The sequence below is a fragment of the Sphingomicrobium astaxanthinifaciens genome (assembly GCF_022865105.1).
GTDB classification, from domain to species: domain Bacteria; phylum Pseudomonadota; class Alphaproteobacteria; order Sphingomonadales; family Sphingomonadaceae; genus Sphingomicrobium; species Sphingomicrobium astaxanthinifaciens.
Window position 1 is genome coordinate 319,963 of sequence record NZ_JAKNYM010000002.1, and the last position, 55,411, is coordinate 375,373.

The 55,411-nt window shown below is 69.7% G+C and carries 54 protein-coding genes (2 of these 54 running past the window's edge); 27 read left to right on the top strand and 27 right to left on the bottom strand.

Annotation, left to right across the window (positions count from 1 at the left end):
- Together recQ and L8951_RS05400 are read right to left on the bottom strand one after the other, a co-directional pair.
- Window positions 1-1,651 carry the 5' portion of a DNA helicase RecQ gene (recQ, locus tag L8951_RS05395; RefSeq protein WP_244381984.1) on the bottom strand. 110 nt of this gene lie to the left of the window's left edge, so only the first 1,651 of its 1,761 coding nucleotides appear in the window; the start codon lies at window positions 1,649-1,651; its stop codon lies beyond the left edge, outside the window.
- 59 nt (window positions 1,652-1,710) lie between these two features.
- Window positions 1,711-2,127 carry a protein tyrosine phosphatase family protein gene (locus tag L8951_RS05400; RefSeq protein ID WP_244381985.1) on the bottom strand — a complete coding sequence of 139 codons (417 nt, stop codon included), beginning with the start codon at window positions 2,125-2,127 and terminating at the stop codon, window positions 1,711-1,713.
- 92 nt (window positions 2,128-2,219) lie between these two features.
- Between L8951_RS05400 and L8951_RS05405 the strand changes: the two genes are divergently transcribed.
- Together L8951_RS05405 and L8951_RS05410 are read left to right on the top strand one after the other, a co-directional pair.
- Window positions 2,220-3,680: a helicase HerA domain-containing protein gene (locus L8951_RS05405; RefSeq protein WP_244381986.1), complete on the top strand. Its 1,461-nt coding sequence runs from the start codon at window positions 2,220-2,222 to the stop codon at window positions 3,678-3,680.
- Entirely contained in the window at window positions 3,677-3,928 is a 252-nt protein-coding gene (locus L8951_RS05410; protein WP_244381987.1) for a hypothetical protein, read from the top strand. The genes L8951_RS05405 and L8951_RS05410 overlap by 4 nt, the downstream gene beginning before the upstream one ends.
- Here L8951_RS05410 and L8951_RS05415 read toward each other — a convergent pair whose 3' ends face one another.
- Window positions 3,929-5,749 (bottom strand): ABCB family ABC transporter ATP-binding protein/permease, encoded by a 1,821-nt coding sequence (locus tag L8951_RS05415; protein ID WP_244381988.1) that lies wholly within the window; start codon window positions 5,747-5,749, stop codon window positions 3,929-3,931.
- A 367-nt stretch (window positions 5,750-6,116) separates the two neighbouring features.
- Here L8951_RS05415 and L8951_RS05420 point away from each other — a divergent pair, with 367 nt between their 5' ends.
- Window positions 6,117-6,305 (top strand): PspC domain-containing protein, encoded by a 189-nt coding sequence (locus tag L8951_RS05420; protein ID WP_244381989.1) that lies wholly within the window; start codon window positions 6,117-6,119, stop codon window positions 6,303-6,305.
- 88 nt (window positions 6,306-6,393) lie between these two features.
- On the opposite strand, the gene L8951_RS05425 is transcribed toward L8951_RS05420, so the two are convergent.
- Window positions 6,394-8,178 (bottom strand): SLC13 family permease, encoded by a 1,785-nt coding sequence (locus tag L8951_RS05425; RefSeq protein ID WP_244381990.1) that lies wholly within the window; start codon window positions 8,176-8,178, stop codon window positions 6,394-6,396.
- Window positions 8,179-8,375: 197 nt separating this feature from the next.
- Here L8951_RS05425 and L8951_RS05430 point away from each other — a divergent pair, with 197 nt between their 5' ends.
- Both L8951_RS05430 and L8951_RS05435 read left to right on the top strand, forming a co-directional pair.
- On the top strand, window positions 8,376-8,522 hold the full coding sequence (locus L8951_RS05430) for a hypothetical protein (RefSeq protein WP_244381991.1): 147 nt from the start codon (window positions 8,376-8,378) through the stop codon (window positions 8,520-8,522).
- A gap of 90 nt (window positions 8,523-8,612) precedes the next feature.
- Window positions 8,613-9,296 (top strand): 5'-methylthioadenosine/S-adenosylhomocysteine nucleosidase family protein, encoded by a 684-nt coding sequence (locus L8951_RS05435; RefSeq protein WP_244381992.1) that lies wholly within the window; start codon window positions 8,613-8,615, stop codon window positions 9,294-9,296.
- A 126-nt stretch (window positions 9,297-9,422) separates the two neighbouring features.
- On the opposite strand, the gene L8951_RS05440 is transcribed toward L8951_RS05435, so the two are convergent.
- Both L8951_RS05440 and L8951_RS05445 read right to left on the bottom strand, forming a co-directional pair.
- A complete protein-coding gene (locus L8951_RS05440; RefSeq protein ID WP_244381993.1) occupies window positions 9,423-10,004 on the bottom strand; it encodes a fasciclin domain-containing protein in 582 nt (193 codons plus the stop codon).
- 86 nt (window positions 10,005-10,090) lie between these two features.
- A complete protein-coding gene (locus tag L8951_RS05445) occupies window positions 10,091-10,345 on the bottom strand; it encodes a hypothetical protein (RefSeq protein ID WP_244381994.1) in 255 nt (84 codons plus the stop codon).
- Window positions 10,346-10,423: 78 nt separating this feature from the next.
- On the opposite strand from L8951_RS05445, the gene L8951_RS05450 reads away from it, so the two are divergent.
- Entirely contained in the window at window positions 10,424-11,143 is a 720-nt protein-coding gene (locus tag L8951_RS05450) for a 1-acyl-sn-glycerol-3-phosphate acyltransferase (protein ID WP_244381995.1), read from the top strand.
- Here the strand turns inward: L8951_RS05450 and L8951_RS05455 are convergent.
- Window positions 11,065-11,619: a hypothetical protein gene (locus tag L8951_RS05455; RefSeq protein WP_244381996.1), complete on the bottom strand. Its 555-nt coding sequence runs from the start codon at window positions 11,617-11,619 to the stop codon at window positions 11,065-11,067. The genes L8951_RS05450 and L8951_RS05455 overlap by 79 nt on opposite strands.
- 79 nt (window positions 11,620-11,698) lie before the next feature.
- On the opposite strand from L8951_RS05455, the gene L8951_RS05460 reads away from it, so the two are divergent.
- Entirely contained in the window at window positions 11,699-12,247 is a 549-nt protein-coding gene (locus tag L8951_RS05460) for a peroxiredoxin (RefSeq protein WP_244381997.1), read from the top strand.
- 150 nt (window positions 12,248-12,397) lie between these two features.
- Entirely contained in the window at window positions 12,398-13,834 is a 1,437-nt protein-coding gene (locus tag L8951_RS05465; protein ID WP_244381998.1) for a S41 family peptidase, read from the top strand.
- A 59-nt stretch (window positions 13,835-13,893) separates the two neighbouring features.
- On the opposite strand, the gene L8951_RS05470 is transcribed toward L8951_RS05465, so the two are convergent.
- Window positions 13,894-15,249 (bottom strand): NAD-dependent succinate-semialdehyde dehydrogenase, encoded by a 1,356-nt coding sequence (locus L8951_RS05470; RefSeq protein ID WP_244381999.1) that lies wholly within the window; start codon window positions 15,247-15,249, stop codon window positions 13,894-13,896.
- Window positions 15,250-15,341: 92 nt separating this feature from the next.
- Between L8951_RS05470 and L8951_RS05475 the strand changes: the two genes are divergently transcribed.
- Entirely contained in the window at window positions 15,342-15,674 is a 333-nt protein-coding gene (locus tag L8951_RS05475) for an Mpo1-like protein (protein ID WP_244382000.1), read from the top strand.
- Window positions 15,671-16,099, top strand: a complete 429-nt coding sequence (locus tag L8951_RS05480; protein WP_244382001.1) for a GFA family protein — start codon at window positions 15,671-15,673, stop codon at window positions 16,097-16,099. Before L8951_RS05475 ends, L8951_RS05480 begins: the two co-directional genes overlap by 4 nt.
- On the opposite strand, the gene L8951_RS05485 is transcribed toward L8951_RS05480, so the two are convergent.
- The 3 genes from L8951_RS05485 to L8951_RS05495 form a co-directional block, all read right to left on the bottom strand.
- Entirely contained in the window at window positions 16,096-16,530 is a 435-nt protein-coding gene (locus L8951_RS05485; protein ID WP_244382002.1) for a Rid family hydrolase, read from the bottom strand. The two genes, L8951_RS05480 and L8951_RS05485, sit on opposite strands and share 4 nt — an antisense overlap.
- A gap of 72 nt (window positions 16,531-16,602) precedes the next feature.
- On the bottom strand, window positions 16,603-17,934 hold the full coding sequence (locus L8951_RS11515) for a hypothetical protein (RefSeq protein ID WP_265535783.1): 1,332 nt from the start codon (window positions 17,932-17,934) through the stop codon (window positions 16,603-16,605).
- A 144-nt stretch (window positions 17,935-18,078) separates the two neighbouring features.
- Window positions 18,079-20,652 (bottom strand): TonB-dependent receptor plug domain-containing protein, encoded by a 2,574-nt coding sequence (locus L8951_RS05495; protein WP_244382003.1) that lies wholly within the window; start codon window positions 20,650-20,652, stop codon window positions 18,079-18,081.
- 211 nt (window positions 20,653-20,863) lie between these two features.
- On the opposite strand from L8951_RS05495, the gene L8951_RS05500 reads away from it, so the two are divergent.
- The 3 genes from L8951_RS05500 (at window position 20,864) to L8951_RS05510 (ending at window position 23,614) form a co-directional block, all read left to right on the top strand.
- The gene (locus L8951_RS05500; RefSeq protein ID WP_244382004.1) at window positions 20,864-21,514 is read left to right on the top strand and encodes a hypothetical protein; all 651 of its coding nucleotides are present in this window, start codon (window positions 20,864-20,866) and stop codon (window positions 21,512-21,514) included.
- 73 nt (window positions 21,515-21,587) lie between these two features.
- Window positions 21,588-22,325, top strand: coding sequence for a SpoIIAA family protein (locus tag L8951_RS05505; RefSeq protein ID WP_244382005.1), 738 nt, complete (start codon window positions 21,588-21,590; stop codon window positions 22,323-22,325).
- Window positions 22,326-22,378: 53 nt separating this feature from the next.
- Window positions 22,379-23,614: a zinc metalloprotease gene (locus tag L8951_RS05510; RefSeq protein WP_244382006.1), complete on the top strand. Its 1,236-nt coding sequence runs from the start codon at window positions 22,379-22,381 to the stop codon at window positions 23,612-23,614.
- Between the two features lie 60 nt (window positions 23,615-23,674).
- On the opposite strand, the gene L8951_RS05515 is transcribed toward L8951_RS05510, so the two are convergent.
- The 6 genes from L8951_RS05515 to thiC all read right to left on the bottom strand — a co-directional run bounded on the left by L8951_RS05515 (window position 23,675) and on the right by thiC (window position 29,110).
- Window positions 23,675-24,070: a PRC-barrel domain-containing protein gene (locus L8951_RS05515; RefSeq protein ID WP_244382007.1), complete on the bottom strand. Its 396-nt coding sequence runs from the start codon at window positions 24,068-24,070 to the stop codon at window positions 23,675-23,677.
- 171 nt (window positions 24,071-24,241) lie between these two features.
- The gene (locus tag L8951_RS05520) at window positions 24,242-24,544 is read right to left on the bottom strand and encodes a hypothetical protein (protein ID WP_244382008.1); all 303 of its coding nucleotides are present in this window, start codon (window positions 24,542-24,544) and stop codon (window positions 24,242-24,244) included.
- Between the two features lie 361 nt (window positions 24,545-24,905).
- Window positions 24,906-25,229 carry a hypothetical protein gene (locus tag L8951_RS05525; protein ID WP_244382009.1) on the bottom strand — a complete coding sequence of 108 codons (324 nt, stop codon included), beginning with the start codon at window positions 25,227-25,229 and terminating at the stop codon, window positions 24,906-24,908.
- A gap of 136 nt (window positions 25,230-25,365) precedes the next feature.
- Complete coding sequence (locus L8951_RS05530; protein ID WP_244382010.1) at window positions 25,366-26,259, bottom strand: hypothetical protein; 894 nt, start codon at window positions 26,257-26,259, stop codon at window positions 25,366-25,368.
- An 82-nt stretch (window positions 26,260-26,341) separates the two neighbouring features.
- Window positions 26,342-27,016 carry a hypothetical protein gene (locus tag L8951_RS05535; protein WP_244382011.1) on the bottom strand — a complete coding sequence of 225 codons (675 nt, stop codon included), beginning with the start codon at window positions 27,014-27,016 and terminating at the stop codon, window positions 26,342-26,344.
- Window positions 27,017-27,214: 198 nt separating this feature from the next.
- Window positions 27,215-29,110, bottom strand: a complete 1,896-nt coding sequence (thiC, locus tag L8951_RS05540; RefSeq protein WP_244382012.1) for a phosphomethylpyrimidine synthase ThiC — start codon at window positions 29,108-29,110, stop codon at window positions 27,215-27,217.
- A gap of 310 nt (window positions 29,111-29,420) precedes the next feature.
- Here thiC and L8951_RS05545 point away from each other — a divergent pair, with 310 nt between their 5' ends.
- Window positions 29,421-31,457 carry an alpha/beta hydrolase family protein gene (locus tag L8951_RS05545; RefSeq protein ID WP_244382013.1) on the top strand — a complete coding sequence of 679 codons (2,037 nt, stop codon included), beginning with the start codon at window positions 29,421-29,423 and terminating at the stop codon, window positions 31,455-31,457.
- A 74-nt stretch (window positions 31,458-31,531) separates the two neighbouring features.
- On the opposite strand, the gene L8951_RS05550 is transcribed toward L8951_RS05545, so the two are convergent.
- The 4 genes from L8951_RS05550 to L8951_RS05565 form a co-directional block, all read right to left on the bottom strand.
- Window positions 31,532-32,371 (bottom strand): MipA/OmpV family protein, encoded by an 840-nt coding sequence (locus L8951_RS05550; protein ID WP_244382014.1) that lies wholly within the window; start codon window positions 32,369-32,371, stop codon window positions 31,532-31,534.
- Between the two features lie 232 nt (window positions 32,372-32,603).
- Window positions 32,604-32,942, bottom strand: coding sequence for a ferredoxin FdxA (fdxA, locus tag L8951_RS05555; RefSeq protein ID WP_244382015.1), 339 nt, complete (start codon window positions 32,940-32,942; stop codon window positions 32,604-32,606).
- 110 nt (window positions 32,943-33,052) lie between these two features.
- Window positions 33,053-33,304, bottom strand: a complete 252-nt coding sequence (locus L8951_RS05560) for a S4 domain-containing protein (protein ID WP_244382016.1) — start codon at window positions 33,302-33,304, stop codon at window positions 33,053-33,055.
- A gap of 8 nt (window positions 33,305-33,312) precedes the next feature.
- Window positions 33,313-35,865 (bottom strand): helicase-related protein, encoded by a 2,553-nt coding sequence (locus L8951_RS05565; RefSeq protein WP_244382017.1) that lies wholly within the window; start codon window positions 35,863-35,865, stop codon window positions 33,313-33,315.
- Window positions 35,866-36,038: 173 nt separating this feature from the next.
- On the opposite strand from L8951_RS05565, the gene L8951_RS11620 reads away from it, so the two are divergent.
- Complete coding sequence (locus L8951_RS11620) at window positions 36,039-37,379, top strand: M23 family metallopeptidase (protein ID WP_341848505.1); 1,341 nt, start codon at window positions 36,039-36,041, stop codon at window positions 37,377-37,379.
- Between the two features lie 93 nt (window positions 37,380-37,472).
- Here L8951_RS11620 and L8951_RS05575 read toward each other — a convergent pair whose 3' ends face one another.
- The 6 genes from L8951_RS05575 to L8951_RS05600 form a co-directional block, all read right to left on the bottom strand.
- Window positions 37,473-39,161 carry an ATP-binding protein gene (locus tag L8951_RS05575; RefSeq protein ID WP_244382018.1) on the bottom strand — a complete coding sequence of 563 codons (1,689 nt, stop codon included), beginning with the start codon at window positions 39,159-39,161 and terminating at the stop codon, window positions 37,473-37,475.
- 71 nt (window positions 39,162-39,232) lie between these two features.
- Window positions 39,233-40,000: a TIGR02186 family protein gene (locus tag L8951_RS05580; RefSeq protein ID WP_244382019.1), complete on the bottom strand. Its 768-nt coding sequence runs from the start codon at window positions 39,998-40,000 to the stop codon at window positions 39,233-39,235.
- Complete coding sequence (locus L8951_RS05585; RefSeq protein ID WP_244382020.1) at window positions 40,000-40,911, bottom strand: sulfite exporter TauE/SafE family protein; 912 nt, start codon at window positions 40,909-40,911, stop codon at window positions 40,000-40,002. Before L8951_RS05585 ends, L8951_RS05580 begins: the two co-directional genes overlap by 1 nt.
- 64 nt (window positions 40,912-40,975) lie before the next feature.
- Complete coding sequence (locus tag L8951_RS05590; RefSeq protein ID WP_244383248.1) at window positions 40,976-42,172, bottom strand: hypothetical protein; 1,197 nt, start codon at window positions 42,170-42,172, stop codon at window positions 40,976-40,978.
- Entirely contained in the window at window positions 42,169-43,302 is a 1,134-nt protein-coding gene (locus L8951_RS05595; protein ID WP_244382021.1) for a glycosyl transferase family protein, read from the bottom strand. Before L8951_RS05595 ends, L8951_RS05590 begins: the two co-directional genes overlap by 4 nt.
- Window positions 43,299-43,532, bottom strand: a complete 234-nt coding sequence (locus tag L8951_RS05600; protein WP_244382022.1) for a hypothetical protein — start codon at window positions 43,530-43,532, stop codon at window positions 43,299-43,301. Before L8951_RS05600 ends, L8951_RS05595 begins: the two co-directional genes overlap by 4 nt.
- 245 nt (window positions 43,533-43,777) lie before the next feature.
- Here L8951_RS05600 and L8951_RS05605 point away from each other — a divergent pair, with 245 nt between their 5' ends.
- The 12 genes from L8951_RS05605 to L8951_RS05660 all read left to right on the top strand — a co-directional run.
- Window positions 43,778-44,581, top strand: coding sequence for a DUF2569 domain-containing protein (locus tag L8951_RS05605; RefSeq protein ID WP_244382023.1), 804 nt, complete (start codon window positions 43,778-43,780; stop codon window positions 44,579-44,581).
- A 461-nt stretch (window positions 44,582-45,042) separates the two neighbouring features.
- Window positions 45,043-45,225 (top strand): Flp family type IVb pilin, encoded by a 183-nt coding sequence (locus L8951_RS05610; RefSeq protein ID WP_244382024.1) that lies wholly within the window; start codon window positions 45,043-45,045, stop codon window positions 45,223-45,225.
- Window positions 45,226-45,396: 171 nt separating this feature from the next.
- Window positions 45,397-46,299 (top strand): Flp pilus assembly protein CpaB, encoded by a 903-nt coding sequence (gene cpaB / locus L8951_RS05615; protein WP_244382025.1) that lies wholly within the window; start codon window positions 45,397-45,399, stop codon window positions 46,297-46,299.
- On the top strand, window positions 46,296-47,801 hold the full coding sequence (locus L8951_RS05620; RefSeq protein WP_244382026.1) for a type II and III secretion system protein family protein: 1,506 nt from the start codon (window positions 46,296-46,298) through the stop codon (window positions 47,799-47,801). The genes cpaB and L8951_RS05620 overlap by 4 nt, the downstream gene beginning before the upstream one ends.
- On the top strand, window positions 47,791-48,063 hold the full coding sequence (locus tag L8951_RS05625; protein WP_244382027.1) for a hypothetical protein: 273 nt from the start codon (window positions 47,791-47,793) through the stop codon (window positions 48,061-48,063). Before L8951_RS05620 ends, L8951_RS05625 begins: the two co-directional genes overlap by 11 nt.
- 17 nt (window positions 48,064-48,080) lie before the next feature.
- Entirely contained in the window at window positions 48,081-49,838 is a 1,758-nt protein-coding gene (locus L8951_RS05630) for a pilus assembly protein TadG-related protein (RefSeq protein WP_244382028.1), read from the top strand.
- Window positions 49,835-50,356 (top strand): TadE/TadG family type IV pilus assembly protein, encoded by a 522-nt coding sequence (locus L8951_RS05635; protein ID WP_244382029.1) that lies wholly within the window; start codon window positions 49,835-49,837, stop codon window positions 50,354-50,356. The genes L8951_RS05630 and L8951_RS05635 overlap by 4 nt, the downstream gene beginning before the upstream one ends.
- Complete coding sequence (locus L8951_RS05640) at window positions 50,353-50,973, top strand: TadE/TadG family type IV pilus assembly protein (protein WP_244382030.1); 621 nt, start codon at window positions 50,353-50,355, stop codon at window positions 50,971-50,973. The genes L8951_RS05635 and L8951_RS05640 overlap by 4 nt, the downstream gene beginning before the upstream one ends.
- 10 nt (window positions 50,974-50,983) lie before the next feature.
- Entirely contained in the window at window positions 50,984-52,189 is a 1,206-nt protein-coding gene (locus L8951_RS05645; protein ID WP_244382031.1) for a CpaE/TadZ family protein, read from the top strand.
- A 2-nt stretch (window positions 52,190-52,191) separates the two neighbouring features.
- Window positions 52,192-53,607, top strand: coding sequence for a TadA family conjugal transfer-associated ATPase (locus tag L8951_RS05650; protein WP_407696407.1), 1,416 nt, complete (start codon window positions 52,192-52,194; stop codon window positions 53,605-53,607).
- The gene (locus L8951_RS05655; protein ID WP_244382033.1) at window positions 53,607-54,605 is read left to right on the top strand and encodes a type II secretion system F family protein; all 999 of its coding nucleotides are present in this window, start codon (window positions 53,607-53,609) and stop codon (window positions 54,603-54,605) included. Before L8951_RS05650 ends, L8951_RS05655 begins: the two co-directional genes overlap by 1 nt.
- Before the next feature lie 4 nt (window positions 54,606-54,609).
- A protein-coding gene (locus L8951_RS05660; protein WP_244382034.1) for a type II secretion system F family protein crosses the window boundary here: on the top strand, window positions 54,610-55,411 show its 5' portion. The gene runs 173 nt beyond the window's last position; 802 of the gene's 975 nt are visible here — the first part of the coding sequence; its start codon is at window positions 54,610-54,612; the stop codon falls past the right edge of the window.

Here is a 55,411-nt window from a genome sequence, read left to right on the forward strand (position 1 = left end):
CCGCGACCTGCCGCAGCGTGGAATCGTGGAAGATGACATAGGGTGGTACCCCCTGTTCGCTGGCCTCCTCGCGGCGCCATGCGCGGAGCGCGTCGAACAGCGGGTCGGGCGGATGATCCTCGCGCGCGCGCCGCTTCGATCCCGACGATTGCTTGGGCGGAAGCGCGATCTCGACGCGTTGCTCGCCCTTGAGGATCGGCTTCGCGCCGGGGCCGAAGCTCAACCCCCCATAGGCATCGGCGCGCAGCGCGTCGCGCGCGATCAGCGCGCGCGCCACCGGCTGGACCAGCCGCAATTCGTCGGCCTCCATGATCCCGAACACCGACAGGCGGTGATGCCCGTTGGTGCGCACCTTCGCGTTGTCGTCGCCCGACAGTACCTGCTTGAGATATCCGACCCCGAAGCGCATCTCGGTGCGAAAGGCGGCCGACAGCAGCTTCTGCGCGACCACCGTGACATCAAGGGTCTTGGGGGGCGCGAGGCAATTGTCGCAATTGCCGCAGGTCTCGGGCGGGTCCTCGCCGAAATGCCGCAGCAGGATGGCGCGGCGACAGGTCGCGGCTTCGACGAAGGCGGCGAGCGCGTTCAACCGTTCGCGCTCGGCCTGCTGGCGGTGCGGTTCGACCTCGGTCTCGATGCGCTGGCGGGCGCGCGCGAAATCCTCCGCCCCCCAGAACAGCCACGCCTCGGCGGGCTCGCCGTCGCGCCCCGCGCGCCCGGTTTCCTGGTAATAGGCCTCGATCGACTTGGGGGTGGCCGCATGCGCGACGAAGCGCACGTCGGGCTTGTCGATCCCCATCCCGAAGGCGATCGTCGCCGCCATCACCATGTCCTCGGAGCGCACGAAGGCCTCCTGGTTGTTGGCGCGGATATGCGGGTCGAGCCCGGCGTGATAGGCGGCCGCCGGGCGCCCGGTCTCGCGCAGGTCGGCGGCGAGCGCCTCGGTCTTGGCGCGGCTTGGGCAATAGACGATCCCCGCCCCGTCATGCGCCTTGAGGAGCGCGCGCAGCTGCCCCGGCAGCCCCGAGCGCGGGACCACGTGATAGCGGATGTTGGGCCGGTCGAACCCCGAGACGACGAGCCCCTCGGGGGCGATGCCGAGCTGGTCGAGGATGTCGGCGCGGGTCCGGCGGTCGGCGGTGGCGGTGAGCGCGAGACGCGGCAAGCGCAGATGGTCGAGCAGCGGGCGCAGCAGCCGATAGTCGGGGCGGAAGTCATGCCCCCATTCGGACACGCAATGCGCCTCGTCGACCGCGACGAGGCTGATCCGCGCCGCCTCGAGCAGCCGCCCGAAGCGGTCGGTGGTGGCGCGTTCGGGGGCGACATAGAGGAGGTCGAGCTCGCCCTCGGCCAGCGCGCGCTCGGTACCGCCGGGATCGCGCGAGGCGCTGGTCAGCGCGGCGGCGCGAATGCCGTTGGCACTGGCCGAGCGGACCTGGTCCTCCATCAGGGCGATCAGCGGCGAGATGACGATCGCGGTGCCCTCGAGCGCCACCGCGGGGAGCTGGTAGCACAGCGACTTGCCCGCCCCCGTGGGCATCACCCCGAGCGCGTCTTGGCCCTCGAGGATGCGCGTGACCACCTGCTCCTGGACGCCGCGAAAGGCGGCGAAGCCGAAGGTCTCGCGGAGGATGTCGAGGGGATCGCGCACCGCCTCTCGCTAGCGCGCTCGACCGGTCGCGACAAGCCGCGATCGGGGGCGGCAAGCGGTTACAGCAGGTGGTTGATCGGGTCGAGGCTGTACCCCGCCTCGGCGGCGGTTTCGCGCAGGTCGGCGATCGGGCGCCCCCGCTCGTGGTGCGCGAGCGCCCACAGCAGCGTCGAGCGCGTGCCCGAGCGGCAGAAGGCGAAGGTCTTGGCGTCGCCGGCGGCATCGAGCGCCTCGCATTCGGCCGCCACGTCGGCGGGCGAGATGCCGCGCCCGATCGGCACATGGGCGAAGCGGATCCCCGCGTCCTTGCACGCCGCCTCGAGCGCGGCGGCGGTAGGCTGGTCCTCTTCCTCATGGTCGGGCCGGTTGCAGATGACCATCCCATAGCCTTCGGCCCGCAGCGTCTCGACATCGTCGAGCCCCATCTGGCTGCCGACATGGAAATCGCCGTCGAGCGGCACTTTCTTGAGGATCATCGACCACACTCCCTTTGCAAAAGCCCAATGCGCGAGCGTGCGTGCAGGTTTCGCGCTTGTCTCGCAAGCCCGCACGGCTAGGGTGGCGCGACATGCCTATCGCCGTCGACATGGGGGTCGACCCGCTCGGGAAGACCGTTCCCCTCAACCTCGAAGAACTGCTCGCCACCCGGCTGCTCGTCCAGGGCAATTCGGGCAGCGGCAAGTCGCACCTGCTGCGCCGCCTGCTCGAGAAATCGGCGGGGCAGGTGCAGCAGGTGATCGTCGACCCCGAGGGCGAATTCACCACGCTCAGCGATGCCTACGGGCATGTCGTGGTCGAGGGCGCGGCCCATAGCGAGACCGAGATCGGCAAGCTCGCCATGCGCATCCGCGAGCATCGGCTGAGCGTCGTGCTCAGCCTCGAGGGGCTCGAGGCCGACGGGCAGATGCGCTGCGCCGCGGGCTTTCTCAACACGCTGTTCGATGCCCCGCGCGAGCATTGGTACCCCGCGCTGGTGATCGTCGACGAGGCGCAGATGTTCGCGCCCACCGCGGGCGGCGAGGTGCCCGAGGACGTGCGCCGCGCCTCGCTCGGCGCGATGACCAACCTGATGTGCCGCGGGCGCAAGCGCGGGCTCGCGGGCATCATCGCCACCCAGCGGCTCGCCAAGCTGGCCAAGAATGTCGCCGCCGAAGCGTCCAACTTCCTCATGGGCCGTACCTTCCTCGACATCGACATGGCGCGCGCCGCCGACCTGCTCGGCATGGAACGGCGGCAGGCCGAGGCGATCCGCGACCTCGAGCGCGGGCAGTTCCTCGGGTTGGGCCCCGCGATTTCGCGGCGACCGATCAAGGTGAAGATCGGCAGCGTCGAGACCGGCCCCAAGGACGCCACCCCCGCGCTCACCCCGCTGCCGACCGCCACCGGCGAGGAGGCCGCCTCGCTATTGTTCGACGACCTCGCCGATGCGCCCGAGCCCCCCAAGCCCGAAAAGCCCGCGCCCAAGCCGCTGCCCTCGGAGACGATGATGGAGCAGCTCGCCGCCGCCGTGACCACCCGCCGCGCCGCCGACGAGCCCCCCGTCCCCGCCCCCGACGCCGAGGCGGTCGAGCCGATCGTCGCCGAGGCCTTGGCCGCAATGGTCGAGGAAGAGGACGGCAAACCACGCTCCACCGCCATCGCCTACCAGGATTTCTCGGTGCGCTGCCGGATGAAGGGGCTGCGCACCCCCCCGCTCGACCTGCCCGCCTTCGGGCGGCGTCTCGCGGCGGCGCGCGCGGGCATCCCCGAGGACCCGCAGCCCGACTGGGGCGAGGTGCTGGCGGCGGCGGAGGGCCTGCCCGACGACATGCTCGCGCCCTTCCTGCTGATCGCCAAGGCGGCGCGCGAGGGGGCGCCGAGCCCGAGCGAAGAGGCGATCGCCGCCATCTACGGCACCGCGAGCCTCAGCCGCGCCCGCCGCCTAATCGACTATATCGAGGAGCGCGAACTGATCGTGAAACGCACCGACATGGGCGGCAAGACGAGCATCACGCTACCGGCGCTCGGCTGGACGACGGCGGCGGCGTGACCGAGCTGCGCTATTGGACGGCGCTTACGTCATCGCTGATTTTCGCCCTGTTCGCTTTTGGTGGCTTTGGCATGGGTGGTCCCCGCGACGTCTTCGGGTGGGGCATCGTCATCGCGATCTTTGGAATGCCGATCCTTCTTTGGTGGACACGCATCTATCCCGTCGGCCGGATGATCCAATGGGCCTGGCTTGGGCTGGTCGGTATATTTCTGGCGTTGATGACCGTCGTCGCGGTCCCTTCGACCTGACTACTCCGCTGCTTTCTCCAGCGCCCGCTCCCTAGCCTGCCGCGCCCAAAGGTCGGCGTAGCGCCCGCCTAGCGCTAACAACTCCTCGTGCGTTCCGCGTTCGGCGACCTGCCCATCGTCCAGCACCACGATCTGGTCGGCGTGGACCACCGTCGAGAGCCGGTGCGCGATCATGATCGTCGTGCGCGCGCGCATGACATCCTCGAGCGTCGCCTGGATGTCCTGCTCGGTGGCGCTGTCGAGCGCGCTGGTCGCCTCGTCGAGGATCAGGATCGGCGGATCTTTCAAAAGCGTGCGGGCGATGGCGACGCGCTGCTTCTCGCCGCCCGACAGCTTCAACCCGCGTTCGCCGACCTTGGTGTCATAGCCCTCGGGCAGCGCGGCGATGAAGGCGTCGATCGCGGCGCCCTTGGCCGCGGCCTCGACCTCGGGCTGGGTCGCGTCCTCGCGGCCGTAGCCGATATTGTAGCCGATCGTGTCGTTGAACAGCACCGCGTCCTGCGGGACGATGCCGATCGCGGCGCGCAAGCTTGCCTGCGTCACCTCGGCGATATCGACGCCGTCGATTGTGATGCGCCCGCCCTGCGGCTCGTAGAAGCGGTAGAGCAGGCGCGCGAGCGTCGACTTGCCCGCCCCCGAGGGGCCGACCACCGCGAGGCTGGTGCCCGCGGGAATGTCGAGGTCGATGCCCTTCAGGATCTCGCGGTCGGGGCCGTAGCCGAAGCGCACCGCCTCGAAGCGCACATGCCCCGCGCCGACGTGGAGGTCGCGCGCCCCTGCCGCATCCTCGATCTCGACCGGCGTGTCGAGCAGCGCGAACATCTCCTCCATGTCGATCAGCCCCTGTTTGATCGAGCGATAGACCCAGCCGAGCATGTTCAAGGGACGGTAGAGCTGCATCAGCAGCGAATTGACCAGCACCACGTCGCCCGGGGTGAAGCGCCCCGCGCTCCAGCCCCAGACGGTATAGGCCATCGCCCCCGCCATCATGACATTGGTGATCACCGCCTGCCCCGCGTTGAGCCAGGCGAGGCTGGTCTCGTTCTTGACCGCCGCGTGGCTGTAGCGCTCGACCGCCGAGTCGTAGCGCGCGCTCTCGCGCTCCTCGGCGCCGAAATATTTTACCGTCTCGTAGTTGAGCAGGCTGTCGACCGCGCGCTGCGCGGCCTGCTGGTCGACCGCGTTCATGTCGCGGCGGATCGCGTTGCGCCAGTCGGTCACGACGCGGGTGAACCAGATATAGGCGACCACCATCGTCATCGTCGCGGCGGTCAGTCCCAGCCCGAACTGGAGCGTGAAGATGATCGCGATGCCGACCAGCTCGACCGCGGTCGGCGCGATGTTGAAGAGGATGAAATAGAGCATCGAATCGACGCTCTTGGTGCCCCGCTCCACGAGCCGGCCGAGGCTGCCCGTGCGGCGCTCGAGGTGGAAGCGCAGCGACAGGGCGTGGATGTGGCGGAACAGCCGACTCGCCAGCCGCCGCGCCGCTTCCTGCCCGACCCGCTCGAAGATGCCGTTGCGCACATTGTCGACCAGCGTGCCGAGCAGCCGCATCGTCGCATAGGCGGCGACCAGCCCGATGATGATGTCGACCCCCGCCGCCGCGCCGCCCTCGCCCGCGGCCATGCGGTCGACCACCTCCTTGTAGAAGAAGGGCACCGCGAGCACGATCGCCTTGCCGAGCAGCACCAGCAGGATCGACACCACGACGCGCGCCTTGAGGTCGGTGCGCCCCGCCGGCCAGAGCCAGGGCAGGAACCGCAGGAGGATGCGAAAATCGCCGCCCTCGGGGGCATGTCCTTTGCTCGGGCGCGCCATCCCGGCGAGGTAGGGGGCGCCGGGCGGGTTGGCAATGGCGGCCTAAAGCCGGGATCAGCCCGCGCGGCGCGCTCGTGGAAAATCCCAACAGTCGGGAAAGTGCACCGGATTTCTCGCCACGATGTCACGACGGGCATTGATTTTACTCGTTTTTCAAATTGGCACGCTCCCTGCATTGTATCTGGCGAGCCCAGCCACGGTGGCCGGGTTCGACCAAAAGGGAGAAAAACCATGAATGCCCAGTTTGTCGCCAAGGACATCCTCGTCTCGGTCGCCGCCTCGATCTTCGCCGCCAGCCTGCTGCTCGGCGCCGCGCTGTCGGGTGCCCCGATCGCCTGACCCTTTCACCAATCGGAGAATATTACCCATGGATCGCAAGTTTCTCGTCAAGCCCAGCGAAGGCAAGCTGATGGGCGTCTCGGCCGGCATCGCCGATTATTTCGGGCTCGATGTCACGCTCGTCCGTCTCGGCTGGGTCGTCGCCTTCTTCATCAGCGCCGGCACCGCCATCCTGTTCTACCTGATCACGGGCCTCGTCGCCGACAGCGCGCGGTGAGCGACCCGACCCGCCCCCCGGCCGATCCCGGCCGCGGCGACGCGACGAGGCTCGCCGGGTCCCCCCGGCGGGCCTTTTTTGTGGCGCGCTAGAGCCCGTAGGTGATCGACAGCACCACCGAGAGGCTGGCCACCATCAGCAGCACCAGCGGAATGCCGGTCTTGAGATAGTCGTTAAAGCGATAGTCGCCCTCGGCCATGATCAGCATGTTCGTCTGGTAGGCGATGGGGGTGGCGTAGCACAGGTTGCAGCCGAACAGCACCGCGAGCACCAGCGGTTCGACCTCGAGCCCCAGCTGGCCGGCGAGGCTGAAGGCGATCGGGGTGCCGACCGCCGCCGCGGTGGCGTTCGAGGCGAAGTTGGTCAGCAGCGTGACGAACAACATGATCAGCGCGAGCACGAAGGGCGGCGCCAGCCCGCTCATCCCGAAGGCGAGGATCTCGCCGAGCCATTGCGCCGCGCCGCTGTCGGCGATCAGCCGCCCGATCGCGATCGAGGCGGCAACGAGCACGATCACCTTGGCCGACAGCGCGCGCCCGACCTTGTCGAAATGCACGCAGCCGGTCACGAACATCGCCACCGCGCCGGCGAGCGCCGAGATCGCGATCGGCACGATGCCGAGCGAGGCGAGCAGCACCGCGGTGCCCATGATGAGAATCGCGGTCCACGCCTTGCGGCGACGCGGCAGCGGGCGCGCGCCGTCGAGCATCAGCAGCGCGTCGTTCTGGGCGAACTCCTGCAGCGCGCTCTCGCGCCCGAGGACGAGCAGGATGTCGCCCTCGGCGAGTCGCGCCTCGGCGCTCATCTCGCGCGGGGCGGCAAACCCCCGGCTCGGCGCCTGCGCGACCCCGAGCACCGCGACCCCGCGGATCCCCGCGGTCTGGAGCGTGCGGCCGACCAGCCGGCTGTCGCCGCTGATCGCCATCTCGGCCTCGACGAGGTCCTCGCCGGTCGCCGCGCTTTCCTTGCCGAGCCGTTCGATCAGCCAGCGCGGCGCGGCGGTCGCGCCGAGCTTGCGCGCCGCCTCGCGCAGCCCGTCGGCGGTGGCGACGGCGGCGAGCCGCTGCCCCGGCTGCAGCGTGCGCGGCTCGCGCAGGAAGGCGAAGGTCTCGGGCAGCTTGTCCTTGAAGTCGTCATAGGCGCGCTCGAGCCAGCTCGACCCGGTGCCCACCCGCAGCGTGGCGATGAACTTGCGCGGCTCGTGCCCCGCCTCGGGACTGTTGTCGGGGAGCAACCGCGGCATCACCAGCCAGATGTAGGGCAGGCACACCAGCGCGGCCGTCAGCACGATCGGGGTGAAGTGGAAGATCGGCAGTTCCTGCATGCCCAGGTCGGCGGCGATCGAGACCACGAGCAGGTTGGTCGAGGTACCGATCGTCGTCGCCATCCCGCCGATCAGGATCGCGGCATTGAGCGGGATGAGCGTCTTCGAGGCGGGCATCGCCCCGCCCGCGGCGAGCTGCACCATCACCGGGATCAGAAGGACCAGCACCGGCGTGTCGTTGACCACCATCGAGGCGAACATGGCCAGCACGAGGGTGACCAGCAGCCCGACGTGGGTGTTGACCCGGAACACCGACCCGAGCGCGCGCGCGGCGGGCTCGAGCGCGCCGGTCACGACCAGCCCGCGCCCCATCACCATCAGCGCGCAGATGGTCACCAGCGCGGTATGCCCGAAGCCCCCGAAGGCGAGCGCCAGCCCGTCCTTGGGATTGGTCTGGGGCAGCGGGATCAGGTAGAGCATCAGCGCGATCGCGCCGATCGTCATCAGGCTGATGATCTCGACCTTGAAGCGGTTCGAGGCGAACGCCGCGAACATCAGCGTGGCGACCATGATCGCGAGGGCGGCGTGGAGGGACGGCAGGCTCAGCACGAGCGGGGTACCTTCCAATCTGGGGCAATCTGGGACGGACGACACCGCCCGGTGGGCTCGATCCTAGCCCCCCGACCGCGAAAAGACAGGATTTTCGCACTTCACGGCGGTCATACCGCCCTAAAGCGGGGGGTGGAGATGTGCAACCAACAGGCGGGCTGGACGGTTTCACCTTCGAATAGCAGAGGAATTTGAGCATGTATCGCAAGGGCGACGAAGTCCATGTGTCGGAAGAAGAGGCGACCGGGGCGGTCAAGCCGCACATCACCCGCTGGGTGCTCGGCGTCTCGCTCTTCCTCATCGTGATCGCGATGTCGCTCGTGTGGATCATCCCCTCGCTCTAGCCGCCGACCGCTCCCCTTCCCGAATTCTCGCAGCCTCGCGTCGGCTAAATCGCTGGCGCCGTTCGCCGTTGCGCCCTATGGGCATGGCGGGTGAGCGGCGAAGGGAAGAGCGTGCGCATCGGGATCATCACCGGACTACTCGAGGAGGCCGACTGCTTTCGTCGCGGAATCGGCCGAACGCGTCGCGACATGCCCTTCTATTGCCGCGAGGGCGATGGCGAGGATTGGGTCCTCGCCTGTGCCGGGGTGGGCAAGGTCAACGCCGCGATGGCGGCCGCCACGCTGATCGGCGAGGGGGCGGACTGCCTGCTCAGCCTCGGGGTCGCCGGCGGCGTCGGGACCCGTTCCGAGGCGGTCTATTGGGTCGATCGCGCCTTCCAGCACGACTATGGCGCCTGGCGCGACAATCAATTTATCGCCTTTCGCGCCGGGACGATGCCGATCGGGACCTCGCGGCTCGAGCCCTTGTCGGCGATGCCCGACCCCGGGCTCGGACTGCCTGCCGCGACGATCCTCACCGGCGATTGTTTCATCGAGGACGAGCAGCGCGCCGCGCACCTCGTCGACCGGTTCGCCGCCGACCTGGTCGACATGGAGACCGGCGCGATCGCGCAGGTCGCCGAGCATCACGGGCTGCCGTGGGCCGGGATCCGCGCGGTCTCGGACGCGGCCGATGGGGCCGGCGCCGACGATTTCCACGCCAATCTCAACGCCGCCGCCGCGCGCGCCGCGGCGGCCGCCGACCGGCTGGTGACGATGCTCGCGCGCGGCTGAGCGCGCGCGCACGCTCACAATCGGACGCGGCGCGGACGCGAAAGCGCCGCCGACCCCGAGGGATCGGCGGCGCCCAACATGCCTGGCGCGCGGTTAGAGCGGGAGCGCGCCCGGCATGCAATCGCCCTAGCCGGCGGGCATCAGCACGGTATCGATCACGTGGATCGTGCCGTTCGAGGCGTCGAGATCGGTCTGCGTGACCGTCGCGGTGCCGCCCGTGGCGTCGGTCAGCACGACATTGCCGTCAACGATGCTCGCGGTCAGCGTGCCGCCGCCCACGGTGGTCAGCTCGAGCGACCCGCCGGCATCCTCGATCTGCTGGACGAGCCCGCTCGCCATCAGGTCGCCCTCGACGACATGGTAGGTGAGGATGTTGGTCAGCTGCTCGCGCTGTTCTTCGGTCATCAGGCCCTCGAGCGTGGCCTGGTCGATCTTCTCGAACGCGGCATTGTCGGGGGCGAAGACGGTATAGGGCCCGTCACCCGACAGCGTCTCGCCGAGCTCGGCGGTGGTGATCGCGCTCACCAGCGTCGAGAATTGGGGATTGTCCTGCGCGAGGACGACGATCGTCTGCCCCTCGTCGTCCATCGTCATGTCGTCGGCGGTCATCGCCGTGTCGGCATCGGGCTCGACCGTGGTGTCGGTATCGCCGCAGGCGCTGAGCCCGAGCGCGGCCGTCGTCAGGAGGGCAAGGGTAAGGCGTTGCATGGTCTGATCTCCGTTCCAGTGAAAGGTTCGGGGCATCAACGGAGCGCGCCCGGCGGCGTTCCGGCGCTAGTCCAAATCCCGTAGGGTCAATCCACCGCCGCGGGGTCGGGTTCGGTCTCGGACATGTCGGGATCCTCGGCCGGGACGGTAGTCATCGCCTCCTCCTCGTTGACCACGCGCGGCTCATAATCGTCGGGCACGTCGCGCAGCTCCTCGACATCGGGGGTGGGGTCGAGCGCGACATCGGTGTCGGTCTCGGTGTTGCCGCACGCGGCGGTCGCGGCCAGCAGCAGGGCGGGGAGGATCAGGCGGTGCATCGGGGGTTCCTCGTAATTGTTCATCGGGTCCGGCTAGCCAACCCGGCGCGCGCCCCCGCGGTTCCGGCTTGCATCTCGCCGCGCCAGCGCCGACAGGAAGATATGACCAGCGTCCCGACCGAGCCCGCCCCGTCGTCCGCCGCGAGCCCGCCCGCCGCCCCGATGTCGCGGCTGGCCCGGCTGCTCAAATGGGCCTCGCTGCGCTGGTTCCGCACGCAGGGCTGGCGCGTGGTCGGCACGCTGCCCGAGACCGACAAGTTCATCATCGCGGGCGCGCCGCACAGTTCGAACTACGATTTCCTCGTCTTCGTCGGGGTGGTCGAGCATTTCGGCATCACCCCCCGCTTCCTTGGCAAGCACACGCTGTTCCGCTGGCCGATCGGCGGCTTCATGCGGGCGATGGGCGGGGTCTCGGTCGATCGGCGCAAGCGCGCCAACATGGTCCAGCAGGTGGTCGAGAAGATCGCCGCGGCCGATGACTTCGCGCTGGTGATCGCGATCGAGGGCACGCGCTCGGCGACCACCGAGTGGCGCAGCGGCTATTACCGGATCGCGCAGGAAGCGGGCATCCCGATCGTCTGTGCCGGCCCCGACTATGCCAACAAGCTCGGCCTGCTGGGACCGATCATCCACCCCACCGGCGACATGGAAGCCGACATGGAGCCCGCCATGCGCTTCTTCAAAAGCCTGTGCCCGCGCCACCCCGAAAAGGTCCGCTTCCCCGACGGCAGCGGCCCCGACCCTCAATTGCAGGCGGAGCGGATCGCGGCGATGGCGGCGTCGGGCGCGGGGGGCAGCACCCCGGTCGAGGCGGCGCCGTAAGAGGCGGTCAGGCCCTGCGCGAGCATCGCCGCGAGCGTGCTCGGCGCCGGCCCGCGCCCGGCGATGCCCCCGGTCTCGCGCGTCGGATCGGCATCGAGCTCCGCGACCGCCTCGCCCGCCCCGATGCGCAGCCGGTCCTCCTCGCCGAGCGGGGCGATCCGGGGCAGCCGCACGATGAGCCCGCCGCCGACGAGGCAGGTCAGCACCGCAACCGGGTCCTCGGCCGCCTCGCCCTCGGGGCGATAGACCAGCCGCAGCCCCGCCTCGGAGCGCTCGACGCTCCAGCCGTCGGCGGTGGCGACCGGCGAGACGGGCGCCACCAGCGTTTCGGGACCGCGGACCGCCGCCTCGTCCGGCAACGCGGCCGGCTCGCCGGGCGGGGCGGCGGGCGGGTCGCGCTCGCACCCGCCCGCGGCGAGCCCCGCGAGCCCCGCGGCTACCGCCCAAATACGCGCTTTGCGGCGCGGCGCATTCATGACACTCTCCCTGGCCTGTTCATCCCCTGAACGTCCGACTCCGGCCAAGGAGCCGGCGGACGCGAGAAAGGACTGGTCGATGCTGCGAACGATGCTGGGAACGTTGCTGGGGCTCCTCCTGCTCCTCGGACCGACTGCCCCCGCGCAGGCGCAACTGGCGAGCGGCACCCGCGCGCCCGATTTCAAGACGATGGGGATGCTCGGCGACCAGCGCTTCCGCGTCCACCTCGCCGAACAGCTGCGGCACGGCCCCGTGGTCCTCTATTTCTTCCCCAAGGCCTTCACCAAGGGCTGCACCCTCGAGAGCAAGGCGTTCGCCGACGCGATGCCCCGCTTCAAGGCGGCGGGGGCGCAGGTGATCGGGCTGTCGACCGACAACCTCGACACGCTGGCGCGCTTCTCGACCGAGGTGTGCCGCTCGAAGGTCCCGATGGCGCATGCTTCGCCGGCGCTGCTGGCCGCCTATGATGTCGAGCTCGCGGGTATCGGCGCGGTGGTCCCGGTGGCCGACCGCACCTCCTACGTCATCGCCCCCGACGGCACCGTGGCGATGGTGCATTCGGAGATGGACTATGCCGACCATGTTGCAAAAACGCTGCAGGCCGTGGAAGATTTATCACGCCGCTAGACAGCGCGCGCGGACACGGTAGGTTCATGTCGCCTGCACCAGCAGTGTTTTTGCAATGATTTTCGATGTTTGATCGGGGCCCCGGCGGGGCGCCGGGCGGGCGTCCCTACGGAGAGTTACATGCGAGCGGACAAGTTTGTGGGAATCCTCGTGGCGACCACGATGCTGGCCAGTTGCGGCGGCGGCGGCAGCGGCGGCAGCAGCGGCGGCGGCTCGCCGCTTCCCCCGCCCACCGGCGGCGGCGGCGGGGGCGACAGCTGTTCGCTCGATGCGCGCAAGGACTGGGTGCTCGAGACGCTGCAGGAATATTACCTCTATCCCGACCAGATCGCGACCAACGTCAACCCCGACGACTATTCGACGCTCTCCGACTATATCGAGGCGCTGCTCGCGCCGGCCTATGCCGCCAAGCTCGACAAGCCGGGCTTCACCTACGTCACCTCGATCGAAGAGGAAAACGCGCAGATCGCCAACGCCACCTTCGAGGATTATGGCTGGCGCCCCACCTTCGCGGCGGGCAACGCGCTGGTGCTGCTCGAGACCTTCGAGAGCGGTCCCGCCTACGGGCAGGCGGGGATCGACCGCGGGGCCGAGATTCTGCGCATCGGCCGCAGCGAGGCGACCCTGACCGACCCGGTCACCGCCTATAACAACGGCACGTTGATCGACCTCCTGTTCCCGTCGAACGACGGCGAACAGGTCGTGGTCGAATTCGCCAATCCCGACTATGCCAACCCGGGCACCTACCAGGCGGCACAGATCGTCACGCTGACCGCGAGCGAATATAGCCTCGATCCGATCTCCACCCGCTACGGCGTCGAGGTGTTCGGCGATGTCGGCTATGTCAACCTGCGGACCTTCGCGACCGAGAAGGCGCGCACGCAGCTCGGCGAGGCCTTCGCCACGCTGACCAACGCCGGCGTCGACAAGATCGTCGTCGACGTGCGCTACAACGGCGGCGGGCTCGTCAGCGTGGCCAACTATTTCGGCGACCTCCTGAGCGAGGGGATCGACGGCGAGATCTTCAGCGAGACGATCTATTCGGAAGGCGTCGAGCGCAACTATGCGATCACCGACGATGACCGCATCGAGCGCTTCGAGGCCGCCGCCAACCAGATCGAGCCGGTTCGGATCGCCTTCGTCACCACCGGGCGCAGCGCCTCGGCGAGCGAATTGCTCGCCAACGCCTTCCCGCCCTATTACGGCAGCGATACCGCGCTGGTCGGTTCGGACACTTTCGGCAAGCCGGTGGGGCAGATCGCGATCGATCGCGAGGCCTGCGACGACCGTTTCCGCGTGATCGCCTTCAAGACCGTCAACGCCGACGGGGTGGGCGACTATATCGACGGGCTCGCCGACGTCTATCCGGTCACCTGCCGCGCCAGCGACGACTATATGCGCCCGCTCGGCAATCTCGACGAGGCCTCGACCAGCCGCGCGGTGGCGTTCGTCAACGGCACCGCCAGCTGCGACCCGATCGCCTCGGCGAGCAGCGGCATCGGCACCCGCGCGGTGCGCGAGGACATCGTCTTGGCACCGCGCAACGCGACGCTCGCCGAACAGTCGCTCTACGGCCAGCCGCGCTAGCGCCGCGACGCCCCGGGCACGTCACGAGGGCCGCCCGCTCCCACCGGAGCGGGCGGCCCTCACGCGTTGCGCAACACGCTCTTCAGGTTCATGAACTCGTGCAGCCCGAAGCGCGCGAGTTCGCGCCCGTGGCCCGAATTCTTGACCCCGCCGAAGGGCGCCTCGGGGGTCGAGGCGCACAGCTGGTTGATCGCGGTCATCCCGCAATCGAGCCCGGTGACGAAGCGCTCGGCCTCGGCCGGCTCCCGGGTGAAGACCGCCGAGCCCAGCCCGTAGGGGGTGATGTTGGCGATGCGGATCGCGTCATCGACATCGGCGGCTTCGAACAGCATCGCGATCGGCCCGAACAGTTCCTCCTCGCGCATCGCCCCGTCGGGTTCGAGCCCGGTCAGCACGCCGGCGCCCAGATACGCGCCGGGGCCCTCGCCCGGCGCGCCGCCGGCCAGCCGCGCCCCCGCCGCCTGCGCCTTGGCGAGCTGGTCGAGGACGGTCTGCCGCTGGTCGGCGCTCGACATCGGCCCCATGTCGCTGGCCTCGTCGAAGGGATCGCCCGCGACGACCGCGAGCATGGCGTCGGTGAAGCGCTCGGCGAACGCGGCATGGATGTCGCGGTGGACGATCATCCGCTTGCCGCAGATGCAGCTCTGCCCGGCATTCTGGATTCGCGCCCTCACCGCGGTCTCGACTGCCTTGTCGAGATCGGCCGAGGGCATCACGATGAAGGGATCCGACCCGCCCAGTTCGAGGACCACCTTCTTGAGGCAGCGCCCCGCGGTCGCGGCGACCGCGCGCCCCGCCGGTTCGCTCCCGGTCAGCGTGGCGGCGCGCACGCGCGGGTCCTCGATGATGCCCGCCACCGGGTCCGAGCCGATGACGAGGTTCTGGAACAAGCCCTCGGGCGCGCCCGCCTCGGCGACTACCCGTTCGATCGCCTTGCCGACCCCCTGCACGTTGCTGGCGTGCTTGAGCAGCCCGGCATTGCCCGCCATCACCATCGGCGTGAGGAAGCGGACGACCTGCCAGAAGGGGAAATTCCACGGCATCACCGCGAGCACCGGGCCGAGCGGGAGCCAGCGCATCTCGCCCTTGCCCCCGGGGATCGGTTCGGGCGCGATCATGCCCGGCCCCGCTTGCGCGAAATAGCGCAGCGCGGTCACGCACTTGTCCACCTCGCCGCGGCTTTCGCGCAGCGTCTTGCCCATCTCGCGCGTGGCGATCTCGGCCAGCGCGTCGCGCTCGGCCTCGAACCGGTCGGCGATCGCGTCGAGCAGCTGCGCGCGCTCGTCGGGCGAGGATCGCCGCCAGTCGGCGAACGCCGTCTCGGCGCGATCGAGCGCGGCCTCGATCCCCGCCTCGTCGAGCGGCGCGTGGGTGGCGATCGTCTCCCCGGTCGCGGGATTGACGCTCTTGAGCATGGTGCGGGTCTCCTCTTGCGAGGCGAACGAGAGGGAGCGGCGCGCCGTTCCGCGCGATGGACAGCGCCGCGACCCGCTGTCAGGATGGCAGCATGGCCAAGACCCTCACCACCTTTCGCGCCTTCTGGCCCTATTACCTGCGCCGGCACGCGCGCCCGCAGACCCGCGCGCTCCATTATCTCGGCACCAGCCTGGTCGTGCTGGTCGCGCTGTTCGCGCTGTGGAGCGGGCGCTGGCTGTTGCTCCTCGCGCTCCCGGTGGCGGGCTATTTCTTCGCCTGGCTTGGGCATTTCGCGATCGAGCGGAACCGCCCCGCCACCTTCACCTATCCGCTGTGGTCGCTGCGCGCCGACTTTCGCATGTGGTGGCTGTGGCTGACCCGGCGGCTCGGCCCCGAACTCGACGCGGCCGGCGTGCCGCGATGAGCCTCGATGTCGAGGGCGCCTGCCTGTGCGGCGCGGTGCGCGTCAGCGCGCGGCTGCCCGACGCGTCGGTGGAGGCCTGCCACTGCACGCGGTGCCGGCGCTGGGTCGGCGGCCCCTACCTCGCCACCCGCGGGGTCGAACGCTTCGCGATCGAGGGGGAGGCGGCGGTGCGGACCTATCGCAGTTCGGACTGGGCCGAGCGCGGCTTTTGCGGCGGCTGCGGCAGCGCGCTCTTCTTCCACTTCCTGCCCTCGGGCGGGCGCAGCTTCATGGCCGGGCTGTTCCCCGCGCTCGATACGGCGGGCGCGCTGCGCGAGGAGATCTTCATCGACGAGCGCCACGGATATTACGCCCTCGGCGGCGAGCGTCCGCGCCGGACCGCGGCCGAGTGTCTTGCCGAACTGCGCCGCGCGCTCGGCGACTAGTCCTTCACCGCGGTGATCTTGATCTCCACGATCGCATTGTCGGGATAGAGCCGGTCGACGTCGATCGCGGTCCACGCATGGCCGCCGTCGGGGATATAGCGGAATTTGACCGCCGAGACGCTGTCGATCGAGGCGGGCAGGTCGACATGATAGGTGGTGATGTCGACGACATCGCCCCAGCCGAAACCCGCGCGCTCGAGCACCGTGCCCGCATAGTCGAAGGTCGCCACGATCGACTGTTCCATCGTCACCCCCTCGCGTTCGCCGGCCACGACGCCCGACAGCCAGACCGTGTCGCCGCGCACCACCGCCTCGACGAAGCCGTAGTTCTCGAAGAAGGCCCGCGCCTGCGAGTCGTCGGGCAGGATCAGCGTCTTGGGGGCCGCGTCGGCCGGATGCGCGAGCGCCAGCGCAAGGAGGGTGGTGAGCATGATGATCGTCCCCTGGTCGGTGTCCGAGCGGGCCAGTCTAGCGCGCGCGCCGCGGGGCGAACAGGGGGCGCCTCAGCGCTCGCGGCGCGCGAACAGCCGCCGCAGGAACCCGCCGCGCGGCCGCGCGGGCGTCGTCGCGGGCGCGGGCGCGGGCGCGGGGGGATCGAACAGGCTGGGCGCTGGCGGCGGCGCGGGCGGCGCGAGGGGCGCCGAGGACAGCATCTCCTCGCGCGCCGGGGTCGGCGCCGGGGGCGGGGGCGGCGTGGCGGGCGCGGACGGGCGCGCCGCGACGGGCGCGGCGGGGCGTCTCGGTGTCGCCATGGGGGCCGCGGGGGTGGCGGCGGCGACCGGCGCGGAGGGCGCGGCCGGGGGCACGGGCGCCACAGGCGCGGCGTCGTCGCCCGACGCCAGCCGCTGGCGCAGGCTCGCCCCGCTCTCCATGTCGGCGAGCGGGTCGTGCTTGGGCACCCATTTCTTCATCGTCAGCGGGGCGAAGTCCTCGCCGCCGGGGGCCGCCGCGCCGCTCCCCCGCGCGCCGCCCTTGGCCGCGAGCATCGCCGCGGCGGGGGCGCGCCGCGCGCCGAGCAGCGTGGCGAGGTCGGCGTTCATCCCGATCAGTCCGGTGATCAGCCGGACCCCGTCGGGCAGCCCGTGGGTCGTCACGGTCCGCTCGATCGCCTGCAGGAAGCGCGTCGCGCGCAGCCAGCAGCCGAGCTGATATTCGACATAGCCCCCCGGCGCGCGCCCCTCGACCCCGTCGCGCCCGTCGCGCAGGAAATGGATGTGCTTGCACTGGATCAGCGCGGTGTTGAGCGGGGCCAGCCCCTCGATCGTGACGTAGAATTCGACGTCTTCCTCGTGCCCGATCCAGCCCGGGCACTCGCTCATGCACTGGTCGAGCAGCGCCGCGTCCGACAGCGCGGAAAAGTCGAACACGTCGTCCGAATAGAGCGCGAAAATGAGGGTCGGCTCATGCTCGTTGGCATGATCGAAGACGAGGTCGGGCTCGTTGCCCAGCCCGGCGGTGATGGCGGTGATCGGCGGGCCCTGGAACTCGGCGATGATCTCGGCCAGGTCCTCCCAGCCGGCGATCACGATATCCTCGACGCGCGTCGCCTTGGCGAGCCGCGCGATGCGCCCCTCGAACGGGGCGAGGTCGTGCTCGAGCCGGCGCGCGGCCTCGTCGAAGCGCCCCTCGATGAGCAGCCCGCGCAGGCCCTCGATATAGTCCTGCTCGCCCTCGGGGGTGAGCAGCGCGAGCTGGGCGGGGTGCGGCTGCGCGGGTTCGCGATAGGAGCGCACGCCCTCGGTCCGGGCCGAGGGAATATGCACATAGCCGGGGTGATTGGCGGCGTCGGCCACCTCCCTGCCGGCCACCTCGAGCCGCTCTTCTCGCCCCATCATCCCACCCGGTCGCAGTTAGACTTGTCCCCGGGGTAAACGCCCAGGGTTAAGAAATCGTACCGGCGTCCGGGCCGGGCGGCGGCGCAAACACGAAGCGGGGCGGGAGTGGCTCGCTCCCGCCCCGCTCCATGCTGTCGCCCGGCGCTAGAAGTCGACGTTGAGGCGCGCGTACCACTGCCCCCCGTTGAATCCGAAGGGCGAGGAGATCGGCCGCGTCGCCCCGAGGAAGCGCAGCACCGAATTCTGTTCGTCGTCGGGATAGGTGTCGAACAGGTTCTGCGCCCCCACCGCGACGTCGATCATGTCGTTGACCTCATATTGCAATTCGAGGTCGACGAGGAGCTCGGCGCCGAACTCGGTCGTCTCGCCGAAGGTGAGATCCTTCCAGCCGTCATAATATTTGACCCGGCCGAGCACCCCGAACCGGTCGAGATCATAATCGGCGGTGAGCACCGCGCGGTGGCTCGGCAGCTGGTTTTCGAAATCGAACAGCAGCTCGGGGTTCACCGTGGCGAATTTCACCTCGCGGATTTCCTGGTCGTTCCAGCTATAGGCAAGGTCGAGGAACAGCAGCCCGTTTCCGAGCGTGAAGGCATCGTTGATCCCGACCTCGATGCCGCGCACGCGGCTGTCGAACGCGTTGGCAAAGAAGGACGCGCTGCCCAGGCCGGGGAAGCCCGCCGCCGCCAGCGCGATGTCCTCGGGCGATCCCGGGGTCACCGTCTGCGAGATGAGCGCGATGCGATCGTCGACGTCGATCTGGTAGAAATCGAGCGTGATCTCGAGGTCGCCCGGCGCATCGTACACCAGCCCCGCGGTGAAGTTGAGCGAGGTCTCGGGGTCGAGCAGTTCGGCGCCCAGCGTCTGGGCCACCACCCCGTTGGTGGGGAAGGTGCCAAGAGGGACGAGGTTGCCGCTGCTGTCCGACGTGGTGGTCACGTCGAGCGTGTTGATCTGCCCTGGGGTGGGAGCACGAAAGCCCGTGCTGACCGTCGCGCGCGCGGCGAACTGGTCGTTAAACTCGTAGCGACCCGACAGCTTCCAGTCGAACGTCGTGCCGAAGTCGTCATAGTCCTCGATCCGCGCCGCCGCGCCCAGGTTGAACGCCTCGGACAGCGCGATTTCGGTATCGACATAGGCCGCGATGCTGTCGCGACCGAAGCTCCCCGCGGCATCGGGGCTGTCGCCCTGGAAACCGTCCGAACCGACCCCGAAGATCGTGAAGGTCGGGCCGAAGGTATAGGAGGCCGGGTCACCCGCGAAGATCTCGTAGGTCTCGTTGCGCCACTCGGCCCCGAAGGCAAGGTTGATCGGTTCGACCAGTCCGGCCTCGATCGGCAGCGTGAAGTCGAGGTTGACCCCGGTCTCGCGCTGCTCGAGATCGCCCGGGCGGAAGCTCGTCGGCGACAGCCGGCCGAGGCTCGGGTTGATCGAATTCTCGAGGAAGTAGCTGATCCGGTTCTGGCCGTAGCGCGCGCTGAGATCCCAGTTCAGCGAGGCGCCGATGACGCCGCGCGCGCCGCCCGCGACTTCCCAGTCCTCGATATCGGCACCGAAGGTCGGATTGTAGCCGCCGGGGAACTGGGTCCAGATCGGGTTGAGGTTGACGTAACCGCTCGGGCTCGAGGCGTCGGCGGTCAGATAGTCGTCGGGATTGAGCCCGTCGGCGAGGATCGCGGCGACGACGCTTGCCGGGGTGTCGTTGGGGTCGCCGTTGGCATCGCAGTCGCACAGCGTGCCGCGCGGGCCGACCCCCGCCACACCGAACGGCGTGCGGTAGAAGAACCCCGAGAAGCTAGTCGTGTCGGCATAGCTCGCATGCGCGTAGAGCTCGCTGTTCTCGCCGATCTCGTACCCGGTGTTGAGGAAGGCGCGGAAGCTCTCGATATCGGGGTCGCCCCAACGTTGCCCGAGCCCGTCGAAGGGCACGAGGTCGGCGCCGACCGCGGCCGCCACCGCGGCGGCATCGGGGCGCGCGGAACCGCGCGAGGTGATGTTCGATTCGACATATTCGAGGCTGAGGTTGGCAAAGCCCGCGTCGCCGATTCCGGTGCCGAAATTGCCGGCGATCTGCCAGTTCTCGCCGTCACCCTCGTAATATTCACCATATTGGCCGGTGAGCTGCACCCCGCTGTCCTCGCGCAGGATGAGGTTGATCACCCCGGCGATGGCGTCCGAGCCATATTGCGCCGAGGCACCGTCGCGCAGCACCTCGAGCCGGTCGATGGCGATCGACGGGATGAGCGAGAAATCGACGGCCTGCGCGCCCTGGTTGACGGTGCCGAAGGGCTCGGTCTGGAGGTTGACGAGCGCCGAGCGGTGGCGGCGGATCGAGTTGACCAGCACCAGCGTCTGGTCGGGCGCGAGGTTGCGCAAGCTGACCGGGCGCACGAAGGCGGTGCCGTCGGCGATCGGGAAGCGCTGGGTGTTGATCGAGGGGGCGATGTTGGTGAGCGTGTCGGTGATGCTCGCGCTCGCCTGTTCGACGAGGTCCGACCCGCCGACCACGGTGACGGGCGAAAGCGACTCGGTGGGCGAGACGCCCTCGACGCGGGTGCCGGTAACGATGATCGGGTCGCCCGAGCGCGCTTGCTCGCGCTCCTGCGTCGGCTCGTCCATGTCCTGCGCCAGCGCGGGTGCGGCAAGGCCGATCGCGGCGCTGCTGCACAGAAGGCCCAGCGCGGCGCGCGTCCAGGAAGGTGCGGTCTTCATGGTCATTCTCCCCTGTTGGTGGCGCGACGATGCGCCTCCACCCCCGCCCATGGCAACGAAAAGGGGAGTTTCGCGCGGCAAATTTCCGGCCAGCGTTGCTATTAGGCAACATAGGTCAACACCGCGCGATAGCCCTGCGCCCGCGCTCCGGGGCATGGCCGCGGCGGGCTCGATCGGCTAGCCTCGCTTGGACTGTAGGTAGCGAAGGACGAAGCGAATGCACGGACCGACGATGATCGCGCTGGGCGCGGCGCTGCTGGCCGGCTGCGCCCCCGCCGGGGCCCCCGAGCCCCCCGCGCCCGCCGCGCCCGCCTCCGCCCCACAGGCGATGACGCCGGTCGCCGCCTCGCCCGCGGCGCGCTTCTTCGCCGCGCTCGAGCCGCATTGCGGCAAGGCTTACGCGGGGCGGGTGGTCAGCAGCGACCCCGCCGATGCCGATTTCGCCGCCGCGCCGCTCGTCATGCATGTCGCCGCCTGTTCGTCAGCGGTGATCCACATCCCCTTCCACGTCGGCGACGACCGGTCGCGCACCTGGGTGCTTCGCCGGGTCGGCGACGACCGGCTGCAGCTCAAGCACGACCATCGCCATGAAGACGGCAGCCCCGACGCGGTGACGATGTATGGCGGCATCAGCACCGCGCCGGGCACCCCCGGCCGGCAGGAGTTTCCCGTCGACGGCGAGTCGGTCGCGCTGTTCCAGCGCGAGGGGCTCGACGCCTCGGTCACCAATGTCTGGGCGCTCGAGCTGGGGCCGAGGCGCTTCGCCTATGAACTGCGCCGTCCCTCGGGGCGCTTCTTCCGCGCCGAATTCGACCTGACGCGCCCGCTCGCTCCCCCGCCCCCGCCGTGGGGGTGGGAGGCCGACTGACCCGCCGCGTTTGACCGCGCGCAAGGCGGGCGCGGCCGCGCATGCTAAACTCCTCCAGGCAAAGGAGGATGTCATGCTGAACATCGACATTGACGACCCCCGGGTCGCGATCCTGCGACCCGACGGCGCGCTCACCGCGCGCGACTTCGACGCGCTCGAACAGGCGATCGACGGGAGCATCAACGCGCATGACGTGGTGCCCAGCCTCGTCATCCTGCTCGACCGGTTGCCGCACTGGGAAAGCCTCGCCGCGATCGGGCGGCACGTCCATTTCATCGAGGTGCACGGGCGCGTCGTGCCGAAGGTCGCGGTGGTCGGCGACAGCCCGCTGCTCGCGCTGCTGCCCGCGCTCGCCGACCGGCTCGTCGCGACCAGGCTGCGGCGCTTTCCCGCCGACCAGCGCGCGGCGGCGATCGCCTGGGCCCGCGCCGAGGGCGACGACCCGGGCCGGATCGAGGTCATCGAGGGGCTGCCGCGCGACGTCGTCGCGGTCCGTCTCGTCGGGCTCATCACGGCGGAGGATTATCGCGACGGCCTCGAGCCGCTGATCGAGGCCGCGCTGGCGGATCGCGAGCGGGTCAAGCTGCTTGTCGAGATCGGCGACGACTTCGCCGGCTTCTCGCCGGGCGCCGCCGTCGAGGACCTGCGCTTCGGGCTGCGCCACGCGCGGCATGTCGCGCGGCTCGCGCTGGTCACCGACAGCGGCTGGATCCGCGCCGCGGCGCGGCTCTTCGTCCCGATGTGGGATATCGACTCGCGGCTGTTCGGCCTCGCCGAGCGCGAGGCCGCCATGGCGTGGGTGCGGCGCTAGGCCCCCCAGCCGAACCCGGGGAACGGCGGCGCCGGACCGCGCATTGACCCGCCATGCCCGCCCCCGACACCCCGCCGTCGCCCTCGGCCTCATCGCTCTCGTCGCCCCCGCCGGCCTCCGCCCACGGCGACGACTTTCGCGTCGGGGTGATGATGATGGATGTCGAGGGCAAGGATTCGCCGGGCTTTCGCGCGCTCGTCGAGCGCGCCACCGCGCGGCTGGCGCGGCTGCTCGAGCGCGAGCACCGGCTGGCGGTCGAGGTGATGGCCTTCGCGGGGCCCCACCTGACCCCCGATGCGGGCGGCTACGCCCCGCTCGACTTCTTCGAGATCGGGTTCGCCGAGAAGACCGAGCGCCACATTCCCTTCCTCCTCATCGTCACCGAGGTCGACCTCGCCGCCTCGAGCCTGTCCTACACGCTGGCGATGACCAGCCGGCTGACCAATATCGCGCTCGTCTCGGCCAAGCGGCTCGACCCCGAATTCTGGGGCGGCGCGCAGGACGAGGAGCGCGCGGTGCAGCGGCTCACCCGGCTGCTCGCGCACGCCTTCGGCCATCTCGTCAACCTCGCCCCCACGCGCGAGCGATCGAACCTGATGTACGAGGTCGAGACGGTCGAAGACCTCGATGCCATGACCGGGCTCGACGAGGCGCAATGGGCGGCGATCGCGGCGGCGCTCCCGCGCGAGGCGCACGAGCGGCGCACGCGAACGGGGCGCGGCCGCTTCGTCCTCGCGACGCTGCTGCGCGATGCGCCCGAGATCGCGCGCGGCATCTGGCAGGCCAACCCGCTGCGGCTGCTGGCGCGGTTGCCGACCATGATCGCGGCGGCGCTGTCGGTGATCATCGTCCTCCTGTTCAGCGCTGAGACGTGGGACGTCGCCAAGGCAGTCAGCCTCGGGCAGGTCGCGCTCTTCTCGGGCATCAGCCTGGCCGCCGCGCTCTACCTGCTCTACCGCGCCTTCGCGCTCGACGCGGTGATGACCCGCGAGCGCGCGCTGACCGAAACCACGGTGGTGACCGTCGCGGTCACCGCGCTCAGCCTCGGGTTGACGCTGCTGCTGCTCTACGCGGCGTTCGGGCTACTGATGTATCTCGCCATCGTCACCGTCTTCCCCGCGCCGCTGATGGAAAGCTGGCCCACGGTGGGGGCGGCGACCGAAGCGATCGACCATCTCAAGCTCTCGGCCTTCCTCGCCGCGATGGGGGTGCTGGCGGGCTCGCTCGGCGGGCGCAGCGACAGCCGCAAGCTCGTGCGCAGCGTGCTCTTCACCGACGGCGAGCGCTGAGGCGCGACAACGAAAAGGGGCGGCCGCAGCCACCCCTTCGTCACGTCGAATGTTTCGCGATCAGATCGTCGGGAAATAGTAGACCCGGACCGAGCGTTCGTAATCGCGGGTCCATTCGTTGTCGTCCCGCGACGAGAAACGCGGCGGACTGTTCTTCTCGAGATCGTCCTTGGACAGCGTCTTGAGGCGATAGCCGCCGATGTTGGTGTCATAGTCGAGCGCGTCCCACGGCAGCGGGGTATAGTCCTCGCCCAGCCCGAACAGGCCGCCCGATCCCATCACGACATAGCGCACCTGGCCATCGTGCTTGGTCAGCATGACCTTCTTCACGGTGCCGAGGCGTTCGCCGTTGCGGTCGAAGACGATGGTGCCCTCGACCTTGTCGGAGGAAATGAGGCTCGCGGTTTCGTCCTTCGTGAGAAGGTCGTCGCGTTCGCGTTCCATGGTGGTCGTCATGATTTACTCCCTTTTTCTACCCGTCCCGCCCTCAGTGGCAGGACAGGAGAAAAACGAGCGGCGCGGGGGGCGCGATGCCCGGTTCGGGGCGGATGATGCACGGCTTGGCGACGAGCGGGAAAATCCCGCCCGGCCAAGGGCTTGACCGGGGTGGGCGGGGCACTGCCAGGCCTAGCGCGGGGTCATGGGCAGCCCCGCGGCGCGGCCGCAGCGGCGCACGATCGCCTGCCCGCGCTCGGACCGCGCGGCGGCGAGGATCGACAGCCCTTCGGCTTCGAGCCCGTCGACGATGCAGGTGCAGGCCTGCCGCGCCACCGCCGGGCTGGGCGCGTTCTGCGCCAGCGTGCGCTCGCAGCGCATCAGCGAGCGATCGCGGTCATCGCCGAGGCTGCACCCGGCGAGCAGCAGCCCGAGCCCGATCCCCGCCGCGGGGACCATGCCAAGGCGCCATCGCCGTGCAGGTGCGATCATCATCGGTCCCTCCTCGTCGCGCCGGGCGCGGGAGCGGGCCCGGCGCGCGGCCTTATGCCACGAAACCGCCCCCGGCGCGACGCCCGGTCCGGGCCGGGGTGCGGGAGGGGGGGTATTGTCCACTTTGTCCACTTGGGGAACTTTTTGCGGCCAAGCCGCTGGAATCGCGAGAATGTAGGATTGCCGCCCGGGGCGCGTGTGGCGGCGGTTGGCGGGTAGTGCGGAGAAAGAGCCTCGCGGGTGCCCTCGGGGGTGCCGCGCCGACGGTCATACCATGGGCGGGCGGGCGTAGGACAGCGCGGCGGCGACGCCCCGCGGACGCCGCCTTCTGTCTCGAATGATCGAAGCGATCGGCCGCTGAGCCCTAGCCGATGCTGTCGGGTTCGGGGCGGCGGCTATCGAGTTTGCCGAAATGGCTACGCAAGAGCCGCTCCATCTTCTCGCCCGCTTCCATGGCGACGCCGTCGACGCTGCCGCCGTCGGCGGTGACCGCCTGCGGCTGCTGGCCCTCGATGCGGGCTTCCAATGAGGCGGTATAATGCTCGTCGGTTTCCTGGTTCACGTGGAGGACGAGGCGGGTGAGCTGTTCCTCGAAGCGCGAGAGCGTGCCGCGAATGCCGGTCTCGATGCGCTCGGCGGTGCCCTGGGTAGCCTCGATATTATTGTCGGTGTTGAACATGAACTGCATGGGTGGGGCTTTCTACGCTGTCGCCGCATGCCAAGGACGGCGCGGCGGGTATGTGGACAAGAAAACCCCAGCCCGGCAGAAGTTTCGTGGTGTGGACGACGCGGGCGATCAGCGGGACCGCCCGCGCCTTTCCAGGTCAGAGTTCCCAGACGATCCCGCCGCTGACGCGGTGCTCGAGATAGTCGGCGCTCGGCAGGTTCGAGTTGCGGTCGGTGATGCGATAGCCGGTCTCGACACGCAGCCCCTTGCCAAGGGGCACGATCAGCTCGGCCTGCCCGCGCAGGCGGTCTTCTTCGCGTATCGCGCCGATCGAGGGCGTGATCGCCTCGTAGCTGCGATCGCGATACTGGGCGCCCAGTTCGAGGCGAAGCCCGCCACGCTTGCCGTCGAGCGGCAGCCGTGCGCGGGTGCCCACGACGAAGCCGTCGAACGAGAAGGCCGGATCGGCGGCGTCTTCATTCTCGATGCGCGCATTGAGCGCGAAATAGCCGGCATTGTCGCTGAAGAAGCGGAAGATCGAGCCGCCGAACTGGTTGCCGGTGGAATCGCGCTCGTCGCGCAAGTCATAGTCCTTGTCGGCATAGGTGTAGAAGGCGCGGCCGTAGAAACCGTCGGCAATGAAGCCCGACACGCTCGGGGTCAGGCTGAACTGGTCGAACAGGCCCTCGCCATCGAGGCGATAATGGCCATAGGCGCCGCGCAGCCCGAGCTTGGCGCCGCCAAGGGTGGTGGCAAGGCTGACGTCGCCGACATGCGACTGGAGATCGAACTGATCGGCGTCGAGATAGGCGGTCTGGCCGAAGTCGTAGCCGAATTCGAGTTCGAGCGCGTCACTGTCGACGGCGGTCACTTCGGCATCGGCACCGATACGGAAGCCGACACTCCCGTCGGCGTTGGTGAGATCGACATCCTCGACCACCAGTTCGCTGTCGTAGAAGCCCTTGGCTTCGACTTCGAGCGAGAAGGGGTCGGCCTGGGCGGCGGCAGGCAAGAGGAAAGCAGCGCACAGCGCGCCGGCAAACTTGTTCATGGCGGGGTCTTTCAAAACCAGGCGCGCCCCTCGGCTGGGAAGGGCGCGCCTCATAGTCGTTCAATATGACGTCCAGAGGGACTTAGTCGTCCAAATCCTCGGCATCGTCCTCGGCGTCCTCTTCGGCGGCCTCTTCAGCGGCTTCCTCGGCAGCCTCTTCAGCTTCTTCGGCGGCTTCCTCGGCGGCTTCTTCAGCTTCTTCGGCGGCTTCCTCGGCGGCTTCCTCAGCTTCTTCGGCGGCTTCCTCGGCGGCTTCTTCAGCTTCTTCGGCGGCTTCCTCGGCAGCCTCTTCGGCTTCTTCGGCGGCTTCCTCGGCGGCCTCTTCGGCTTCTTCAGCGGCTTCCTCGGCGGCCTCTTCAGCCTCTTCGGCCTCGTCTTCGAGTTCGTCCTCATAATCCTCGGCCTCATCGTCGAGATCCTCGGCGAGATCCTCCTCGATGTCGGCGAGTTCTTCCTCGAGTTCGGCCTGCGCCTCGGCAAGCTCTTCCTCATATTCGGCGAGCGCCTCGGCATAGTCTTCCTCGGCCTCGGCCACATCCTCGGCACTGGCGGTCGCGTCGGCGAGCACGGCGTCGAGTTCGGCCCGCGCCTCGGAAAGGTCTTCCTCGATCTCGGCGACTTCCTCGTCATAATCGGCCTGCGCGTCGGCGGCATCGGCCTCATAGTCGGTGACGATGTCGTCATCGTCGAGGGTGAACGCCGACGCACCGGTGGCGGCGGCGAAGGTCAGGGCACTGGCGGCCGCAAGCAAACGCATTTTCATCATCATTCTCCCCAAGAGCCGTTCGCGTGGCGCATCGAATCGCGGACGAACGGCTGTCCCGAATTTGCCGGGACAATCAGTAGCTTGAACAGCGACCCGACAAAGAGCCGGGTAAAGACTTAACGATGAAGCGAGCCTTATTGGGGGCGAGCCGTTGACGGCATGTCCCGTTAACGGACCGCCCCCGAGGCGTTAATCGCGATCGACGTAGAGGGCGTTCCCGCCCTCGCGGTATTTCTCGCTCATTTCCTGCATGCCCCTTTCGGCTTCCTCGCCATCGAGGAGCTGTTCGCCGAGCTCGCTATTCTGCTTCGCCGCGAACTCCCGCACTTCCTGGCTGATCTTCATCGAGCAGAACTTCGGCCCGCACATGGAGCAGAAGTGGGCGGTCTTGGCGCCTTCTGCGGGGAGCGTCTGATCGTGATATTGCTCGGCCGTGTCGGGGTCGAGCGAGAGGTTGAACTGGTCGCGCCAGCGGAATTCGAAGCGGGCTTTCGAGAGCGCGTCGTCGCGGACCTGCGCGGCGGGGTGACCCTTGGCGAGGTCGGCGGCGTGGGCGGCCAGCTTGTAGGTGACGACGCCGACTTTCACGTCGTCGCGGTCGGGGAGGCCGAGGTGCTCCTTGGGGGTGACGTAGCAGAGCATCGCGGTGCCGTACCAGCCGATCTGGGCGGCGCCGATGGCGCTGGTGATATGATCATAGCCCGGCGCGATGTCGGTGGTGAGCGGCCCCAGCGTGTAGAAGGGGGCTTCGTCGCAGGCCTCGAGCTGCTTGGTCATATTCTCGCGGATCTTGTGCATCGGCACGTGGCCGGGGCCTTCGATCATGACCTGGACGTCCTGTTCCCACGCCTTCTTGGTGAGCTCTCCGAGGGTGTAGAGTTCGGCAAACTGGGCTTCGTCATTGGCGTCGGCGATCGAGCCGGGGCGCAGGCCATCGCCGAGGCTGAAGGCGATGTCGTAGGCCTTCATGATCTCGCAGATCTCGTCGAACTTCTCGTAGAGGAAGCTCTCGCGGTGATGGGCGAGGCACCATTTGGCCATGATCGAGCCGCCGCGGCTGACGATGCCGGTGACGCGATTTGCGGCCATCGGGACGTAGGGCAGCCGCACGCCGGCGTGGATGGTGAAATAGTCGACGCCTTGTTCGGCCTGTTCGATCAGCGTGTCGGCGAAGATGTCCCAGTTGAGGTCCTCGGCGATGCCGCCGACCTTCTCCAGCGCCTGGTAGATGGGGACGGTGCCGATGGGGACGGGCGAGTTGCGGATGATCCATTCGCGCGTGTCGTGGATGTTGCGCCCGGTGGAGAGGTCCATGACCGTGTCGGCGCCCCAGCGGATCGCCCAGACCATCTTATCGACTTCGCTAGCGACGTCGCTGGCGACCGCGCTGTTGCCGATGTTGGCGTTGATCTTGACGAGGAAGTTGCGGCCGATCGCCATCGGCTCGCTCTCGGGGTGGTTGATGTTGTTGGGGATGATGGCGTGGCCGCGCGCCACTTCGTCGCGGACGAATTCGGGGGTGATGAAGTCGGGGATGGCGGCGCCGAAGCTCTCGCCGTCGCGGGGGCGGTTCAGGGCTTCCTGGCGGCCGAGGTTCTCGCGGATCGCGACATATTCCATCTCGGGGGTGATGATGCCCTTGCGGGCGTAGTGCATCTGGGTGACGTTGTGGCTGGGCTTGGCGCGGAGCACCTGGCGGCGCACGTTGGGGAAGGGGTCGACGCCGCCCGAGCGGTCGGGGCCGAGCTGGCCGTTGTCCTCGGGCTTGACGGTGCGCTGGGGCTTTTCCTCGACGTCACCTCGTGACCGGATCCAGTCGCGGCGCAGTTCGGGGAGGCCGCTGGTGATGTCGATGGTGGCCTCGGCGTCGGTGTAGGGACCGCTGGGGTCGTAGACGGGGACGGGGGGTTCGCCCGAGGACGGTTCGAGGTGGACCTCGCGCATGGCGACGCGGATGCCGCCCGGTCCTTCGACGTGGATCTTCTTCGAGCCGCGGATGGGGCCGGTGGTGACGGCGAGCGCGCCGCCGCGCTGGTCGCCATATTCGCCGGGAGCGGGGGGCAGATTGGGGTCGCGGTCGGCCATGTCTTCTTCTCCATTGGCATGGAGTGGACACGGCTTGCCCCGCGCTCCACTCCCTACGGCTCTCATGAGCATCAGGTTCGACGGGTCGGTGGACTTGAACCACCCTCTCAGACATCGTTCGACCGCCGTGGGAAAACTCGGCGGGGAAATGCCTCCCCGGGGATTGCTCCGCCCTACGCCAAGCCGCGCGGCTTGGCAATTCGTCGGCGGCGGCGCGGCCTGGCGCGGGGCCACGGGCGGCAATTGCCTTTGCCCCGCGTATCGCTAGGGTGACGCCCGAGAGAATGAGAACCGGTCGCAGGAGAGAAGCTTGACCAAGATCCGTCTTACCGCCGCTGCCGCGCTTGGCGCGGTGATCGTCGCCACCCCGGCGCTCGCCCGTCCGATGACGCCCGAGGACGTCGCCCGCCTCCAGTCAGTCGGCGCGATCGCCGTGTCGCCCGACGGCGAGGTCGCCTACAATGTCGGCGGGGCGCCCGATATCCTCGCGGGCGAGGACAATGGCGCCTATGACGGCACGCTGATGGTGGCGACCGCGCCGGGCGAGGCGAAGGCCTACCTGCCCGCCGGGATGAGTGCGGGCAATCTCGCTTTCTCCCCCGACGGCGATTGGCTCGCCTTCACCCACAAGGCCGAGGCCGACGAGGAGACGGCTGTCTGGGCAGTGCCGCTCGACGGCGGTGCCTATCGCAAGATCGCCGCGGTCGAGGGCACCAGCGTGCGCAGCTACGCCTTCGGCCCCGATGGCAGCACGATCTACATGCTCGTGGGGCCGGGCGAGGACAGCCAGCGCGAGAAGGAATCGAAGGCGGGCTTCAACGCCATCGTCTATGAAGAGGAAAATCGCGCCGCGCGGCTGTTCCGCGCCAAGCTGATGGACGACGGGATCGACGAGGAACCGGTCGCGATCGCGATCCCCGGCTTCGTCAACAATTTCGACATCGCCGACAACGGCCGCTTCGCGATCGTCGGCACCCAGCCGACCCCGCAGGTCGACGACACCTATGTCAGCCAGCGGATCAACATCATCGACCTGGCGAGCGGCGATCTCACCGTGGTCGCCACCCCGGGCAAGATCGGCGATGTCGAGATCGCCCCCGACGGGCGGACGCTGAGCCTCATCGCCGGGGTCGACATGAACGACCCGGCGGCCACGACGCTGCACCTCGTCGACGTCGCCACCGGCGACTATCGCGCGCTCAACGCGGGCGCGCCCGAGGCCGCGGTCGATGCCGAATATCTCGCCAATGGCGACCTTGCCGCGGTCATCCACCAGGGGGTCGACAGCCTGCTGCGCATCTATGGCCCCAATGGCGCGGTCAAGCGCGAGGTGGCGGCCGACGGGCTGGCATTGTCGGGGGTCGAGGCCGAGGGCTCGACCATCGTGGTGCGTGCCTCGGCGCCGACCCACCCGAGCGAGCTGTTCAGCCTGTCGCGCAACAGCTTCACCCGCTGGACCAGCTCGAACGACTGGCTCGGCGAGATCGATTTCGGCGCGCAGCGCGCCTACACCTATACCGCGCGCGACGGGCAGCAGATCGAAGGCGTGCTGGTCGAGCCGGTCGGCGGCGCACCCGCGGGCGGCGCCCCGCTGATCCTCGATGTCCACGGCGGCCCCGAGGCGCATGAATCGAACGGCTGGGTGACCAATTACGGGGGGCCGGGGCAGGTTGCCGCGGGGCAGGGCTATGCCGTGTTCCTGCCCAACTATCGCGGCTCGACCGGCTACGGCACGGCCTTTTCGAAGCAGCACCAGGGCAATTATACCGACCCCGAGTTCACCGACCTCGTCGATGCCAAGCGCGCGCTCGTCGCCGACGGCATCGCCGACCCCGAGCGCACCGGTATCACCGGGGGCAGCTACGGCGGCTATGCCAGCGCCTGGGGCGCGACCGCCCTGTCGGACGAGTTCGCCGCGGCGGTGATGTTCGTGGGCATCTCGAACCAGATCTCCAAGTTCGGGACCACCGACATCCCCTACGAGATGTACAACGTCCACTCGCGCGCCTGGCCGTGGGACGATTGGCAGAAGATGCTCGAGGTCTCGCCGATCTACCATGTCGACAAGGCCGAGACGCCGATCCTGATCATGCACGGCGAGGAGGACACGCGCGTGTCGCCCTCGCAGAGCTACGAGCTCTATCGCTCGATCAAGGTGCGCAAGCCCGACACCCCGGTGCGGCTCGTCCTCTACCCGGGCGAGGGGCATGGCAACCGGCTGGCGGCGGCCAAGTACGACTACAACCTGCGCATGATGCGCTGGTTCGACACCTATCTGAAGACGGGTGATCGCGACGCGCCGCTTCCCGGTCCGCGGGTCGAGCTGCCCGAGAGCATGTTCGAATAGGACCGGTTCCGACATGAGAAAAGGGCGTTTTCCCTAGCGGGAAAGCGCCCTTTTTGCTGTCGGCCGCGCGGGGCCTAGAAGGTGTAGCCGATCCCGCCGCCGCCGAACCACTGGCTCGCCGACCCGCGGTCGGCAACCAGCGGGCTGTCGGCGGCATCGCCGAGCAGGCGGGTGAAGCTGACCAGCCCGAACAGCGCCCAGCCTTTCCGCAGGTCGCCCTCGAGGCTGTAGCCGGTGACGAGCGTGGCGGTGGCGGATTTGAGCCCGCCTTCGGGGTCATAGGCGGGCAGGAGAACCGGATCGGGGCTCGGCGCGGGGACGCCGAAATAGGTGTCCATATAATCGCCCGCGACCAGATCCATGCTGGCCCCGAGGCTGGCGAAGGCGCGGCGCGACAAGGGCGTCGAGAAATCGACCGCGGGGGTGATGATGGTGCTGCCATGCGCGCCGTTGACGTCGTGGAGGACGTCGATCCGCGCGGTGAGCGTGTCATAGGGGTTGGTGAGCTGCTTGAGCTGGACGCCGACGAAGCCCCCCAGCTCGATCGCGGTGCCGGTCTCGGGCAGCAGCGCGACGACCTCGTCCTCGACGCCGCTGCCGCGCCCGAACCGCAGCCCGGCGATCGGGCCGGCGGTCAGCGAGACCTTCGCCTCGCTGTCGGGGATGACGTCGACATAGAGCTTGAGCCCGCGGGTGAGCAGCTCGACATCGCCGAGATCGGCGCGAAAGGCGGCGCCGGGGATCAGGCGATAATCGTCCGACCCCTCGTAATCGGGGCCGGTGAGCAGCCCGACGCCGACGGTGATCGAGCGGTCGGGCACGTCGATCTCGGGGATGCTCGCCGGGGCCTCGGCGACCTGCGCGGCAGCGGGCGCGGCGAGGAGGGCGAGCGGCAGGAAGGCGAGAGTGCGCATGAGGTCCCCTGAAGATGGTTGCAGGGGGTCAAGCGGTCGGGGCTCGTTCCGGTTCCGAAAAAGCGCCGGCGACTAGAGGCCCTTGCTTCTTGGGGCGCGAGAAGAGGATCGTGATCATGACCCCCGCGCGAGAGCGGGGGCGTCACGGCGCGGTTAACGGGGGTTCTCGGGCATGAAAAAGGCGGCCACGGGGGGCCGCCTTCCAGCACGCTGCCAAGGGCGCGGGCCGGGCTCAGTCGCCTTCGCCGGGCTCGGGCGAGAAATATTTCTCGAACTTGCCTTCCTCGCCCTTGTGCTTGTCGGCGTCGGGCAGCTCGTCCTTCTTGGTGGTGAGGTTGGGCCATTCGGCGCTGAACTTGCTGTTCACCTCGAGCCACTGCTCGGTGTCGGGCTCGGTATCGGGGAGGATCGCCTCGGCCGGGCACTCGGGTTCGCACACGCCGCAGTCGATGCATTCGTTGGGATTGATGACGAGCATGTTCTCGCCCTCGTAGAAGCAGTCGACCGGACAGACCTCGACGCAGTCGGTATATTTGCATTTGATGCAGGCGTCGGTGACGAGATAGGTCATGGGGCTCTTCCCTGAAAATGCAGTGGCTGGCCTGTCGGTAGGCAAGCCGGGGGCGGGGCGTCAACGGTCGAGCGCTTGATGCGAGTCGTTATCAGCTTGCGCAGGCGCCTTCAGCCGTCGAGCCGGCGGTAGCAGGCCTCCGCCTCCGAGGGGGGGCCGCGCCGCACCGGCAGGTCGAGGATCTCGATGACGCGCACGTCGCCGTGGATCGGCACCGTGAGCACCTGTCCCGGGGCGACCGGGCAGGCCACCTTGTCGACCCGCCGGCGATCGAGCCGGACATGCCCCTCGCCGATCAGTTTCTGCGCCCGCCCCCGGGTCCGCACCAGCCGCAGCCGGGTGAGCAACGTATCGAGGCGCAAGGTGGGGTTCAGCGCTTCAATCCCCGCAGCGCATCGGCGAAGGCGTTGCCCGGGCGCGGCCCCTTGGCCCGGCGCCGCTTGGCGTGGGGGTGCGGCTTCTTGGCGCGGCGCCCCTTATATTCGTAACCGCCCTTGCCGGGCTGGAAGCCGAGCTCGGCCATCAGCAGCCGCACCGCCTTGTCGTGCAAGCCCACCGAGGTGGCGAGCGCGACATCGAGCGGGTCGGCGCTCGACCCCTTGGCCTTCATCGCATGCGCCGCGAGCCGGTCGACGAGGTCGATCCGCAGCCACTGCGGGCCGAGCTTGCGATAGGCCAGCCGGGTGCCCTCGGGGTCGATGCCGGGGCCGTCCTCGAGCACCGAGGCACCGGGGGCGGGCAGCCGCGGCATGGCGCGCCCGTCGCGGACCGCGGCGAGCATCGCGCGCATCTCCTGCGCCTTGGGCTTGATCAGCGTGGCGATGAAGACATCGAGCGGGCCGAGGCGCACGCGCAGCTGGTGGAGCCGCGAGCGCGCGGGCTTGTCGAGCGCCGCGATCGCACTCGCCAGTGCCTTGCGCGGCAGGTGCCCGCCGGCGTCGGCCAGCATCGCGGCGATCGCGCGCACGCTGCCGGGGGTGGCGGGGTCGGCGGCGGCGTCGGCGAGCCGGCGCAGCGGCCCGAGCTGGGCCTCGACCTGCCGGTCGACCCATTGTTCGAGCCGCGCGCGCAGCGCGCTGCGCTGCGGTGCCGACAGCCGGTCGAGCGCGCGCACCGTGCGCAGCGCCGGCTCGGTCAGCGAGCGCCCGGGAGCGAGCCGCGCGAGCAGCTGGCCGTCCCAGCCGACCCCGAGCCGGTCGCCGTCCTCGATCAGCCGGAACTGGCTGTCGGGGCCGTCGATCAGCGCCTGCGCGCGGCGCGACAATTCCTCCCCCAGCCGGCGCTCGGCGGCGGCGAGCAGCAGCCGCTTGTCGTGCACCCGCGCGGTGGGGTCGACGGTGAATTCGAACCCCGCGAGATGGCCGATCGGCTCGGGCCCGACCGACACCTCGCCGTCGGCGGCGACGGTGACGGGCAGCGCATCGGCCCCGCTGGCGCCGATGTCGCGCACCAGCATCGCGGTGCGCCGATCGACGAACCGCTGGGTCAGCGCGGCGTGGAGCGCGTCGGACAGGCGCGCCTCGACCGCCTGCGTCCGCGCGGCCCAGCGCGGCGGGTCCTTGAGCCAGTCCTTGCGCTGCGCGATATAGGCCCAGCTGCGGATCCCGGCGAGCCGGTCGGCGAGCGTCTCGATATCGCCCATCACCTGGTCGAGCCGGGTGACCTCGGCGTTGAACCAGTCCTGGCTGATGTGCCCGCCATCGGAGATGTAGCTGTAGATGCGCCGCACCATCCGCGCATGGTGGGTGGCGCCCACCTTCCGGAAATCGGGCAGCCCGCAGCAGGCCCACAGCCGCCGCGCCTGCCCGCCCTTGAGGTGCGCGATCGCCGGATCCTCGGCGAGATGCTTGAGCACCGCGAGGTCGATCGCCAGCGGGGCGGCGCGCAGCATCGGGTCGTCGGGGCGCGCATCGAGGCTGGCGATCAGCGCGCTCACGTCGGTGAAGTCGAGCGCGGCATTGCGCCAGTAGACTTGGTCGAGCGGGCGGAAATGGTGCCCCTCGATGGCGTGGATCTCCTCGTCGCTGAAGCTGGTCGCCTCGTCCTCGCCGACGCCGAGGCTGCCGAAGCTGCCGTCGGTCTGGTGGCGCCCCGCGCGCCCCGCGATCTGCGCCATCTCGTGAATGTGCAGCCGCCGCCGCCGCGCCCCGTCGAACTTGGCCAGCCCGGCGAAGGCGACGTGGCGCACGTCCATGTTGAGCCCCATGCCGATCGCGTCGGTGGCGACGAGATAGTCGACCTCGCCGCGCTGGAACAGCTCGACCTGCGCGTTGCGGGTGGCGGGCGAGAGCGCCCCCATCACCACCGCCGCGCCGCCCTTGAAGCGGCGCAGCATCTCGGCCAGCGCGTAGACCTGTTCGGCCGAAAAGGCGACGATCGCGCTGCGCGGGGGCAGCCGCGTCAGCTTGGCATGCCCCGCGTAGGACAGGGTCGAGAAGCGCGGGCGGGTGACGATCTCGGCGTCGGGCAGCAATTCCTCGATCACCGGGTGCAGCGTCGAGGAGCCGAGGATCAGCGTCTCCTCGCGGCCCCGCGCGCGCAGCATGCGATCGGTGAAGACATGGCCGCGTTCGGGATCGATCCCGAGCTGCGCCTCGTCGATCGCGGCGAAGGCAAAATCGCGGGGCAGGTCGCCAGGATCGCCGGGCAGCGCCGGATCGGCGGCCACGGGCATCGATTCGGCGGTGCACAGCACATAGCGCGCGGTCGGCGGCACGATGCGTTCCTCGCCGGTCACCAGCGCCACCTGTGCCTCGCCCTTGAGCGCGACGACGCGGTCGTAGACCTCGCGCGCGAGGAGGCGCAGCGGGAAGCCGATCACGCCCGAGGAATGCGCGCACATCCGCTCGATCGCCAAGTGGGTCTTGCCGGTGTTGGTGGGCCCTAAAATGGCCCGTACGAGGCCGCCGTCCGACCGGGACATGCGGCCAGCATGGTGGAGGCGGCGAGGCGATGCAAGCCCGCGCGCGCCCGCGCCCCCGACCGGCCGCGCCGCGGCGAGGGCTTTCGCCGCGGCTCAGCCAATCTTAACCATGATGCGGCATAAGGGCGACGAAGCGAGTCGCGCGCGCGGCTCGGCAGCAACGAAGGGCGCTTGTGGGACATCGGATCCGGACGATCGGGAAACAGCGGCGGGGCTGGCGCCTCGCGGGCGGCGCGGCGGCGCTGCTCGCGGCGGGTGCGCTGGTCGGCGCGGCACCCTTTTCCGACGCGCTCGCGGACGATGGGGCGCCCGTCCCGGGCGCCGACATGGCCGCCGAACTGGCCGCGGCGGGGGTCACCAGCGCCGATCGCGGCGCGCTGTCGGGGCGGCGGATGGTCGCCGGGCCCGCGGTCACGCTGCTCGCCAGCGCGCCCGAACGCCCGTTCCGCGAACTCGTCGCGCGCGTCGGCGCGAGCGACGGGCTGGCGGCCAGCCTGCGCCGCGCCGGCGTCGCGCGCGGCGATGCCGCCGCCGCCGCCGCCGCGGTCCGCGCGGCCGCGGGCGGGGCGGTCCCCGCGGGCACGAGCGTGCGCCTGCGGCTCGGCAAGCCGGGCGCGAACGGGGCGCGCCCGCTCGAGGCGCTCGACCTCAAGCCGCGGGTCGACCTCGCGGTGCGGCTCGAGCGGAACGCCGACGGGAATTTCAGCGTGCGGCGCGAGGCGATCGGGGTCACCGCGACCCCGCAGCGACTGTCGGGGCGCGTCGACGACGGGCTCTACTGGGCGTTGCGCGCGGCGGGCGCCTCGCCGCGCGCGGCGCAGGACTATCTGCGGACAATCGCGCGCGCGATCGATGTTGGCGAGGTGGCGCGCGGCGACCGCTTCGACCTCGTCATCGAACGCCGCGCGAGCGCCGATGGCGACAGCAGCCTCGGCCCGCTCCTCTACGCCGGTCTCGATCGCGCGCAGGGCGCCGACGTCGCGCTCATGCGCTGGAACAGCGGCGGCGAGGAACACTGGCTCGACGCGCTGCGGCTCGACAGCGAGACGCGCGCGCTGATCTGGCCGGTGGCGGCGCGGATCTCGTCGGGGTTCGGCATGCGCCGGCACCCGATCTTGCGCTACAAGCGGCTGCACCGCGGCATCGACTTCGCCGCCCCGCGCGGCACCCCGATCCAGGCGGCCGCCGACGGGGTGGTGCTCCACGCCGGGCGCGCCGGGGGCTATGGCAACCAGGTGCGCCTGCGCCACGCCGACGGCACGATCACGAGCTACAGCCACATGGCCAGCCTCCACGTCGCGCCCGGTACCGCGGTCACGCAGGGGCAGGTGATCGGCACCGTCGGCTCGACCGGGCTGTCGACCGGCCCGCACCTCCATTACGAGGTCCACCGGAACGGCCGCGCGGTCGATCCGCGCGCGGTCGAGGGGGTCGCCAGCGCGCCGCTGGCGGGCGAGGCGCTGGCGGCGTTCAAGTCGCGCTATGCGCGCTACCAGGCGCTGCCCATCGGCTGAGCCGCGCGGGCGCGCCGGTCATCCTGCTCGCACCGAAAACACAAAAGCCGGGCCGCGCGGCCCGGCTTTTGGTTGGTTTGGCGTCGAGCGACCCTATTTGCCGTGCCCGCGCCAGCGGCGCACGACGCGGCTGATGATGCCTTCCTCGTCGCCGACGTCGCGCCACATTTCGGCGAAGCTCGGATCCGAGGAGGCGGGGCGCTTTTCGGCCTCCAGGTTGTCGAAGCTGACGCGGATCGGGATGTTCACCCCCTCGCCGCAGACGATCACCTCGCGGTTGCGCAGCGCGGGGATGGCGTCGAGGAAGCCGCGCGCGCCCTCGGGCATGGCGGCGCGCACCATGTCCTGGTCGCGCTCGTTGTTGAGGCGCATCGAGAGGATGGTGCCGCACTGCGAGAGCACCCCTTCGGCGAGGTCCGACGGGCGCTGGGTGATGAGGCCCAGCGATACGCCATATTTACGGCCTTCCTTGGCGATCCGCTCGAGGATGCGGCGCACCGCCTGCCCCTTGCCCGCGTCGGTCTCCTTGGGCACGTAGCGGTGCGCTTCCTCGCAGACGAGGAGGATCGGCCGCAGCGTCTCGGTGCGGCTCCAGATCGCATAGTCGAAGACCATGCGCGCGAGCACCGAGACCACCGTCGAGGTGACCTCGCTCGGCACCCCCGAGACGTCGACGATGCTGATCGGGCGCCCGTTGGCGGGCAGCCGGAACATCTTGGCGATGAACTTGCCCATCGTGTCGGACACCATCATGCCCGAGAACATGAAGGTGAAGCGCGGGTCGGCGCGCAGCTCGTCGAGCTTGTTCTTGATCCGCTTGTAGGGGGTGGCGTCGCCGGCGCGGTCCAGCTTGCCCATCTCGTTGACGAGGATCTGGTTGAGGTCGGTCAGCAGGTAGGGGATCGGGCTGTCGACCGTCACCTTGCCGAACTGCTCGGCCATCTTGTTGCGGCTGCGCGCCTCGAGCAGCACCTTGGCGAGGATGTCCTCGTCGCGCTGGCGCTCGGCGTCGTCCGAGGTGAGCAGCACCTCGCAATGCTCCTCGAAGTTCATCAGCCAGTAGGGCAGCTGGAGGTTGTCGACGTTGAAGATCTCGCCGTGGTTCTTGAACGCGGCCGAATATTCGCCGTGCGGGTCGATCATCACGATGTGCCCCTCGGGGCTGGCCTCGCAGATGCGGTGCAGCATCAGCGACACCGAGGTCGACTTGCCGGTCCCGGTCGAGCCGAGCACCGCGAAATGCTTGCCGAGCATCGGGTCGACATAGAGCGCGCCGCGGATGTCGTCGGTCGGGTAGACCGTGCCGATCTCGATGTGCGGGCGCGAGTCGGCGGCGAACACGCTGCGCAGGTCGCGCGTGGTCACCGGATAGACCTCGGCGCCGGGGATCGGGAAGCGGGTGACCCCGCGCTTGAAGCCCGACAGGCGGCCATCGCTCTCGCGGCTGCCCTCGCCGAGGAAGTCGACGTTGGCGATGACCTGCCCGCCCTCGCCCGCGCGCATGGTGCGCACGTTGGCGATCAGCCAGTTCTTGCCGACGCTCATCTTGACCTGGCTGCCGACCTGCCCCGACAGGCGCAGCGCGGGATCCTCCTCTTCGGCCAGCGCGAGCAGCCGCGCCGCGTCGATGACGATCGCCGAGGACGAGCCCGCGATCTCCATCACATTGCCGATCGGCTCGTGCCCGCCGCTCTGCGTCTCGGGCGCCTCGCCCGGCGCATCGTTCTCCGAATAGCTCTTCAGTTCATTGAGGAATTCGTTGAGATTCGTCTGGTCGCTCATAGCCCCACACCGCCTTTTCTTAACCTATGCGAAGTTTCAACGCTGTCTAACCCATAGCAGTTAAGAGCCGGTTAGACACGCCTCGCGAAGATGAAGGCCGCGAACCACCCGAGGAACAGCGAGACCGCGATCGCCGCGAGGCCGTAGAAAAAGGGGCGCCGCTGCGCCGCCAGCGCGACGAATCGCTCGAACCCCGTCTTGCCGATCTCGACCTCGCGGGTGGCGACCGCGAGCACGCGGCCGTCGGAGATGAGGAAGGTCTCGGCGGTATAGGTGCCGACCGGCACCCGGCTGGGGATCGGGATGCGCGCGCGGTAGAGCACGCGGTCGCTGATCTCGACCCCTTGCGGATAGGCGGCATAGAGCCCCTCGCGGCGGCGGCGCTCGATCAGCCCGGCCTCGAAGCGGCGCGTGGTCGCGGCGGCATGCCCGGGACCGGGCGAGAGCTGGAGGTTGTCGAGCCCGAGTTCGTAGATCGCGGCGGTGCGCTCGTCGATCAGCGTCTCGAGCGGGGCCGAGCTGGCGACCGCGTAGAAGCCGGGGACCGAGCGGAAGCGATGCGACTGCGCGTTCATCCAGATCCCCGCGATCTTCTCCTTCTCGCGGATCAGCAGCGGCTCGGCGGGGCCGCGCAGCACCACCGCGATCTCGGCGGGCTCGGCGGGCACCTCGCCCCCCGGGTAGAGGATCGCGCCGAACAGCAGAAGCTGCGCACCGGTGAAGCTGGTGCGGATCTGGACCTCGCGCGCCGACACGTCGGGGACCAGCCCGGGGACCTGCGGGGCGGCGGCCCCGACCAGCGCGAGCCACAGCAGGACGAGCGGGGCGAGCCGGCGCATCACAGCACCTCGATAGTGAAGATCTCGTCGGGCTGCCACGCCAGCCCGAGGAGCATGCGCAACGCGACCGCGAGGATCATCACCGCGAGCAGCAGCCGCAACAGGTCGGGTTTGAGCCGTGACGCGATGCCGGCGCCATATTGCGCCCCGACCACGCTGCCGAGCAGCAGCAGCGAGGCGAGCACGATGTCGACCGCCTGCGTGGTCATCGCGTGCACCAGCGTGGTGACCGCGCTGACCGCGAGGATCATGACGAGGCTGGTGCCGACGACGACCCGCGCGGCCATGCCGAGGATGTAGATCATCGCCGGGATGACGATGAACCCGCCGCCCACCCCGAGCAGCACGGTGAGGATACCCGCGCCGAAGCCGACCAGCATCGGCGCGATCGGGCTGATGTAGAGCCCCGAGGCGTAGAAGCGCCAGCGGAACGGCAGCGCCGCGATCGCGCGGTGGTGGCGGCGCGGCGGCGCGCGCTTCTCTGGCGGGTCGATCCACTTGAGCGCCACCAGCGCGTCGCGCAGCATCAGCCCCCCGACCCCGCCGAGCAGCGCGACGTAGAGGAAGCCGATCACGAGGTCGACCTGCCCCGAGGCTTGGAGCAGCCGGAACAGCCCCGCGCCGGTCAGGCTGCCGATGATGCCGCCGGCGATCATCACCCCGCCCATCTGGAAGTCGACCCCGCCGCGACGCATGTGCGCGGCGACCCCCGAGACGCTGGTGCCGGTCACCTGCGTCGTCGCGCTCGCCACCGCCACCGTCGGGGGGACGCCATAGAAGATCAGCAGCGGGGTGGTGAGAAAGCCCCCGCCGACCCCGAACAACCCCGACAGGATCCCGACGAGCAGCCCCAGCGCGATGATGAAGAGGCCGTTCACGGCCATTTCGGCGATGGGCAGGTAGATATCCACGCGCGAGACCTAGCGGTGCCCGCCGCCGAAGAGAAGGCGTGGCATGCGCGGGCGCGCGATTTTGCTAGAAGTTGGCGGCCAGCGTCAGCACCGGCCCCGAGCCGGGGCGCGCGTTGCCGAGCACCTGCTGGCGATAGTCGGCGTGCAACCGGACCCCGTGCCACGCGGGCAGCGACACGCGCGGCCCCACGTCGACCCGCTCGAGCCCGGGTTGCGCGGCGCCCCAGACGCCCGCGCCGAGGCGCAGCCCGCGCCACAGCGGGCGGCTCGCGGTGGCGGCGCCGTCGACGAACCAGTCGCGCGTCCCGAGCCCGACCACCCCGGCCTGCGCATAGGCGTCGAGCGAGAGCCCGAGCCCGAGCGGGCGCGCCGCGACCCCTCCTTCGGCGAACAGCGCGAAGGCCGAGCGCGCGCCCGCGCCGTCGCCGATGCGCTCGCGCCGCTCGGCGGTGATCGCGATCGGCAGCGCGGGCACCGGGCGCAGCCGCAGCCCGAGCGCGACCTCGTCGCCGCGCACGCTCCCGGTGGCGGTCGAGAAACGCGCGGCGAGCCCGAAGCGGCGGTCATGGTTGTAGATCAGCCGCGCGCCCGCCTGGTCGCCGCCGAGGCTCGAGCCGGGGGCTAGCCCGGGGGCGAGGCCGGGGGCGTCGGCTAAGGGTTCGCGCGCGAGGCTCCACAGCGACAGTTGCCAGCGGTCGAGCGGCGGCGACGGCGCGGGGGTACCGCGGGCGGCGGGGGTGTTCCATACCGGCGGGGGGACCGCGGCGCCCGCCGCCGCGGCGGGGGCGGGGGTGGCGGCCGCAGGACGCGCTCCCGGCGTGAGCGTGTAGCCGGCCAGCGCGGGGTCGAGCGCCACCGCGGGCGCTCGGGCCGACGCGGGCCGGGCCGCGGCGCCGCGCCAGGACGCAGCGCCCCCGCCGCCGTGCATCGGCGCGGGGACGGCGGCGGCAGCGGAGGGCGGTGCGAGGGGCGCCCCGGCGGGGGCGAAGGGGATGAGATAGCCATAAGGGGTGAGCACCGCTCCAGCGGGCAAGGCGGCGGGCAGCGCGGGGGACAGCGGGGCGGGCAGCGACAGGCGCTCGCCCGGCGGCGGCGCCACCGCGCCCGGGGGCGCGGGGCTCGCCGCGGCGATCGGGTCGGCGGCGCTCGCCTGCGCCTGCGGGGCGGCGAGCGAGGGCGCGCCCGATAGCCCGCTGCCGACCAACCGCAGCCCGACCCAGCCGGCCAGCACCAGTCCGAGGAAGCGCGTGGCCTGACTCATGCGCGATACTCGCGCGGATAGACATGCGCGGTCTTGTCCCAGCGCCGCGGGCCGGGGGCGAAATGGAGCCGCAGCGCGCGCCACGCGGCGAGGATCGCGATGCTGTTGCCGACCACCAGCCGGGGGATCGCCCGCAGCCCCTCGGCGAGCCCGTAGGTCATTCCGGTGAACAGCGCGCGCATCGCCACCCGCCAGCACAGCAGCACCGCGTTGATGAGGAGCAGCGTCTCGAGCAGCGGGTCGCGGCGCCAGTCGACCGGTGCGCCCAGCCGCGCCGCGAGCCACAGCTGGAGATAGAGGAGCAGCGCGGCGTAGCCGGCGAGGAGGAGGAGCGCGGCCAGCGGCCCGCGCCGGTCGCGCAGCCGCATCCAGCGTTCGCCCAGGCCCCCGCGCCAGCCGAGCCGGTCCCAGCCGGCCAGCGCGATGCCGCCGATCCAGCGCGCCTTCTGGCGCACCGCGGCATCGAAGCTGGCGGGGAAGTGGCCGCGACTGGCGACCACCGCGGGGCTGCCCGCCACCGCGGGGATGCGCACGAACAGCGTGCGCAGGCCGAGCTGGCCGAGCTTGAGCCCGAGTTCGTAATCCTCGGTCTGGCTGTCGGCGTCGAACGGGCATCCGCCCTGCATGGCGGCGATCCGGCCGAGCGCGGCGCGGTCGATCGCGCACCCGACCCCGGCCAGCGGGACCGACGCGCCGACCGCCTCGCGCACCACCAGCTCCTTGCCGTGCGCCTCGGCGAACTCGTCGCAAAAATGGCCGCCGATCCAGCGACTGTCGCGGTCGATCAGCGGGACCACGGGCAGCTGGATCGCCCCGCCCCGCCCGGCGAGCGCGGCGAACAGCGGCAGTTCGAGCGGGTGCACCACGTCCTCGGCATCGTGCAGCACCACCGCGCGCGCTGCCGAGCCGCGGCGGGCTCCCTCGGCGACCAGCGCGTCGTAGAGATGGTTGAGGCAGTCGGCCTTGGTGGTGGGACCGGGGTGGGGCAGCGCGACGCGGCGTAGCCGGGGGTCGTCGATCGCCGCGATCGCGGCGGCGGTCAGTGGATCGTTGGGGTAATGACCGACCAGCAGCAGATAGTCGCCCTCGCCATAGCGGGCGAGCGTGGTGCGCAGCATGTCGCCGATCACCGCGCTTTCGTCCCACGCGGGATGAACACCGCGGTCCAGCCGGGCGCCGCGGGCGCGGGCAGCCGCTCGGCGAAGGCGCGCGGGTGGGCGCGGTAGACGGTCAGGCTGCGCCACGACCGCCGCGTGAAATAGAGCAGGTCGACGAGCAGGTCGTCGAGCGCGAAGAGGAAGAAGCCGACCGCGGCGAACAGCGCGAGCTCGGCGGCCACGGCGGGGAGCCAGTCGCTCACGAGGGGCCCCCGCGCGGGGCCGCGGCGGGGCGGCGGCGATGCTGTCGATGGAACGCTCGGGTCGGCACGCACCCTCCCGGGGAGAATGAACCGAGCGCTTCGATCCATAACGGCTTTATTGATCGGCGCAAGGATAATCGGAACGGGAGCGTAAGGCTGGGAACGGCGCGCGCCCCCGGTCTTTACTAGAAGGTAAGGTTAACGGGGTAGGCATCGGGGTGGGAGACACCAGGAGACGCCCACCGATGGCCAGCCGCGTACAGCATCAACTCTCGGGCCTGATCGACCGCCACCGCCGCCGGCTGGCGGCGCGCGCGGCGGCGATCCACCACGGGCTCGAGGCCAATCTCCCCAAGCTGGTGGTCGGCTGGATGCTGCTGGCCATGTCGGCCTGCTCGCTGCGGGTCGTGGCGAGCCCGACGATGGGGCAGGGGCGCGGGCTCGAGACCGCCGCGCCCTATGTGCTGGTGGTGCTCGCCCCGGTGGTCACGTTGCTGTTCGCGCTGCACTGGTTCCGCGACGGCGAGGCGATGCCGCGCGACGGGGTCGACCTGGCCCGCATCGGGCACTGGCGCAAGGTCGCGCCCGCCCGCGCGCGCGCGCACGCGCTCTATGGCGCGGGGGGGATCATGGTCTCGCTCCTGATCGGCATGCTGCTCAACGTCCCGCTGCGCGTCACCGAATTCCTCGTCGCGATCCCCGCCATCCCCTCCGACACCCCGCACTGGCTGTCGACGCTGCACTTCATGATGACCCTCGACGTGGTCGTCCTGACCAGCCTCTATACGCTCGCCTTCTGCGCCGCGCTGCGCAAGGTCCCCTTCTTCCCGCTGCTGCTGGGGACGATCTGGCTGCTCGACCTGACGATGCAGCTGGTCGTCGCGCAGGTGGTGGCGGGGGCCGGCCTGCCTCCCGGGGTGGCGGCACCGCTGCACACGCTGCTCGACGGCAACGTGAAGAAGGTGCTGATCTCGGCCGCGCTGTGGGCGCCCTATCTGCTCCTGTCGGAGCGGGTCAACATCACCTACCGCCACCGCGTCGCCGCCTGATCGCGCGCGCGGCGCCGCGCTCGACGCGGCGACTCGCAGCGCGACTCGGGGCGCGCCGACTCGGGACGATGACGCCCCGCGGCGCCGTCCGGGCCCGCGAACGGGGGTGGCGGGACGGCCACGGCGCGTCCAAATGCGGGACAATCGTTAACCAGAAAAATTAGTGGGCTTGGCATTTAACCGAGAGTTAATGGCGGAAATCCGTGATTCTCGCCTGCTTCACTCACCTCGGATTGTAATGCGAGTTAAATTTCAATGGTTGACAGTTCGTTACTTTCCCCCCCCTTTTGAGGTCATCCGATGCGGGGGTGGCACTACCCAAGCGACGGCAGCGAGGCCCGGGCCTGACCTTCCGGGAACGCGATCGCCGCAGGTGCCGAGCCGAATTGGACGGGGTGGCCGGGGTTGGTCGCTCCATCACCATGACGACAAGCACTAGGGGACGAATGATGACCAATTTCATGAAGATGATCAAAGACGAAGCGGGTGGTTCGGCGGCGGAATATGCGCTGATCCTCGCGATTATCGGCGCGACCGTGGCGATTGCCTCGATCCTGCTCGGCAACGCCATCGGCAACGCCATGAACGACACCTCGAACTGTCTCGAAGCCGCTCCGGCCGACCGTTCGACCACCTGCCTCTAGGCAGCAGCGAATGAAGCAGGGGCGGCGGACCATCGAATGGTCCGCCGCCCTTCTTCATTTTGGGACGCTGTCGGAACGAAAGGTTGATTTGCGCTCGGTTTTAAGCTCCAAAGCTGATATAGGTTAAACGCGTTAACGGGCATCGACCGATGCATCGCTCGGGGGACTCGCATGAGACGTCAATCGGTTATCGCAATCGCCATCGCACTGGTCCTCGGGATCGTCGCGGTCTATCTCGCCAACACCTGGCTGTCGGAGCGCGAGGCGCGCATCGCGGCGGCCAACCAGGGCACCACCGAGGTCGCCGTCGCCGCCGTGCCGCTGGCCTATGGCGCGCCGATCACGCCCGACAAGGTGCGGTTCGCCAAATATCCCACCGACATGCTCCCGGCGGGGGTGTTCACCTCGCTCGACGACCTGCTGCCCGAGGGGCGCGCGCGTCACGCGCTGCGCCCGATCGAGATCAACCAGCCGCTGCTCGCCGCCGACCTCACCGGCGAGGGCGAGGGCGCCTCGATCGCCGCGCTGCTCCCCGACGGGATGCGCGCCGCGACGGTGCGGATCAACGCGGTGTCGGGGGTCGCGGGGTTCATCAAGCCCAACGACACCGTCGACGTGCTGATCACCCGGCAGGCGATCGGCGGCGGCGAGCAGGTCACCGACGTGCTGCTGCAGAACATCCGCGTCATCGCGATGGACCAGGATGCGCAGGGGCAGGAGGACCGCGCCCGCGTATCCAACACCGCCACGCTCGAGGTCACCCCGGTCGAGGCGCAGAAGCTCGCGCTCGGCCAGCGGCTCGGCAGCCTCAGCCTGGTGCTGCGCAAGCCCGGCGAGGAAGAGAATATCGCGCGGCTCGAGACGGTCAGCCTCGACGACCTGCGCTACGAACTGTCGGCGGGCTATCGCCCGGCGCCGCGCGAGGAGGCGGCGGCGCGCCCCGCCGCGGCGCAGCGGATCACCCAGCGCGCGCAGCAGCCGCGGCCCACCCGGACCGCGCCCGCGCCGCGGCCCAAGCCGACGGTGGAAGTGACGCGTGGACTTGAATCCGAAACTTACGAAGTGGGGGAATGACCATGGGGGCAATCTGGAAAAGCGTCGCCGCGGCACTGCTGGCAGGGGCCGCGCTGGCCCCGGCGACCGCCGCGGCGCAGAGCGTGACGCCGGCGATGGGCGATTATGCGGGCGAACTGCAGGTGCCGCTCAACAAGAGCCAGGTGCTGCGGGTCGACCGGCCCTATGCCAAGGCGCTCGTCGGCAATAGCGAGATCGCCGACATCCTCCCGCTGACCGACGACTCGCTCTACGTGCTCGGCCAGTCGATCGGCACCACCAGCCTGACCCTCTACGACAATCGCGACCGGCTGATCGCGGTGGTCGACGTCGCGGTCGGCCCCGACGTCGGCGGGCTCAAGCGCCAGCTCGCCGAGCTGATGCCCGGGGACCAGGTCGGGGCGCGCATGCTCGGCGACGCGATCGTGCTCGAGGGGATCGTCTCCTCCTCGGTCGCCGCCGACCGCGCGCTGCGCCTCGCCGAGGCCTATAACCCCGCGCGGGTCATCAACATGCTGCAGGTCGGTTCCTCGCAGCAGGTGATGCTCGAGGTCCGCTTCTCCGAGATCAAGCGCAACGCCCTGAAGGACATGGGGGTGAGCTTCTTCTTCTCGGGCGACGATGTCGCCGGCGCCTTCGGCGAGGGGGCCGCGCTCGGCCCCGACTCCGATGGCGATTCGGTGCTCTCGCTCGGCTCGATCCGCGACAGCTTCGGCATCATCACCGGCAGCTTCTCGGCGCTCGGCGCCAACATCTCGGCGACGCTTGACGCGCTCGAGCGCAAGGGGGTGGTCACGACGCTGGCCGAACCCACGCTGGTCGCGCTGTCGGGCGAGACCGCGAGCTTCCTCGCGGGGGGCGAATTCCCGATTCCCGTCGCGCAGGGCTCGAGCTCGGGCACCGGCAACACCGCGATCACCGTCCAGTTCAAGCCGTTCGGGGTCGGGCTCGCCTTCACCCCGACCGTGCTCGCCGACGGGGTCATCAACCTCGTCGTCGAACCCGAGGTCAGCTCGATCGACAGCTCGGCCTCGGTGACGATCAACGGGCTGCTCGTGCCGGGGCTGCAGACCCGCCGCGCCTCGACCGTGGTCGAGCTGCGCGACGGCGAGAGCTTCGCGCTCGCCGGCCTCATCCGCACCGACTTCAACGACACGGTCCGCCAGTTCCCGCTGCTCGGCTCGATCCCGATCATCGGCACGCTGTTCCGCTCGACCAGCTTCCAGCGCGAGGAGACCGAGCTGGTGATCGTGGTCACCCCGCGGCTGGTGCGCCCGGTCCCGGCGGGCAGCCTGCCGCTGCCGACCGACCGCGTCACGCCGCCCGACGAGATCGACCTGTTCCTGCTCGGGCGCAGCGACAGCGGCGTGCCGGGGGTGGCGCTGCCCGGCGCGCAACCCAACGAGGTCTGGTTCCCGATCGGCGAGCCGCCCACCGACGCCGCCCCCGAGGGGCATATCTTCGGCGGGATGGCCGCCGTCGATCCGGCGACGCTCGAAGGAGACTATGGCCATGACTATTGATCGCAAGAGCGGCCTCGCCGCGCTCGTGCTGGCGCCGCTCGCACTCGGCGCCTGCGCACCGGTCGACCACGCCTTCGGCGAAAGCGTCGCCTACGCCAAGTCGGCGCACACGGTGAACCCCGACCCGGTCTACACCGAGGCCGATGCCGCGCCCGGCGCCAGCGGCGACGTCGCCGCGGCGGCGGCGGAGCGCTACCGCACCGGCTCGGTCGAACAGCCCAATACCGTCCGCAGCACCCAGGTCCGGGGCGGCGGCGGCTAAGTCCAAGGAGATGAAAGGTGTTTCGCTCGCATAGAAGCCTGATCCACCGGTCGGACGGCGCCGCGGCCCCGACCATCGCCCTGTCGCTGTTCGCACTGGTCGGCGCAGGGGGGATCGCCTTCGACTATGCGCGGATGGCGAGCCTCGACACCGAACTCCAGAACGCCGCCGACCAGGCCGCACTCGCCGCCGCCTCGCAGCTCGACGGCAAGGCCGACAGCTGCGCCCGCGGCGCGCAGGCGGCCGCCCGGCTCGTCGCCAACGAGACGCGCATGGCCAATGACGGCGATGCGGCGGGCTTCATTGTCGAGGTGCTCGAGGCGAGCTACGACTGCGACGGCCCCTCGCAGGCCGCCAACGAGGCGCTCAAGATCCGCTTCTGGCAGGACCGCGGCAAGACCATCCCGGCCACCGGCGGCGGGGTCGATGCCAAGTTCGTCGAGGTCGAGGTCGAGACCCGCCGCGCGATCTTCGCGCTGACCCCGGTGGTCGCCGCGCTCGGCTCGGGCGACCTGCGCGGCGTCGCCTTCGCGGGCATCAATGAGGCAGTGTGCAAGGTGCCGCCGCTGATGATCTGCAACCCCAACGAGGGCAACCCCTCCCCCTCGACCGACTTCGAGGTCGAGGATTTCATCGGCTTCGGGTTGCGGCTCAAGGCGGTCGATCCCGGCGGCGCCGAGGCGCCCGGCAATTACGGCTTCCTCAAGACCTTCGGCAACGGCACCCCCGGGCTCAAGGCAGCGCTCGGCTACAATACCCCGGGGGGCGACTGCCTCGACGGCGACGAGGTCACCACCGAGCCGGGCAACAAGGAGAGCGTCACCGCCGCGATCAACACGCGCTTCGACATCTTCGTCAACGGCCAGCTCAACCAGATCGGGTGCGCGAGCGGCTTTCCCTGCAATGCCAGCACCAATTCGGTGAAGGACCTCGTCCTCAAGGGACCGGGCAACCAGTGCGGAGTGGTGCCGACGGGCAACCCCAACGGCTGGCGCGAGATCACCGATGCCAACCAGCGCTACTATCCGGTCAACAATCCCACGAGCCCGAAGCACTATCTCAACTACACGCACACCCCGGCGGCGATGGGGCATCCGCGTGACAAGTGCCACGCGGTGAACAACCTCGGGATCTGCACCTACCAGGGGGGGGCGCAGACCATCTGGGGCGACGGCTATTGGGACATCGACGCCTATTTCCGGGCCAACCACCCGACCAAGATCGCGGGCTATCCCGGGTACCTCGCGGCGGTCGCGGCCGACCCGACCCTGCAGAACGAGATCATCGCCGCCTCGCCCACCGGGTCGATGCCGACCGATCCCAATACCGGCCTCGCCCGGCTCTATCCGACCCGCTACATGGTCTACCGCTGGGAAATGGGGAACGGCATCTCGCAGGCGAGTGGCGGTACCGCCAACATGCCGGCGCAAAAGGCGGTCGGCTCCAACAACTGGTACGCCCGCCCCAAATGCGACGCGAGCGGCGGGATCGCGGGGGGCTATGATTCGAGCGGCGGGGTCGATGACGACGTGCTCGACCGCCGCCTCGTCACGGTCGCGGTGCTCAACTGCCAGGCCGACGGCGTGGCGGGGCGCTCGACCGTGCCGGTGGTGGCGTGGATCGACGTCTTCATGGTCGAACCCAGCTTCAGCCGCGCGGGCAACACGCGCAGCGAATATGGCGACCTCTACGTCGAGATCGTCAGCGGCGCGGCCGCGGGGCAGCAGGAAGAGATCCAGCTGGTCAAGAAGGCGATCCCCTACCTAATCGAATGACGCGCTCCCCCCGCCTCGACGTTCGCGCGCTCGCGCAGGACCAGCGCGGCAATGCCGCCGCCGAGCTCGCGCTCGCGATCCCGCTGCTCGTCCTCCTCTTCCTCGGGGCGATCGAGATGGGCAATTATTTCGTCTCGGCGCATCACCTCCAGAAGGGCGTGCGCGATGCCGCCCGCTATGCCGCGCGGGTGCCCTATGGCGACCTGTCGACGGGGGGCTGCACCTATGCCACGGGCAGCGCGGCGGACACCGCGATCCGCAATCTCGCGCGCACCGGGTCGGTCGACGCCTCACGCCAGCCGCGGCTCAATTTCTGGACCGACAACGCGACCGTCAACGTGACGATGGTGTGCGACACCTCGGGCGATTACGCGGGCGCGTTCGAGGACAATGTCGACGGCGCGCCGCAGGTGACGGTGCGCGCCCGGGTGCCCTATCCGACGCTGTTCGGCTATCCCTTCCTGCCCGACCTCCTGTTCATCAACGCCGAACAGGAAGCCGCGGTGTTCGGCGCATGATCCGCGTGCTCGCCTTCCTCGCCGGCGACCGGCGCGGCGGTTCGGCCGCCGAGTTCGCGCTGGTGCTGCCGCTGCTCATCATCCTGCTCTTCGGGATCCTCGATGCCGGGCGCTGGATGTGGGAATCGAACCAGCAGGAAAAGGCGACGCAGGCGGCGGCGCGCTGGGCGGTGGTGACCGACCCGGTGTTCAGCGGGCTCGAGAGCTTCAGCTTCGCCACCGACTATTCCTCGCCGATCACCGGGGGCGACATCGTCCCCGCCGCCGATTTCGGTGGCGCGGTCTGCACCAACACCAGCTGCAACTGCACCGGCTCGGCGTGCGGCGAGATCAACTACTCCCACGATGCCGCCGCCTTCGACGCCATCCGGCAGATGATCGCCTACCATTATCGCCCGGTGCCGCCCGAGAACCTGACCATCCGGTACGACAATGTGGGGCTCGGCTTTTCGGGAGATCCCAACGGCCCCGACGTCGCGCCGCTGGTGACCGTGGAGCTGACGGGGCTGAGCTTCACCCCGCTGTTCTTCCAGATCCTCGGGATCAACGCGATCCCGATGCCCGACATCGCCACGGCGCTGACCGCCGAGGACATGACGGGCGACTATTCGAATTGATGAGAGAGACATGATGCGCATGAGTGGCGACAACCGCAGGGACAACAACTGGAAGGCTTCCGACAGCCGGCCCCCGGTGTTGCTCTACCTCAACGTCGCCGACGGCGATGCCGGCGCGCTGGCAGGGGCCGAGGCGGCGGGGCTGCCGCTCCAGCTCGTGATCACCCGCCCGGGCGATACCATCGACCTCGGCGAGATCGACCGCGCCGCGGCCGCGATCATCCAATTGTCGGAGGACGAGGACGGCGCGGTCGAGCAGTTCGCCACGCTCGCGAAGGCGACCGAGACCCCGCTGCTCGCCGCCGCCTTCGATCCCGGCCTCAGCTTTGTGCGCGCGCTGATCCGCGCCGGGGCCCACGATGTCATCCCGCTGCCGCTCGACGTGGCCGAGCTCGAGACCTCGCTCCATCCGGTGCGCGACCAGATCCACGCGCGCGACCACCGCTCCAGCACCGGGCCGGCCAAGCTGGTGACCTTGATCAAGGCCGAGGGCGGGGTCGGCGCGACCGCGCTGATGACGCAGCTGGCGACCCGTTTTGCCGCGCACGAGCGCCGCGCGGGGCGCGAGGCGCTGTTGCTCGACCTCGACATCCAGTTCGGCGATGCCGCCTTCCAACTCGGGCTCCTCCCCAAGCTCGGGGTCGACGACCTGCTCGCGGCGGGCTCGCGGATGGACGGCGACATGATGCGCACCGTCGCGGCGCCGCACCCGAGCGGGTTGAGCATCATCGCCGCGCCCCCCGAAATCACCCGGCTCGACGCGATGGACGTCGACCAGGCGCTCAAGCTGGCCGAGGCGGCGATGCAGGAATTCGGCACCGTCTTCGTCGATCTGCCGACCAACTGGACCGACTGGTCGCTGTCGCTGCTGGCGCGCTCGGACCTCGTCATCATGGTCTGCGAACTGTCGATCGCGAGCCTGCACCGCGCCAAGCGGCAGCTCGACCTGATCGCGAGCCAGGACCTCGGGCACCTCGACGTGCGAATCGCGGTCAACCGCTTCGAAAAGGGCCTGTTCAAGAATGTGACGCGCGAGGACGCCGAACGTGTGCTGGGGCGGCCGGTGGCGTACACGCTGGCCAACGACCATGCGACCATGACCGCCGCGATCGAACAGGGCATCCCGGTCGCCGAGATCCGCCGCAAGGGGGCGCTCAACCGGGATCTCAAGACGCTCGAGGCCGATGTCACGGCAAGGTTGGGATTGGAGCGATGACCATGTTTCAGATCAAGAAAACGGCGGCGACCGAGGAGCAGGAGGGGGCCGAACCGACCGCGGCGATGGCCGAGGAGAACGACCGCGACCGCGAGGAAAAGCGGCGGCTGATGTCGGTCGGCGACGCGGGGGCCTTTGCCAAGCGCGACGCCAACATCGACCTCAAGGTCGAGCTCCACCAGAGCCTGCTCGACCAGATCAACCTCGCCGCGCTCGACGCGATGAGCCGCGAGCAGGTCGCCGACGAGATCGGGGACATCATCGCCGACGAGCTGGCCAAGAAGAGCCACGCGCTCAACGCCGCCGAGCGCAAGCAGCTGGTCGATGACGTGCTCGACGAACTGCTCGGGCTGGGCCCGCTCGAGCCGCTGCTCAAGGACACCACGATCACCGACATCCTCGTCAACGGCTACAACAACGTGTTCGTCGAACGCTTCGGCACGCTCGAACGCTCGCCGGTGAGGTTCAAGGACGAGCGGCACCTCCTGCGCATCATCCAGAAGATCGTCTCCGACGTCGGGCGCCGGATCGATGAATCCTCGCCGATGGTCGATGCCCGGCTGGCCGACGGCAGCCGCGTCAACGCGGTGGTGCCCCCGCTCGCGCTCGACGGGTCGCTGCTGTCGATCCGCAAGTTTGCCAAGGTCCCGATCAGCCTCGATCGGCTGGTCGAAATCGGCTCGGTGCCCGAACCCGTGGCCGAGATCCTGCGCGGCTGCGTGGCGTCGCGGCGCAACGTGCTCATCTCGGGCGGGACCGGGTCGGGCAAGACGACGATGCTCAATGCCATGAGCGCGTTCATCGACAAGAGCGAGCGGATCGTCACGATCGAGGATTCGGCCGAACTCCAGCTCCAACAGGAGCATGTCGCGCGGCTCGAGACGCGCCCGCCCAACGTCGAGGGGCGCGGCGAGGTGGCGATGCGCGACCTCGTCAAGAACGCGCTGCGCATGCGCCCCGACCGCATCATCGTCGGCGAGGTGCGCGCCGGGGAGGCGTTCGACATGCTGCAGGCGATGAACACCGGGCACGAGGGATCGATGACCACGGTCCACGCCAACACCCCGCGCGATGCGCTCGCGCGCGTGGAGCAGATGATCGGCATGGCCGGGGTCGACATGCCCGCCAAGGCGGCGCGCGCGCAGATCGCCAGCGCGGTCAACGTCATCATCCAGGTCAGCCGCCTGTCCGACGGGCGGCGGCGCCTGACGAGTGTTTCGGAAATCACCGGGATGGAGGGGGAAGTGATCACCTTGCAGGAAATCTTCCGGTTCCGCTTGCGCGGCCGCGAGAGCGACGGGTCGGTCAAGGGCAGCTTCGAGGCCACCGGGATCCGCCCGCGTTTCCTCGACGCCTTCGACGCCCATGGCATCGCGGTCAGCTCCGAGCTGTTCCGTCCCGACGCGAAGCTCGACTGATGGACGTCTTCATCCGCGTCCTCTTCCTCGCGCTCATCACGCTCGCCGTGATGGTCGTCGCGGGGCTGACCACCAACGTCGTCCTCGCCAGCCGCCGTCATGGCGGGGCGATCAACCGCCGCCTCGGCATGATCGAGAGCGGGGTGAGCCGCGAGGAGACGATGCTGCGGTTGCGGCGCCGGGCCTTCTCGATGGGCGAGGGGGTGCCCGGGCCGATCCGCCGCTGGGGCGACCTGTTGCACCGCAAGCTGGTGCAGGCGGGCGTGACCACCCCGTCGGTGACGATGGTCACCGCGCTGATGCTGGCCCCGATCGCGCTGTTCCTCGTCTTCGCGGGGCTGTCCTACGCGCTCGGGGGCGGGCTCGCCGCGGGGCGCATCATGCTGTTCGCGGTGCTGGCGATGATCATCGGCGCGCTGCTGCCGATCGTGGTCATCAACCTGATCGCCGATCGGCGACGCAAGAAAATGGCCGAGCAGTTCCCGGTCGCGCTCGACATCTTCGTGCGCGGGTTGCGCGCGGGGCACCCGGTGGCCGCCGCGCTCGAGATGCTCACGGTCGAGATGCCCGACCCGATCGGCTCCGAATTCGGGCTGGTGGTCGACGAGGTGACCTACGGCGCCGACCTGCGCGAGGCGCTCGAGGAGATGGCCGAGCGCTGGGACCTCGACGACCTGCGGATGTTCGTGGTCAGCCTGTCGGTGCAGGCCGAGACCGGGGGCAACCTCGCCGAGGTGCTCGACAATCTGGCCAAGGTGATCCGCGACCGCCACGCGCTGTTCATGAAGGTGCGCGCGCTGTCCTCCGAAGGGCGCATGACCGCGTGGATCCTGTCGGTGCTGCCGCTGTTCGCCTTCATGATCGTGTTCCTCGGCAACCCGCAATTCTTCCTCGAGGTCGCTGATGACCCGGCCTTCGTTCCGAGCTTCGGCGTGCTCGTCCTCATGTGGTTCATCGGAGTGATGATGATCCGCAAGCTCATCGACCTCAAGGTGTAGACCGATGCTCGACTATCTCCTCGACAATGACTTCGCGCGCTATGCCGCGCTGCTCCTCCTGTTCGCGGCGGTGGCGATCGTGGTGGTGATCGGCGCCAACCTCGTCGAGCAGCGCCGCGGGGTGCGCTCGCGGCTCGAGACCGACAAGGGGGTGTCCGCGGCGACGGCGACGACCGGCGCGGCGCGGCTGCGCGGCGAGCAGCAGCGCGGGGCCTGGATCGACATCGTCAACCAGCTCGAGAAGCGCGGCGTCAACCTCGTCTCGACCACCGACCAGGGGCTGCGGCGCAAGCTCGTCGCGGCGGGCTACGAGGATCCGAGCGCGCCGCGCGTGTTCACCCTCGTCCGCATCATCTCGACGCTCGCCTTCCCGTTGCTGCTCGTCGCCTACAGCTTCGTCAGCGGCACGCAGCTCGGACTCGCCTCGAGCTATTTCATGGCGGTGTTCGCCGCCGGGCTCGGCTACGTCATCCCCATCCTCGTCATCCAGGCCAAGGCCGACCGGCGCAAGGAAGAGCTGCTCAACGGCTTTCCCGACGCGCTCGACCTGATGCTCGTCTGCGTCGAGGCGGGGCTCGGGCTCGAGGTCGCGTTCGACCGGGTCGGGCAGGAGATGTTCCATTCGCACCCCGACCTCGCGCGCCATTTCGCCGGGGTCGTGCTCGAGCTGCGCGCCGGGCGCAGCCGCGAGGATGCGCTGCGGCGGTTTGCCGACCGCGCCGGGGTCGACGAGATCCGCGCCTTCTCGACGCTGCTGATCCAGAGCCAGAAGCTGGGCAGCTCGGTCGCCGCGACGCTGCGCGTCT

What these genes read in the sequence shown, in the direction of transcription:
- L8951_RS05400 (WP_244381985.1), bottom strand. Translation starts at nt 2,127, where the DNA reads ATGATCCTCAAGAAAGTGCCGCTCGACGGCGATTTCCATGTCGGCAGC.
- L8951_RS05405 (WP_244381986.1), top strand. Translation starts at nt 2,220, where the DNA reads ATGCCTATCGCCGTCGACATGGGGGTCGACCCGCTCGGGAAGACCGTT.
- L8951_RS05415 (WP_244381988.1), bottom strand. Translation starts at nt 5,749, where the DNA reads ATGGCGCGCCCGAGCAAAGGACATGCCCCCGAGGGCGGCGATTTTCGC.
- L8951_RS05420 (WP_244381989.1), top strand. Translation starts at nt 6,117, where the DNA reads ATGGATCGCAAGTTTCTCGTCAAGCCCAGCGAAGGCAAGCTGATGGGC.
- L8951_RS05430 (WP_244381991.1), top strand. Translation starts at nt 8,376, where the DNA reads ATGTATCGCAAGGGCGACGAAGTCCATGTGTCGGAAGAAGAGGCGACC.
- L8951_RS05440 (WP_244381993.1), bottom strand. Translation starts at nt 10,004, where the DNA reads ATGCAACGCCTTACCCTTGCCCTCCTGACGACGGCCGCGCTCGGGCTC.
- L8951_RS05445 (WP_244381994.1), bottom strand. Translation starts at nt 10,345, where the DNA reads ATGAACAATTACGAGGAACCCCCGATGCACCGCCTGATCCTCCCCGCC.
- L8951_RS05450 (WP_244381995.1), top strand. Translation starts at nt 10,424, where the DNA reads ATGACCAGCGTCCCGACCGAGCCCGCCCCGTCGTCCGCCGCGAGCCCG.
- L8951_RS05455 (WP_244381996.1), bottom strand. Translation starts at nt 11,619, where the DNA reads ATGAATGCGCCGCGCCGCAAAGCGCGTATTTGGGCGGTAGCCGCGGGG.
- L8951_RS05460 (WP_244381997.1), top strand. Translation starts at nt 11,699, where the DNA reads ATGCTGCGAACGATGCTGGGAACGTTGCTGGGGCTCCTCCTGCTCCTC.
- L8951_RS05470 (WP_244381999.1), bottom strand. Translation starts at nt 15,249, where the DNA reads ATGCTCAAGAGCGTCAATCCCGCGACCGGGGAGACGATCGCCACCCAC.
- L8951_RS05475 (WP_244382000.1), top strand. Translation starts at nt 15,342, where the DNA reads ATGGCCAAGACCCTCACCACCTTTCGCGCCTTCTGGCCCTATTACCTG.
- L8951_RS05480 (WP_244382001.1), top strand. Translation starts at nt 15,671, where the DNA reads ATGAGCCTCGATGTCGAGGGCGCCTGCCTGTGCGGCGCGGTGCGCGTC.
- L8951_RS05485 (WP_244382002.1), bottom strand. Translation starts at nt 16,530, where the DNA reads ATGCTCACCACCCTCCTTGCGCTGGCGCTCGCGCATCCGGCCGACGCG.
- L8951_RS11515 (WP_265535783.1), bottom strand. Translation starts at nt 17,934, where the DNA reads ATGATGGGGCGAGAAGAGCGGCTCGAGGTGGCCGGCAGGGAGGTGGCC.
- L8951_RS05495 (WP_244382003.1), bottom strand. Translation starts at nt 20,652, where the DNA reads ATGACCATGAAGACCGCACCTTCCTGGACGCGCGCCGCGCTGGGCCTT.
- L8951_RS05500 (WP_244382004.1), top strand. Translation starts at nt 20,864, where the DNA reads ATGCACGGACCGACGATGATCGCGCTGGGCGCGGCGCTGCTGGCCGGC.
- L8951_RS05505 (WP_244382005.1), top strand. Translation starts at nt 21,588, where the DNA reads ATGCTGAACATCGACATTGACGACCCCCGGGTCGCGATCCTGCGACCC.
- L8951_RS05510 (WP_244382006.1), top strand. Translation starts at nt 22,379, where the DNA reads ATGCCCGCCCCCGACACCCCGCCGTCGCCCTCGGCCTCATCGCTCTCG.
- L8951_RS05515 (WP_244382007.1), bottom strand. Translation starts at nt 24,070, where the DNA reads ATGACGACCACCATGGAACGCGAACGCGACGACCTTCTCACGAAGGAC.
- L8951_RS05520 (WP_244382008.1), bottom strand. Translation starts at nt 24,544, where the DNA reads ATGATGATCGCACCTGCACGGCGATGGCGCCTTGGCATGGTCCCCGCG.
- L8951_RS05525 (WP_244382009.1), bottom strand. Translation starts at nt 25,229, where the DNA reads ATGCAGTTCATGTTCAACACCGACAATAATATCGAGGCTACCCAGGGC.
- L8951_RS05530 (WP_244382010.1), bottom strand. Translation starts at nt 26,259, where the DNA reads ATGAACAAGTTTGCCGGCGCGCTGTGCGCTGCTTTCCTCTTGCCTGCC.
- L8951_RS05535 (WP_244382011.1), bottom strand. Translation starts at nt 27,016, where the DNA reads ATGCGTTTGCTTGCGGCCGCCAGTGCCCTGACCTTCGCCGCCGCCACC.
- thiC (WP_244382012.1), bottom strand. Translation starts at nt 29,110, where the DNA reads ATGGCCGACCGCGACCCCAATCTGCCCCCCGCTCCCGGCGAATATGGC.
- L8951_RS05550 (WP_244382014.1), bottom strand. Translation starts at nt 32,371, where the DNA reads ATGCGCACTCTCGCCTTCCTGCCGCTCGCCCTCCTCGCCGCGCCCGCT.
- fdxA (WP_244382015.1), bottom strand. Translation starts at nt 32,942, where the DNA reads ATGACCTATCTCGTCACCGACGCCTGCATCAAATGCAAATATACCGAC.
- L8951_RS05565 (WP_244382017.1), bottom strand. Translation starts at nt 35,865, where the DNA reads ATGTCCCGGTCGGACGGCGGCCTCGTACGGGCCATTTTAGGGCCCACC.
- L8951_RS05575 (WP_244382018.1), bottom strand. Translation starts at nt 39,161, where the DNA reads ATGAGCGACCAGACGAATCTCAACGAATTCCTCAATGAACTGAAGAGC.
- L8951_RS05580 (WP_244382019.1), bottom strand. Translation starts at nt 40,000, where the DNA reads ATGCGCCGGCTCGCCCCGCTCGTCCTGCTGTGGCTCGCGCTGGTCGGG.
- L8951_RS05590 (WP_244383248.1), bottom strand. Translation starts at nt 42,172, where the DNA reads ATGAGTCAGGCCACGCGCTTCCTCGGACTGGTGCTGGCCGGCTGGGTC.
- L8951_RS05605 (WP_244382023.1), top strand. Translation starts at nt 43,778, where the DNA reads ATGGCCAGCCGCGTACAGCATCAACTCTCGGGCCTGATCGACCGCCAC.
- L8951_RS05610 (WP_244382024.1), top strand. Translation starts at nt 45,043, where the DNA reads ATGAAGATGATCAAAGACGAAGCGGGTGGTTCGGCGGCGGAATATGCG.
- cpaB (WP_244382025.1), top strand. Translation starts at nt 45,397, where the DNA reads ATGAGACGTCAATCGGTTATCGCAATCGCCATCGCACTGGTCCTCGGG.
- L8951_RS05620 (WP_244382026.1), top strand. Translation starts at nt 46,296, where the DNA reads ATGACCATGGGGGCAATCTGGAAAAGCGTCGCCGCGGCACTGCTGGCA.
- L8951_RS05625 (WP_244382027.1), top strand. Translation starts at nt 47,791, where the DNA reads ATGACTATTGATCGCAAGAGCGGCCTCGCCGCGCTCGTGCTGGCGCCG.
- L8951_RS05635 (WP_244382029.1), top strand. Translation starts at nt 49,835, where the DNA reads ATGACGCGCTCCCCCCGCCTCGACGTTCGCGCGCTCGCGCAGGACCAG.
- L8951_RS05640 (WP_244382030.1), top strand. Translation starts at nt 50,353, where the DNA reads ATGATCCGCGTGCTCGCCTTCCTCGCCGGCGACCGGCGCGGCGGTTCG.
- L8951_RS05645 (WP_244382031.1), top strand. Translation starts at nt 50,984, where the DNA reads ATGATGCGCATGAGTGGCGACAACCGCAGGGACAACAACTGGAAGGCT.
- L8951_RS05650 (WP_407696407.1), top strand. Translation starts at nt 52,192, where the DNA reads ATGTTTCAGATCAAGAAAACGGCGGCGACCGAGGAGCAGGAGGGGGCC.
- L8951_RS05655 (WP_244382033.1), top strand. Translation starts at nt 53,607, where the DNA reads ATGGACGTCTTCATCCGCGTCCTCTTCCTCGCGCTCATCACGCTCGCC.